The following is a 56,286-nucleotide window of genomic DNA, read 5'->3' as shown; positions in this document are numbered from 1 at the left end:
TGTTGCGCGGCAATATAACGGTCCGAAACAGGATTACCAGCCGGCAGTTCCACTGAGCCGGTTCGTCATCATTCGAACGGGCAGCAGGGCCACATATTCGTGACAGCGCCCTGATCGGCGACCGGTGACAGGAACTGCAGAGCGTGCGGACGGTTTCGCAAGCCTGCAGTTTCCGCTAGGGTGCGGACCTCAGGTTTTGGGATTTATCCACCATGCGTTGGTTGTTTATGGGCCTTGGCTGGCTGTTCGTGGCACTGGGCGTGATCGGTGCGTTCTTGCCGGTGATGCCGACCACGCCGTTTCTACTGCTGGCCGTTGCCTGCTTCACGCGCTCCTCGCCGCGGCTGGAAGCCTGGCTCCTCAATCATCCGCGGTTTGGAAAGCCGCTGCGCGACTGGCGCAGGAGCGGCGCGATTGCGCGCAAGGCCAAGATTGCCGCCGTCTCGCTGATGAGCGTCAGCTACGCCATCTTCTTCTTCGGCACCGCGCCACCGCTCTGGCGGGCGCTGCTGGTGGCAGCGGTGATGGTCGGCTCATCGATCTTCATCCTGACGAGGCCGGATGCGGCCTGATCTCTACAGCGCTGCGCGGTGGCGCGATTGCGGCAGCACGAAGGGGATATGGGCGGCCGGCATGCGCCCGACGGCACCGGCAATGCCATAGACATCGGCAACGACCGTATCGCTCAATGTCTGCGCCGCCGGTCCTTCCGCAACTACCCTGCCCTTTGAGAGCACCACGACCTGGTCGGCAAATTCGGCGGCGAGGTTGAGATCGTGCAGGATGGCAAGCACCGCTCCACCCTCGCGGGCAAAGCGGGCGGCAATTTCCAGGACGGAGATCTGGTGGCCGAGATCAAGGCTTGCGGTCGGCTCATCAAGGAAGAGCGCCCGCGGCCGGCCGCCTTCGACCGGGTGAGGCACCTGCGCCAGCGCGCGGGCGAACTGCACCCGTTGCTGCTCGCCGCCCGAAAGCGACGGATAAGGCCGCCCCTCGAAACCGGCAAGCCCAACACGGGCAAGTGCCCGCCGCGCTTCGGCTGCCGGATCAAGCGCCCCTCTTGCGACCGCCCCCATGCGCACAATTTCAAGCGCGGAAAACGGGAAGGCCAGTTCGCTTGCCTGCGGCAGCACGGCCCGGCAGGCCGCAAGCTTTCTCGGGTCGAGCAGCGACACATCGATGCTATCGTAACGGACATGCCCGTCGGACACCGCGATCTCGCCGGAGAGCGCCTTCATCAGGGTCGACTTGCCGGCGCCGTTCGGGCCGATCACCACCGTCACTTCGCCAGGGCGAAGGGTGAGCGACACGGCGTCAATCAGGCGACGGCCGGCACGTTCGACGGTGAGCGCGTGAGCACGGATCATCACAAACCTCCCATGCCGGCGCCGCCCTTGCGGCCCAGCAGCAACATCAGGAAAACCGGCGCACCGAACAAAGCGGTGATGATACCGATCGGCAGTTCGGCGGGCGAGACGATGGTGCGTGCGACGCTATCGGCGATGAGAAGCAGCGCCGCCCCTCCAAGGGCCGAGCCCGGCAGCAGGAACCGGTGCGACGGGCCAATCACCAGCCGCAACAGATGCGGCACGACGATGCCGACAAAGCCGATGGAGCCGGCAACGGCAACCGTTGCACCACAGGCGGCAGCAACGGCCAGGATCACCAGCCGCTTCAGCCGCTGCACCGGAATGCCCATGTGAAAGGCGGCCGCATCGCCAAGGATCAGCGCATCGAGCCCGCGCGCGACGAAGGGAATGATGCCGGTGACGACCGCGACGAAGGGCAGGATGGAAAGGACGCGGGTAAAGGTGGCGCCGCCGAGCGAACCGAGGTTCCAGAAGGTGATGTCGCGCAACTGACGGTCGTCGGCCATGAAGATCAAGAGCCCCATGGCGGCAAGGCTGAGTGCCCCAACCGCGATGCCGGAGAGAATGAGCTTCGACGTGCTGGTCTCGCCATCGCGGGTGGCGATGAGGTAGAGAACCCAGGTGTTCAAGAGCCCGCCGAGAAAGGCCATCAGCGGCAGGAAATGGCTGCCGAGCAGCATCGAGACGGGCGCAAGGACCGACGCGCCGAGCACGATGCCGGCAACCGCAAAGAGGGCAGCACCCGAGGTGACGCCGACAATGCCGGGATCGGCGAGCGGATTGCGAAACAGGCCCTGCATCATGGCGCCGGAAACGCCAAGACCGGCACCGACGAGGACGCCAAGCGCCGTGCGCGGCAGGCGCACCGCCTCCAGCACCACCCGCTCCTGCACCGCAAGCTCTGCGCTTCTGCCGGTAAGATAAAGCCAGAGATGGCCAAGATCGGCGCCGGTCGGGCCGCTGCCGAGCGATATCAGGCAGGCGATAACCAGAAGCAGCGTCAGAACGACGAGCATGGCCATGCCAAGCCGCGAGCGGTCGCCGTTATCCTCGCCCAGATGGAAGGGAAGCGTCAGGCTTTTCATCCCGGAAACGCTTCCGGGTAAAGATGGGCGGCAAGGGCGCGTCCCGCTTCCGGTGTGCGCGGACCAAAGCCTAGGAGCAGCAGGCCATCCATCTGGATCAGCGATCGGGTTGCGGCCGCCGGCGTCGACTGGAAGGCGGGCAGCGCAAACACCTCGTCCGGCTTTACGCCGTGGTTGCCCGATTGCATGACGAGGATGACATCGGGACGGGCGCCGATCACCGCCTCGTCGGTCAGCGGCTTGTAGCCGGAAATGCCGTCTGCCGCGTTTATGCCGCCGGCCATTTCGATGATGGCGGCTGCCTCCGTCTCCTTGCCGCCGGCCATGATGCGACCACCGGCAAGCGACAGAACGAACAGCACGCGCTTTCGCTTTTCGGGCAGCTTTGCCACCGTTTCGGACAGCGCCTTCAGATCCCGATCGGTCTTGTCGGCCAGCACGGCCGCCTTGTCATCCAGCCCGACTGCGTGGCCGACATCGCGGATCTTCTTGGCGATGGCAGATCCTTCCGGCGGCGTGTCGATGGTGACGACCGGGATTTCGCTGGCCTTCAGGATTGACAGAGCATCGGGCGGACCGGCCCCGTCTTCGGTGAGGATGAGATCCGGCGTCTTGCCCAGAATGCCTTCGGCCGAGAGCGCGCGCATATAGCCGACATCGGCCTTGCCCCTGGTGCCCGGCGGATAGCTGCTGGTCGAATCCACCGCGACAATGCGGTCCTCGGCGCCGAGTGCGTAGAGGATTTCGGTGACCGTGCCGCCGATGGAGACGATGCGCTGCGCCTTCGGATTTTGTCCGTCCGAGGCAAACGCCGCCGCGCCCGGGAGCGGTGCTGCCAAAAGAAGCGCCAGAAAACCTGTTTTGAGAAAAGCCTGCATCGTCCTATCATCCAGCACAATTCGGAGGCGCCCCAACCGACCCGCCCCCACATAACATGAGTGTTGTCGACAAGAATTAGGGCTTTTCAACCGACGGGGCAACAGATATCTTGAGCCATTCGCACTAGTTTAAAGGATCTGCCATGTACATCGCCATGAACCGTTTCCGCGTCGTGCCGGGTTTCGAGGAGGCATTCGAAGAGATGTGGCGCAGCCGCCAGCGTCATCTGTCGACTGTGCCGGGCTATATGGAATTCCACATGCTGAAGGGGCGCACGCACGAAGATCACACGCTCTATGCGTCGCACACGGTCTGGGAAAGCCAGGAGCATTTCACCGCATGGACCAAGTCGGAGCAGTTCCGCGCCGCCCATGCCCGCGCCGGTGAAAATCGCGGCAAGGTGGAATATCTGTCGGGCCCGCATTTCGAAGGCTTTGACGTGATCATCCACGAAGGTCGCGACGGAAACGCTGCGGAGGCCGCATGAGCGCGGCGCTCTCCCCATCCCTCGACGAGGCTGAGGCACGCCGGGCGCGCGCCATGGCAGCCCTTGGCGAGAAGCCGGATGGCGTGGTGGAGGCGATTGCCGCAACGGCTGCAGTAACGCCCGCCGAAATTCTGGCGCTCCTGCCAGCGGGCGCCGCGACCCAGGCGCCGGAAACAGCGTTTGAAGCGATCTGGGCAGCGATGACCGGCTGGGGCGAGGTTCTCTTCATCGTCCACACCGACGATATCGTCCTGGAGGCCGAAGGATCTCTGCCGGCCGGCAGCGAGGGCCATGGCTGGTTCAACATCCATGGCGACAGCCCGATCGGCGGCCATATCCGCAAGGAGAACTGCGCCGGCATCACCTTTGTCGACCGCGCCTTCCATGGCCGCCGTTCCTGCTCGGTCTGGTTCATGAACCGGAAGGGGGCCGCCATGTTCAAGGTCTTCGTCAGGCGGGATGCCGCCCGTGAACTGATCGGCGAACAGCTTACCCGCTTCGAGGCGCTGCGCGACAGCTATGCCTGAGAAGGCTGGAGCGGCTCTGCCGCTCCAACACCGGTTCAGGTCAGGCGCCGGTCTCTTCCGGCTCCCTGTTCTCCAGAAGATCGGCCAGAACCGCGCAGTTCGGATCGTTCCGGTCGAGGAAGGACGACGGCGTCGTCCAGCCGAATGTGACGCCGAGCGCCGTCGTCACTGCCCAGACCGGCTCCTGGCCGGCGCGTTCGATGAGGCGCGGGCCCTGCGTTGCAAGGCACTGCTGGGCCTGACGCACAGTCTGCGTCGAGGCGTTCATCTGCTGCAGATGCGACTGCAGCTCGGCCTGCACCGGGGTAATGACGAACATGGTCATGAACCACGCGAAAATATCGGAAATCATGTCTGGCTCTCTCAATCGACGGGAATGTCGTTATGAGGTCCGACATCGTGAAAGCGTCGATCCCTTTCACCAGAGGGGCCCGGACCACCGGGTCCGCTCAGATATGGGGATTGCCGCGTGCCGTTCAAGATGATGCTGCTGCAGCCACGCTCGGTTATTACTCAAGGGCGTGCCGGCTCAAAGCGCCGGCACCCATTTCCACATCACCGCTTCCTTGCGCTCGGGATAATGCTTGAACTCGCAGTCATGGCGCCTTGCAAAGGCGGCGGCTTCATCGAGCGCTTCGGCGCTCACCGGATCCATTCCCGTCCCCGGCGCGAACCAGTCCTCCAGCAGGTCATCGGGCACGTAAAGCCCGATCCGGAGCGGCAGCGCCTCCAGCGCCCGTGACAGGGCAGACCGTTCCTCTTGCGTTGCCGGCACGTTCATCGCCACCGTCATGATTTCCCCGCATGCTGCGGCTTGCCGGTGCGTTTGGTGGCGGCCATGTCGTGCAACTCCTTTTCCGACATGGATTTTTCCATGTTCTTCGAGGCGCCCTGAAGCGCGCTCTTCTTGATATCGCCGCGTTTGGCGGCAAGCGCTGCCCCTGCTGCCTTCTGCTGTGCCTTGGATTTTGCCGGCATTGTCTTCTCCTTATGCCTGCCCGCTCTTGCCCTCAAAACTTCCCGCGGCAATCGTGGTTCCATTGCGCCGCCCGCGGCATAGGGAACCGCAAGGCCTCTCGACGGGTTTCTCTCGCAACCGGCGATTTTCGGCCGTGCCTCGAAAGGACGAAAGATCATGACTGCACAAGACAACCAGGACGCCCGCGACAAGATGAAGGACGAAGGCTCGCGCCGGTTTTCCCAGGATGACCGGGAACGGGCGGAAGACGCCTTGCAGGGGCAGGTCGACAAGACCAACCTGAAAGCCCAGCAGGAGGCATCGCGCCTCGGCGGCGATGTGTATCTCGTCAAGAGCGACCTCGAAGACCAGGACGAACGCATGGGTGAAGACCAGCTGGATGGCCGCCCAAGCCCGATGGCAAATGCCGACAATCCGGAACGCTGATTGCTGACGGTCAACACGCCATGACCTCTCCAGCACCTGCGCCGCCTTAGCGCAGGTGCTGTTGTTTTCAGCCAATGCTTGCGTTTTTACGAGACGTAACCGAAAGGGCGGAACCGGCGTGCCGCCCCGACGTTAGAGGGGGCTTGACCTCACCATGGATTGATGACCTCGACCATGAACACGCGTCGGAGGCGCATATCGCTTGACAATTCCCACCTCGACCTACCGGATCCAGTTCCGCAACGGCATGACCTTCGATCGCGCGGTGGAGCTTGTGCCCTACCTCAAGCGGATGGGCATCAGCCATCTTTATGCCTCGCCGATTTTCACGGCCGCAGAGGGCTCGACGCATGGTTATGACGTGGCAGATGCCAACGAGATTGCCGAGGAAATCGGCGGCCGCGAAGGCTTCGAGCGGCTGAGCGCTGCACTCAAAGACCATGGCCTCGGTCTTATCCTGGACATCGTGCCGAACCATATGGCTGCGGCGCTGGAAAACCGGTGGTGGCGCAACATCATCGAATGGGGCAAGCAAAGCCCGTTCAGCCATTTCTTCGACGTCAACTGGCAGCACCGGCTGACGCTGCCGGTGCTGGGCGACGATTTCGACACTGTCGCGGACAAGGGCGATCTGACCGTCAGCCTCGACACCAAGGCCGCCTGCCTGACGCTGTCCTATTTCGACAGCCACTATCCGCTGTCGCCTGCAACCTATGACCTGGCGCTTCAGGGCATCGACCTTGCACTCGCCGACAAAATCCGCGCTGCCGCCGCCTCGGCAACGCCCGCCGGCGAAGAGGACTTTCATGAAACGATGCGCAGGCTCTGCGCCGATCCCGAAGCCGCAACGCTTGCCCAGAAGCTGAAGGACCGCGCGCTTGGGCCGGAAAAGCTGTCGGCTCTTCACGAGGCGCAGCCTTACCGCCTGATGAACTGGCGCGACGCACCGAGCGAGCTGAGCTACCGCCGTTTCTTCGAAATCACCGGTCTTGCGGGTCTGCGCGTCGAGACGGAGGAAGTCTTTCTGGAAAGCCACCGGCTGATCCTCGACCTCGTGCGCTCCGGCAAGGTGGACGGGTTGCGCATCGACCATGTCGACGGGCTTGCCGATCCGCGCGCCTATCTGCAGCGGCTGCGCGAGGCCGTGGGGCCGGCCTGCTACCTGGTGGTCGAAAAGATCCTCGCCCATGGCGAGCGTCTGCCGTCCGACTGGCCGGTATCCGGCACAACCGGCTATGAGTTCATCGCCAGCCTGTCGGATGTTCTGGCCGAGCCGCAGAACCTTGCCGCCTTCCACAGCCATTACAGCGAAACTCTCGGTCGCCCCCTCGACCTGGAGGCCGAGATGCACAAGGCCAAGGGGCTGATGGTCGATGTTAATTTTGCCGGCGAGGTCAGCACCCTCCTGTCGATCGCACTTGCCATCGCCGCCGGTCATGAAGACAGCGGCCGGTTTGACGACGAGGCCATGCGAGAGGCGCTGCGGGCGCTGCTGATCGCGTTTCCGGTCTACCGCACCTACGGCACCGCGCTTGGGCTGGAGCCAGCCGACCGCCAGCGATTGAGCGATGTTCTCTCAGACGTGCGCGCCGGCGAAAATCCGCCGCAGCCGCAGCCGCTCGGCTTCCTGGCCCGCATTCTGGTCGGCGATGTCAGCGAGGAATTCGATGCGCGCGCGGCAGAATTCCGCACCCGCTTCCAGCAGCTGACCGGGCCCCTGATGGCCAAATCGCTGGAGGACACGCTGTTCTTCCGCATCAACCCGCTGATTGCGCTGAACGAAGTGGGCGGCGAGCCTCTGCCGCCGCTGGCCGGCCTTGCGCAATTCCATGACGAAATGCAGTCCCGTTTGGAAGACCAGCCGCACGGACTGTCGGCAAGCTCCACCCATGATACCAAGCGCGGCGAAGACGCCCGTGCCCGCCTCTATGCGCTCTCCGAAGCGCCCGATCTCTGGCGCGAAGCCTTCGATCACTGGCGGCAGATGAACGGCAAGGCCCTGCGTCAGCTGGATGCCGGCGCCGCGCCGGAGCCGGAGCTGGAATGGCTGATCTATCAGGCCCTTATCGGTGTATGGCCACACGATCTGGCACCCGACGATGCGGATGGGCTAAAGGCGCTCGAGGAACGGTTCGTTTCCTATCTCGAAAAGTCCCTGCGCGAAGCCAAGCTGAAGACGAGCTGGAACGATCCGGACAGCGCCTATGAGGAGGCCGTCATCGACTATGCCCGCCATCTGCTAGGCCCCGACGGCGGAGAGTTCCGGCGTGACTTTGTGGCCCGCATGAAGCCGGTGTTTGCCGCAGGCGGCCTCAACAGCATCACCCAGACCCTGATCAAGCTTGCAGCGCCCGGCATTCCCGATATCTACCAGGGGAGCGAAGGAACCGACTTAAGCCTTGTCGACCCTGACAACCGCCGCGCGCCGGACTTCACCGCGCTGATGGCCGGGCTCGACTGCAGCTGCGATCCGGCCGATCCGGAGGCGTGGCTCGACGGACGGCTGAAGCAGCGACTGATCGCCACCATACTGCCCCTGCGCAACAAATGGCCGGACCTGTTTCTGGAAGGCGACTATGTGCCGCTCGACGTGTCCGGCTCAAACGCCGACCATCTTGTCGCCTTCGCGCGCCGCCACGGGGACAAGATGGTCATCATCGTTGCACCGCGCCTGATGCTGCGCACCCTTCTCGGCGAAACGGGGACGCAACTGCCCTCCCCCACGCTCTGGACGGAAAGCGTCTTGAAGCTGGATGTCGGCCTTGCCGGCCATGGCTATCGGGATCTGCTGACCGACGCCGTCATCCAGCCGGCCGCCGAACTTCGCCTGGGCGACCTGCTCGCCCGCCAGCCCTTCTGCGTGCTGATCTCCGCCTGATAACTGCCTGCGGCCACGGGGACCTCCCCCTGTGGCCGCAGATCCGTATCTGCCGTTCGCTGTCACCCGCGCACGAAAAAAGGTGCCGCCCGAGGAAGGCAGCACCTTTTAAACAACGTCCGTGACTGTCGTTAGAACCTCAGGCGAGGCCGACGAAAGACAGGATTGCGATGACGATGACGACGGCTCCAACGAGCCAGACGATGCTGTTCATGTTTTCTCTCCTTTGATCAGTTCGCCACCTTCACAGGGGTGGCCTTCGGGGTTCAGGATCAGGCGAACCCGACCAGATTGAGGACCGCAATGACGATGACGACGGCTCCGACAAGCCAGACGATGCTGTTCATACCCAGGCTCCATTTTGTTTCGCTGCTTCAACGATGGCGCGCAGCAAAGGTTCCATCACCCACGCAGGAACCTTTGACGGAACAATGGGTTCGGGTCCGCATCCGGTCCTTTCGCAACCGGAGACGGAGACAGTGCCGATGAGCTTCCACCCCTATACCAGCACGCTGCAGACCGAACGGCCGCAACAGGCGCCAGACGGTGCAGCACGCGGCAGGCCCCTTCGGGTGGTCATTGTCGGGGCAGGCTTTGGCGGGCTGGCGGTTGCGCGCGAGCTTGGCAACACGGCGATCGACGTGACGGTCATTGACCGGCGCAATCACAATCTCTTCCAGCCTCTGCTTTACCAGGTAGCAACCGCCGCCCTCTCCCCCGCCGATATTTCCGAGCCGATCCGCCGCACGCTGGGGCGCTATCACAATATCAAGGTGATGCTGGCGGAGGTCACCGGTATTGATGCGAGTACCCGCATGGTGCTGCTCGATCAGGCGCTTCCGGTGCCTTACGACCGGCTGATCATTGCGACCGGTTCGGACTACAATTACTTCGGCCATGACGAGTGGCGGGCGCTTGCCCCGGGGCTAAAAACCATCCACGAGGCGCGCCAGATCCGCCACCGGCTGCTTGTCGCCTTCGAGCGGGCCGAGATGTCGCAGGACCCCGAGGAGAAGAAGGCGCTGCTTACCAGCGTGATCATCGGCGGCGGGCCGACCGGCGTGGAAATGGCCGGCGCAATTGCAGAGCTTGGCCGCTTCATGATCACGCGGGATTTCCGCAAGCTGGCGCCCGAGCATTTTCGCGTGCTGCTGGTGGAGGCGGGTCCGCGGATTCTGGCTGCCTTCCCGGAGGAACTCACCACCTATGCCAGGCGCGAGCTTGACCGCATGGGCGTGGAGGTGATGACCGGCCGCATGGTCGAAGACATCTCGGACGGGATCGTGATTGCCAATGGCGAGACGATCCGCACCGCCAATGTCATCTGGGGCGCCGGCGTCAAGGCTTCGCCCGCCGCCGGCTGGCTCGGCGTCGAGGGCAAGGCCGGCGGGCGCATTCCGGTCGATGGCACTCTGAGGGTATCCGGCCATACCGACATCTTTGCGCTTGGCGACACGGCGCTTGGCACGGACGAGGCCGGAAAGCCGCTCCCTGCGCTTGCGCAGGTGGCAAAGCAACAGGGCCAGTATCTCGGCAAGGCGCTACGCCATGAACTCCTCGATGGCAAAGCGTCTGCGCCCTTCCACTTCAACAATCGCGGCAATACCGCCGTGATCGGCCGCCATGCCGCCATTTTTGATTTCGGAAAGTGGAGACTTAAGGGCCGTATCGCCTGGTTCCTCTGGGCGCTGGTCCATGTCTACCTGCTGGTGAATTTCGAGAAGCGGCTGCTGGTCACCATCCAGTGGATCTGGCGCTATCTCACCCGCCAGCGCGGCGCACGCCTGATCGATGAAAACGTCACACGATCGATCACGCCGGACAGAAAGCCCTAAACCCGCAACGGAGAAAGGCGGCAGGAGACCCGCCGCCTTCAAAAACTCGTAGATCTCGCGGCATCCTTCTGCCGCGGCAAGCCGCCGATCAGATGATCGGCTTGCCGCCGGTCACCGCAATGGTCGCGCCCGAGACATAACTGGACAGCGGATCGGCGAGCATCACATAGGCCGTCGCCAGTTCCGCCGGCTGGCCCGGACGCTTCATCGGCACCTGCTGGCCGAAGGATTTGACCGACTCCTCCGGCATTGTGGACGGGATGAGCGGCGTCCAGATCGGACCGGGTGCAACCGCATTGGCGCGGATGCCCTGTTCCGCGAGCATCTGTGCAAGGCCTGCGGTGAAATTCTGGATCGCCCCCTTCGTCGTTGCATAGGCGAGCAGGGACGGGTTGGGGCTATCGGCATTGATCGACGTGGTGTTGATGATGGCGCTGCCCGGCTTCATATGCGCGACAGCCGCCTTCGTCAGATAGAACATCGCGTGGATGTTGACCTTGAACGTCAGCTCCCATTCCTCGTCAGAAATCTCGGAAATGGAGGGAAATGTCGCCTGATGCGCGGCATTGTTGACCAGGATGTCGATGCCGCCCAGTTGCTGGACGGCCGTGTCGATCACCTTGCGGCAATGCTCCGGCGACTGCAGGTCGCCCGCCACCAGCACCGCCTTGCGGCCGGCCTCTTCCACGAGACGTGCCGTTTCCGCCGCATCCTCGTCTTCGTCGAGATAGGAGATCACGACGTCCGCGCCCTCGCGGGCAAAGGCGATGGCAACCGCGCGGCCGATACCGCTGTCGGAACCGGTAATGACGGCCTTCTTGCCGGCGAGCCTGCCCGAACCGCGATAGGAGCTTTCACCGTGATCCGGCACCGGCTGCATCTCTTTGGTAAGGCCAGGCATGGCAATCTTCGGCTGGGAAAAGGGCGGCGTGGGATGGTTTTGTGACATGCGTCAACCTCGCTTTCATGATGGGATTCAAGGGTCGAACTCTGCGCAAGGGGCAGATGTTCCCGTTATCCGTACGCGCCAGATCCGGGCCATGCGGTCGCCGGTGACCTGATCACGTCCCCCATCGGATGCGTGAACGATGCCATCCCCCCTCATTTGCATGGACATCGGGTGGATCGCCATGGCACTCCTGCCGCCTGACCATCGGCCTTGAAAAATTCTGTCATCCGGCCGTGCTACGGCATCGACCTCCAGGCCCTCCGCCCTGTGCCGGGGGCAAACGTTACAGGTGAAGGTATCCTCATGCACACATCCGCGCCCGGTCTCGACATTCTCCACGACGGGCATCGCACCCGGCTCAAATGGCACCGGCTTCGGCTGACGCTTTCGGCCCCGCTATTTTCCGCCGAAACGATGGCGCTCGGCTTTTCGCTCGGGGCATCCATGGAGCTCGATCTCAGGGTACGCGGCGATGGCGGCTTCGTGGTGCTGCATGATGCCGATCTGGAAGGAGAAACGAATGGCCATGGCCCGGTGCGCGCGGCATCGGCAGACGATCTGCGCCAGCTTGCCATGAAGGCAGGCGGCACGCCGCCCATTCTCAGCGAAGACCTTGCCCGGATGCTGACCACCGCCCATCCGCAAGCGCTGTTGCAGTTCGACATGAAGGATGATCTTGCAACGATCGGCGAAGGCGGCCTGTCGCATCTCGTCGAGCATTTCGGCAGTGCCGACCGCTCGATCATCGTCAGCGCCGGCGATCTCGACCTGATCGTTGCGATCGGACACCGCCTGCCCGATCTCGCCCGCGGCATCGACCCGACCGACAAGCTGCTGGAACTCCTTCACGCCCGTGGCCCGGCAGCCGTGGAGGCCGAACTTCGGTCGGATCTGCAGGGGCCGACGCAACCCGACACGATCTATCTGTCCTGGCCGCTGGTGCTGAAAGCCTCCGCGCAGGGCCTCGACCTCATCTCCCTCTGCCACGCCCATGGCTGCAAGGTGGATGCCTGGACCTTCAACCTTCAAAACGCCGAGACCGGTTTCAGCGATGAGGAATGGGCGCATTTCTCTGCCCTCATGGCGCTGAAGCCCGACCAGGTGACGACCGATGAGGCACCGGCGACCGAACGCGCCTGGGCTGCCCGAATGGTTTTTTGACCCGATTGCCAGATGCGGCTTGCAAGGAAGCTTTGCAGGTCAATGGCGAAGATAGGGCCATGAAAAACCCCGGAAAGCTGTCTTGCGCTTTCCAGGGTCAAGTGAACCGACGATGGTTCGGCTAAGAAGGGATGCCGCTCAGATTTCCGGGCAGCCGCGCTCATTGGCAAAGGTGATGCGGCTTGGGCCACGACGGGTAAAGCCCTGCACCACGACGCGGCCGGGCGTTACGCGCACCACTTGCGGATCGCGCAGACCGGAATCGCGGGCGGCGGCGCGGGCTTCGCGTTCGCTGCAGCCGCGGCGCGGCGGGCCGCGGCGGTCACGGTCGTTGTCGCGAATCACCGGACGGACTCCGTCCGGGCCAACCCGCAGCTCCATCTGTTGCGCCTGCGCGGTCGTCGCAGCACTCAGGCCCGTCACCGCCATGGCAAGCGCAAGACCCGCGCTCTGGATCACCTTCAGCATGATAGTCTCCTTGTCGCCCGCCTGTTGCGGCAGGCTCGTTATTAAGCCAGCACCCAACGTCAATCCCGCCGTTTGGTTCCAGATGACCAGGCGGCAGTATCGGCTAAGATAAGCATTAAAAGGTCAGGAGACGGTGCGGTGCGGCGGCCGCTATTACTATAGTTTGTCACTTTGGCTATACCCGGACTTAACCAATTTGCCGGACTGTCCATGCCGGGCAGGATGGAAAAATTTCTTTGATCGAGACAATTTGCTGCCTTTTCCCGGGCAAGGAGGAGACAGGAGGTCGCCTTACTTCAGCCTTTGCGCTTTCAATAGGTCAAAGATGTTACGACACTTGTCGATCCGGACGAAGATCCTGTCCGTCATCCTGTTTCTCGGGCTGGTTTCCCTGAGCGGTATTTTCTACATCAGCAATCGCTTTGACAGCGTCAATGATCGCTATGCGAACTTCATCGCCAACAATGCAGCGGCCGCGGTTCTCGGCGCCCGCTCGTCGGCCGGCATGTGGACGGCGGTCAATGCCATCACGCGCGTTGCGCTGAGCGAAACCGGTTCGCCGGCCTATGACGAAGGAAAAGCCGCCTTCGTGCGCAATCTCGACGGCGCCAAGACGAAGATGGTCGATATCGGCCGCATGGTGCCGGCCCTGAAGCCGCCGTCGGACGAGTTGATGGACCTGATGGACCAGTTTGGCGTCGTCTACGACAAGGTCGTCGCCGCAAAGCAGGCTGGGCGCAATGACGAGGCGATCGCGCTGGTGCGCTCGCTCGACCAGCTGTCCCCGGTCTTCTCGACCAAATCGGGCGCCAATAATACCGCGCTCAACGAAATGGTGGCCAATGGCGGCAAGACCATCTCCAGCGACACGTCCTCCATCATCACCACGAGCGTCGTAACTCTTGTGATCAGCGTGCTCGCCACCATTGCGCTTGCCTTCTACATGTCCCGCGCCGGTATCACCCGGCCGATGGAATTGCTGCGGCAGCGCATGACCGCGCTTGCCGACGGCGAAACCGAGACAGAAATTGCCGGAACGGACCGGAAGGACGAAATCGGCGCCATGGCCAAGACCGTCGACATTTTCCGCACCAATGCCCAGGAACGGGCCCGCCTTGCGGCAGCCGCCGAAGCCACGCGTCGCCAGGCCGATGCCGAAAGGGCCGCCAATGAGGCGATCCGCTCGGAAGAAGCGGGCACGCTCGCCGAAGTGGTGCAGGCGCTGGCAGGCGGACTTCGCGCCCTGGCCGATGGCGACCTGTCGCACCGCATCGAGCGCCCCTTTACCGCCAAGCTTGACACGCTGCGCAACGACTTCAACCATTCGGTGGAAAAGCTCAACCAGGCCATGCAGCTGGTCGGCACCAATGCGCAGGCTATTACCGCCGGCGCCAACGAGATCCGCACCTCCAGCGACGATCTTTCCCGCCGCACCGAACAGCAGGCAGCCTCCGTCGAGCAGACGGCAGCAGCCCTTGAAGAGATCACCACCACCGTGCGCGATGGTGCAAAGCGGGCGGAAGAGGCCCGCAAGCTGGTGGTCGCAACCGGCGAGGATGCCCGCAATTCCGGCACCGTGGTGCGCTCGGCCGTCGATGCCATGCATGCCATCGAACAGTCTTCCGGCGAGATTTCCAACATCATCGGCGTGATCGACGAGATCGCCTTCCAGACCAACCTGCTTGCCCTCAATGCCGGCGTCGAAGCCGCGCGTGCCGGGGAAGCCGGCAAGGGCTTTGCGGTGGTGGCGCAGGAAGTGCGTGAGCTTGCCCAGCGCTCGGCTCAGGCCGCCAAGGAAATCAAGGGGCTGATCAACACGTCGAGCGCCCAGGTGGCCAATGGCGTGACGCTTGTCGGCAATACCGGCAAGGCGCTCGAAGGCATCGTCAACCAGGTGCAGCACATCACCGGCCACGTGCAGGCGATTGCCGACGCCTATCGCGAACAGTCACTCGGCCTTCAGGAAATCAACACCGCCGTCAACACCATGGACCAGGGCACCCAGCAGAACGCCGCCATGGTGGAAGAGGCAACGGCCACAGCCCACCAGCTGTCGACCGAAGCCGAAACGCTGACCCGCCTGCTCGGCCAGTTCCGCCTGGCGGAAGCACAGCGCTCCGGCCAGTACGCCCGCGCCGCCTGATCACCCAAGGCGAGCTCCGACAACGGGACCCCGGATCCGCCCGATCCGGGGTCGTTTCTATTCAGGACGCAGAACGGTTATCTAGACGTCCAGCGCATCCTTCAGCGCAAGGCCTTCGCGCACGCGCAGATCAAGATCGGCTTCGATGTGGTCGATATGGTGCAGCATCAGGGCAGAGGCGCGGACGGCATCCCGGCGTTCCAGTGCGTCGAGGATCTCGCCATGTTCGCCGTGGCCGCAGCGCGAGACGCCGGTGCTGCCATAGAGCGCGATGACCAGCGACGAGCGCGCCACAAGCTCATCCATGAAGCGCTGCAGGATGGCGTTGCCGGCAACGCTTGCCAGCATCAGGTGGAAATCGCCGGAGGCCTTGATTTCCGCCCGCCTCGCAGCCGGCCCATGCTCGCTCATATAGCGCGCCTCTTCCTGCAGCTGGTGGCGGAAGGCATCGAGATCGGCGCTGGTGATACGCTCGATGGCGGCCGTGACGATGCCGGGCTCCAGAAGACGCCGTGAGGCAAACACCTGGCGGGCCTCTTCCGGCGTCGGATTGGAGACGAAGGCGCCGCGGTTGCGCTCCGCCCGCACCAGCCCCTCGAAAGCCAGCATCTGGAGGGCAGCGCGCACCACCGTGCGGCTGGCATCGAAAAGCGCGCCCACTTCGCTTTCCGACAATTTGGTGCCCGGCACCAGGCGCCGGTCGACAATGGCGTTGCGAAGTGCCTCGCGAATGGCAAGCGCCCGATCGTCCGGCACCAGGTCGAAGGGGCTGATTTTGTCGCTGATCTGCATTGCAGGTTCCCGTTTTGCTCTTGTGTAACGCGAACAGCCGTCACTGCAAAGCGGGAACCGCGCTTCCTTTGCGCGATGGATACAATCAAGTGGTGGCATCGTACACAATCGTCTATTTTTTGCGCAGCCATAGCTCAGTCCATGTGCATCCAGATTGAGCACTGCCCGTCGACATCAATTAAGTGCCCGAGATTCCAGATGAAGCAGCACTTGGCACGGCGCATGCATTGCTGTTGGCCAAGACAAGGGAGTCCCCATGACGAAAGCCGCAGAAATAGACATCGCTTCGGTCTCGAAGGTCTACGGCACCACCACGGCCGTCCACTCGATCAGCCTCAAAATCCCCGCCGGCAGTTACTGCTGCCTGCTCGGCCCCTCCGGCTGCGGCAAGACGACGACGCTGCGCATGATCGCCGGCCACGAGACGATCACCAGCGGCGATGTTCTGCTGGGCAACAAGAACGTTACCGATCTGGCGCCGGCCGAGCGCGGCACGGCGATGATGTTCCAGTCCTATGCGCTGTTTCCCCATCTCGATCTTGTCGACAATGTTGCCTTCTCGCTGAAGATGAAGGGCGTCGACAAGGAGACCCGCCGCGCCAAGGCGCTCGACATGCTGAAGCTGATGCAGCTCGATGCCTATGCGACGAGACGGCCTGCCCAGCTTTCGGGCGGCCAGCAGCAGCGCGTGGCGCTTGCCCGCGCACTGATCACCGATCCGGAGGCGCTGCTGCTGGACGAGCCGCTGTCGGCGCTCGATCCCTTCCTCAAGGTGCGCATGCGCGCCGAGTTGAAGAAGCTGCAGACCTCGCTTGGCATCACCTTCGTGCATGTGACGCACAGCCAGGAAGAGGCGATGGCGCTCGCCGACCTGGTCGTCGTGATGAACGATGGTCGCATCGAGCAGGCAGCGCCGCCACGCACGGTGTTCGAGCGTCCGGCGACCGCCTTCGTTGCCCGTTTCATGGGCGATCACAACGTGATTTCCGGCCGGGTGACCGAGGTCAGCGAAGGCCGCCTGACGCTTGCCGTCGCCGCCGGCGCAAGCTTTTCGGCACCGGCGGACACCGCCGAGATCGGCGCTCCGGCCGATATCGCCATCCGCACCGACCGCGTTCAGGTGGGTGTGGACGCCGCAGACGGCTACGGGTTTACCGGCACCATCAACAATATCGAATATCGTGGCTCCTCCGTGAAGCTCGCCGTCAACGGCGCCGGCATCGAGGATTTCACGGCCATCCTCAGCGACAAGGTGTTCTTTGCCAATCCCGTCAAGGTCGGCGAAGCCATCCAGCTGTCCTGGAACGCCGAGGACGTGATCGTTCTCGGGCGCCCCTCCTAACCACGAGCCAAAACACAAACAACAACCTTCAGAGGAGACATGGCATGACCAATACAACGAGCAAGCCTACGGGCATCAGCCGCCGCAGCCTGCTGAAAACGGCCTCTGCCGCCGCCGGCCTTGCTGCCGGCTCGGGCGCCATCACCGGCTTCCCGACCATCTGGGCGCAGAACCCGATCACGCTGCGCCAGTTCGGCACCGGCGTGTCGAACATCAATGCCATTGCCGAAAAGTGCAAGGCAGACCTCGGTATCACGCTGGAAATGACGGCAACCGATTCGGACGCAGCCGCCCAGCGCGCCGTGACGCAGCCCAATTCCTACGACATCGCCGATATCGAATACTGGATCCTGAAAAAGGTCTTTGCCGCCGGCGTCATCCAGCCGATGGACGTGAAGAAGCTGAAATATTACGACAAGGTCGTTCCGCTGTTCAAAACCGGCAAACTGAAGCCGGACAGCGTCATTGCGCAGGGCACGGCCCCGCACACGGTCGGCTTCGTCGAAAAGCCGGGCGACAAGAAATTCGCCAAGGGTGAAACCCAGTGGTTCACCATGATGCCGACGATCTACAATGCCGATACGCTCGGCATCCGCCCCGACCTCGTCGGCCGCGAGATCACCTCCTGGGCCGATATCATGGACCCCGCCTTCAAGGGCAAGACCTCCATCCTCAACATCCCTTCCATCGGCATCATGGATGCCGCCATGATCATGGAGGCGATGGGCAACATCAAGTACAAGGACAAGGGTAACATGACGAAGGAGGAGATCGACAAGACGATCGATTTCCTCATCAAGGCCAAGCAGGGCGGCCAGTTCCGCGCCTTCTGGAAGTCGTTCGACGAGTCGGTCAACCTGATGGCGTCTGGCGAAGTGGTCATCCAGTCCATGTGGTCGCCGGCGGTTGCTGCCGTGCGCTCCAAGGGCATCGCCTGCAAATACCAGCCGCTGAAGGAAGGCTATCGTTCCTGGGGCGGCGGTCTGGGTCTGGCCTCCCACCTCAAGGGGGCGCAGCTCGATGCCGCCTATGAATATATCAACTGGTACACGTCCGGCTGGGTCGGCGCCTACCTCAACCGCCAGGGCTACTATTCGGCCGCCATGGAAACGGCAAAGGGCCATATGTCGGCCGACGAGTGGGGCTATTGGATCGAAGGCAAGCCTGCCCAGGGCGACATTCTCTCGCCGGAAGGCAAGGTCATGGAAAAGGCCGGCGCCGTGCGCGATGGCGGTTCCTTCGAAGACCGCATGGGCAAGGTCGCCTGCTGGAACTCCGTGATGGACGAAGACCGCTACATGGTCCGCCGCTGGAACGAGTTCATCGCAGCTTAAGGTCGGATATCCCTGCAGGGGAGGCTCGGGGAATATTCCTGCTCCTCCTCTCCAGACATACCCCTCCCGGCCTACCGGCCACCCTCCCCACAAGGGTACGGCTATCGCAATTGAAATAAGACCCTCTCTGCCCTGCCGGGCATCTCCCCCACACGGGGGGAGATACGATGCGGCAAGCGTCCCGTTCCCGCATCAGAGGGTGCGGCCGGGTTAAGCCCTCCCCCTTGTGGGGAGGGTTTGGGAGGGGACTTGTTTCATATGCGATAGCCCTCCCCACAAGGGGGAGGGAGATCCGCGGACCTGCTTCGGTCTTGAAGCAGGATCCGGACAAGAGGACGCGCCGGACGACAAACGCGCTCCGCGGCTCGCTGCGGAGTATTCCCTCCACGGAGGGCAGGACTTGGCCGCTTGCGGTCTCCCCCTTGTGGGGGAGATGGCCGGCAGGCCAGAGGGGACTTTCCCGACAGGAGACGATATGACCACAGTACGCTTCATCGGTGTTGGCGAACCGAAGCCGAAACGCAGCCTGCGGCTGCCGCTCAAGCTTGTCTCCTATATCCAGGCAACGCCGCTCACGCTCATTCTCGGCGCCTTCCTGCTTTTGCCGCTGCTGATGATCGTCACCGTCAGCTTCTGGGACTATGACTTTGCCCAGATGTATCCGGATTTCGTCACCTTCAACTATACCGAGACGCTGGGCTCGTGGGTGACCTGGAAGACCTATCTCAATACGCTGAAATTCGCCTTCCTGGTCTGGGCGATCACGCTGTTCATCGGCTTCTGGGTCGCCTATTTCCTTGCCTTCCACATCCGCACCGCCGCCATGCAGATGGTGCTGTTTCTCGTCTGCACCGTGCCCTTCCTCACCTCCAACATCATCCGCATGATTTCCTGGATCCCGGTGCTCGGGCGAAACGGCCTGATCAATTCCGGGCTGATCCATGCGGGCCTCGTGTCCGAACCGGTGGAATGGCTGCTCTATTCGGATTTTGCCGTGGTGCTCGCCATGGTGCATCTCTACACGCTGTTCATGGTGACGCCGATCTTCAACACACTGATGCGCATCGATAAAAGCCTTGTAGAAGCTGCGCGCGATGCCGGCGCCTCCAGCGTTCAGGTGCTCACCAACGTCATCCTGCCGCTCGCAAAGCCCGGCATGGCGATCGGCACCATCTTTGTCGTTACGCTGGTGATGGCGGATTTTTCGACCGTGCAGGTGATGTCCGGCGGCCAGAGCGCGTCTGTCGCGCTGATGATGAAGAACCAGATGTCGCTTCTGCAATATCCGGCAGCGGCCGCTAATGCCGTGGTGCTGCTCGTCCTCGTTCTCCTGATGGTCGCGGGCATCCTGCGCATCGTCGATATCCGCAAGGAGCTTTAACCGATGTATGCCGACAAGCGCTCCCGCGAATTCTATATCCTCGCTATCTTCTTCGGCCTCTTCGTGCTGTTTCTCTACGGGCCGCTGTCGGCCATCCTCATCCTGTCCTTCCAGGGGCCGAACGGGGGGCTGACCTTTCCGCTGAACGGCGTGTCGCTGCGGTGGTTTGCCAATCTTCTGGAAACACAGGCGGTGGGCGATTTCGGCGGTTCGTTCCGCCGCTCGCTGATGCTCGGCATCATGGTGATGCTGGTGACCGTTGCCGTGTCGCTGCTCGCCGGCCTTGCCTTCCGGCGCAAGTTTCTGGGTGCGACCGTTTTGTTCTATCTGTCGGTCGCAAGTCTCGTCGTGCCCTCCATCATCATCTCGCTCGGCATCGGCGTCGTCTTCCAGCAGTTCGGCATCCAGCCGGCCTGGTATTCCTCGGCCTTCGGCGCCCACCTCACCTGGACGCTGCCGTTTGGCGTGCTGATCATGTTTGCCGTGTTCAACCGGTTTTCCCCCTCCTACGAGGAAGCCGCGCGCGATCTCGGCGCCACCTCCTGGCAGACGTTCCGCTATGTCGTCCTGCCGATGATTGCCCCATCCCTCATCGGCGTCGGCCTGTTCGGCTTCACGCTCTCCTATGACGAATTTGCCCGCACGCTGATGACGGCCGGCACCTACAATACGCTGCCGCTCGAGATCTATGGCATGACGACCAATGTCACGACGCCGGTGCTTTATGCGCTCGGCACCGTCACCACCGTCTTTTCCTTCCTCGTCATTGCCGGAACGCTCGGGCTCATCATCGCCATGAACCGTCACCGGTCCAAAGGCTGATCGATGCGCATTCTCCTGATCAATCCGAACACCACCGAAAGCATGACGGCGACGGCCGCGGATGCGGCACGCCGAGTCGCGGCCATCGGCACCGAGATCATGCCCGTCACCTCGAAGATGGGTCCGGTCTCCATCGAAGGCTATTATGACGAGGCGCTTGCCGTGCCCGGCCTGCTGGTCGAACTTGCCGAGGGCGAAAAGGCCGGCGCCGATGCCGCCATCATCGCCTGTTTCGACGATACCGGGCTTGATGCGGCGCGTGCCCTTGCCGTCATTCCCGTGATCGGCATCTGCGAGGCGGCGCTTGCCTCTGCCGCCTTCATTTCCCAGCGCACGACGATCGTCACCACCATGGAGCGCTCGCGCCTGCCCATCGAACATCTGGTGCAGCGCTATGGTATGACCGGCCGGGTCAAGGTGCGCGCCGCCGATATTCCGGTGCTCTCGCTAGAAGACCCCTCCTCCAATGCCGGCGAACGGTTGCGCGCCGAAATCACGGCGGCCCTTCGCGATGACCGGGCAGATGCCATCGTGCTCGGCTGCGCCGGCATGGCGGATCTCACGGCAGAACTCTCCCGCGAATTCGGCGTGCCGGTGGTGGATGGCGTGGCGGCGGCCGTCAAACAGGCGGAAGCACTGGTGACGCTAAAACTCTCCACCGCCAAGCGCGGTGCCTATGCCTCTCCGGTGGAGAAGCCCTATCTCGGTCTTCTGGAAGGGTTTCGGCCCAAGGCGATGACCGCATGACGACGGCCAAGATCCGGGTGCTGACGCCTGCAGAACTCAGCCAGCTCATCGGATGGGCGAAGGCAGAGGGTTGGAACCCCGGACTTGACGATGCGGCCGCTTTTCACGCCGCCGATCCGTCCGGCTTCTTCGGCTGTTTCGTCGATGGACAGATGGTTGCCGGCATCTCCGCCGTGGCTTACGGCGAAACCTTCGGCTTCATCGGTCTGTACATCAGCCACCCGGACCACCGCGGCAAGGGCTATGGCCTGAAGGCGTGGGACCAGGCCATGACCTATCTTTCCGGCCGCAGCATCGGGCTTGATGGTGTGCCGGCGCAGCAGGCAAACTATGCCCGCATGGGCTTCGTGCCGACCTATGGCACCCTGCGCTGGAGCGGGCGCTATCCGGCGCTGCCGCCCCTTCATTCCCCCGTGGTCTCGGTCGCCCCCGAGCATTTCGACGCGATCGAAGCCTTTGATAGCCTCGCCTTTCCAGCCCCGCGCGCGGCTTTCCTGCAGCAATGGCTGAAGCCGCCGCGGATCGCCCGCGCGATCTTTCGCGGACAAGAGCTTGCCGGCTACGGTGTCGCGCGCCGCTGTCATGAGGGGGTGAAGATCGGGCCGCTGTTTGCCAGCACCGATCAGGATGCGGAAACCCTGTTTTCGGCGCTCGCGACGGCGGCCGGACCAGAAACGCTGTCCATCGACGTGCCGGAAAGCCAGACGGCGTTCTCCACCCATCTCGCCGGCCTTGGTTTTGCAAAAGGCTTTGAAACGAAGCGCATGGTTCACGGCGCTCCCCTCATCTGCGAGGAGCGCCTTGTCTTTGGCGTCACGACGCTGGAGCTCGGCTGATCAGCGGGCGATAAGGACTGGCACCGGCGCCTCTTCAAGAAGCGCCTGGGTGACGCCACCAAAGACCCGTTCGCGCAGGCGTGAATGGCCATAGGCACCCATGACGATCAGGTCGGCTCCGATCTCGCCCGCATGGCTTTTCAGCACATCCTCGACGGGACGGCCACCACTCGGCAGTTGGTCTACCACGACGGTCACGCCGTGGCGCGCCAGAAAGGCTGCGACATCCGCCCCCGGTTCACCGCCATTGACCGTATAGGACGCATCCGGATCGATCAGCGTCACATGCACGCTTTCCGCCTGGGTGAGGATTTCGATCGCCTCGCGGGCCGCCCGCCCGGCTTCGGCACGGGAGTTCCAGGCCAGAAGCACCGTCTTCACCTTGACCGGCGCCTGCCCGGCCGGCAGCAGCAGCAGGGGACGCCCGGCATCGAACACGGCGCCGTCCACCACGGCATTGATGAGGGCCGACTGCGCCCGGAGCTTCGGCCCCACCACGACGAGATCGGCATAGAGCGCCCGCTGGAAGATCGTATCAGCGAGGAAGGACCGCTCGGTATAGAAGCGGTCGATGTCGAAGGGAATTTCGGCGGTTTCGCAGTGGGTTCGCGCCAGATCGGCGACCGCGTGAAGCGTCTTCAGATCTTCGACGCGCTGGTCGAGCCAGGCGGTGCCGACCGGATAATCGCCAACCGTCGGGGGCGCTGCGATATCCACCACCAGAAGCGAAAGATGGGCGCCGAGCTGGCCTGCAAGATCGGTCGCGCGGTTGATGTCGGCGGCGTCTTCATGGCTGCCGATGATGGCCAGAACTGTCTTGAACAACATGATGGTGCTCCCTTTGCCAAGGCCGCGTCGGCCTCGTTGAAAAGGAGCTTAGGCGCATCAGCCCCCGCCCCATATGATCTCTGTCAAAAACAGGGGGCAAAAGCCGCAGGCTTCGCCCCTTTGCTCCTCACGCGGTCACGCGCTCGCCAGCCAGGCAGCCGCCTGCTCCTCGTGGCGGGCAGCGCAGGCATCACCATACAGTCTCAAAATATCTGCGCGTTGGCAGAGTTCGGTTCCTTCCGTCATGACGGCGGCGGCACCGGCTGCAAGACCGAAGCGGAAGGCCTCGCGGATATCCTGTCCCTTCGACAGCGCCCAGACGATTGCGCCGACAAAACTGTCTCCGGCACCGACGGCCGAGCGCACCGTCACCCTGATCGCCGGCATCAGAAGGCGCCCTTCCGGGCCAACCAGCAGGGCGCCCTCCTCCCCCAGCGTCAGCGCCACATAACGGGTCACACCGCGGGCGACGAGGTCGGCGGCAAAGGCTGCGGCCGTCTCGATATCCAGCCCATGGCCGACGAGCCGTTCCAGTTCGCTGAGGCTCGGCTTGAAGAGAAAGATGCCGCCCTCGGCAATCGCTGCCGACAGCGCCTCGCCGGACGCGTCCAGCACGAAACGCCCCCCGTTTGCCGCCGTCAATCGCGCCATGCGGGCGTACGTATCACATGAAACGCCGCGGGGCAGGCTGCCGCTTGCGACAACATAGGCCCATCTCCGCTCTCCGACGAGGTCCATCACCGGTTCCACTTCGAGCGGCGAAACCACCGGACCTTCCGGCACGAAGCGATATTCAAGCCCGCTCTCATCCTCATGAACCATGAAGGCGATGCGCACGGAGCCATTGATGGGAAAGATATGCAGCCCGAGCGGCAGCGCCCTCAGCGCCTCGACGAGAATGGTTCCGGTGGCGCCGCCTGACAGCACCGCCACATCCGGCTCGCCGCCCATTTCGGCAATGAGCCGCGCTACGTTGACGCCGCCTCCCCCCACTTCCTGGCGTTGGTTGCGCACCCGCATCTTGTGGGTCGGCACGATGCGCGTGACATCGTTCGACAGATCAAGCGTCGGGTTGAGGGTGATGCACAGAATAGCGGGCGGAGACATCGGTTGGGACATCGGCGGAGCGCTCCAGGGCGAGGATCATCGAACGCAACCACACCAGGCCGCGTCAGGCTTCAAGGAGCTAACACGCAAGGCGGCAAATCGTTTGATCCAGCGCATCCGCGGCCGAATATTTCTCCGCCCGCCGCCCTCATGGCCATAGTGCAATGCGGGCACGCGTTCAGATCAGGCGTCAGTAGATCGGGTACATGCCCCAGAAAAAGGCATCCGAGGGCAGATCCCTCTCTTCGGTCGCATCGGCCTTTTTGTCCGGCCCATTCCCTTCGCGTGCAACCGCCTGATCACTTTTGCGTTCATGGCTGAGCGTGGATTTCTGCCCCAAGCCAAACAGGTCGAAACCAAACTGCATAAAGCCTGCTATCATCATTCAAGCCTCCAGTTGGAAGGGCATCATGCCCATATTGATTTCACCGCAAGTCGAAGCGGTCGTCAAGATGGCGAAATGCCGGCAAAAATCCGGCAGAAAACCGTCTATGACACTACTGCAGGCTCCGTTCGGTTGTGATTGCCGCCTTTATGCAAGATATCTCTAATTTACATCAATCGGCCAGCATCTCGCTAACCGGCGCGGTGTATACAAGGATGACGGGTTGCCGATCCTTGGTGCGGACCGAAATACGCACGGCTTCGGCGACGTGCCTGCGCAAAACCTTGGACTCTGCGGCAGAAAGGACTATCTATGTTGCGCTGCAGCAAGTTCACCGCGTATCGCGCAGCGTCCTTTGAGCTGATGCCCAAAATTTCCGACCTTGGTCGGCACTACCAAAGGAGTTGATAATGACAATGTCCCAGACCAATTTTGATAAAAGCCAGCCTGTCTCCATCGCCGGCGCGATCGCCGAAGGGCGTCGTGCATCCGGCTATAGCCTGGAAGACCTGGCCATTACCTGCGGCCTGACGGTTGAAGAACTGGAAGCCATCGAAGCCGGCGCGGATCAGGATCCCGCCCATGTCCGCCGCGTTGCCGCAGCGCTCAAGCTGCAGACGCTTGCCCTCTGACCAGACTGAAGCTTGCCGTAGAGCGGGTCAAAAGCCCGCTCTCACGCCTCCTGCAAGGCGGACATCTTTGTCGAACATCTTGATAAATAGAAGAATTTGGTAGCGGGGGGCGGAATTGAACCGCCGACCTCAGGGTTATGAATCCTGCGCTCTCACCAACTGAGCTACCCCGCCAAGAGCGACTTCCGCGTGTCAACTGTGTGACCCGTCCGGCGCGCTGGAGGGCTTATAAAGGGATGCTCCGACCAAAGTCAAGCGCGCTTGCGGCAAAAAGCCAGGGCTTTCTGCGCGCGAATTTTCAAACGCTGCTCAGGCTGCCGCCGGCGTCGAAAGAAGCGCCTTCAGCGATGCTTCTGCCGCCGCATCCCGCTCCGAGCGGTCGATGAAACCGCCGCCATAGACGCGTGCATCCGCCCCTTCCGCCGAATAGAGCACGCAGGCCTGGCCGGGCGCCACGCCTGCTTCGCCGATCGCCAGATCCACATAGATGCCGTTTTCATCCGCATGCAGCGTGGCAGGCGTGGGCGGGCGCGTGGAGCGCACCTTGGCAAAACAGTCAAAGCCGGTGCGCGCATCGTCAGCCAGCGTCTTGTCGCCGATCCAGTTGACATCGCGCAGATAAACCCGGCGCGTTTCCAGCGCCTCCCGCGGCCCGACGATCACCCGGCGACCGCGCGCATCGAGATAGACCACGTAGAGCGGCTCGCCGGTCGCAACGCCGAGCCCCTTCCGCTGGCCGATCGTGTAATGCAGGATGCCTTCGTGGCGGCCGAGCACCCGACCGTCGATATGGACGATCTCGCCGGACAGCGCAGCATTCGGCTTCACCTTGTTGATGATATCGGCATACTTGCCCTGCGGGACGAAACATATGTCCTGACTATCGGCCTTCTTGGCAACGACCAGCCCCATGTCTTCGGCGAGAAGCCGCACATCCGCCTTCGACATGCCGCCGAGCGGAAAACGCAGGTAATCGATCTGCTCCTGGGTCGTTGCAAACAGGAACCAGCTCTGGTCGCGATCGGCATCGATCGGGCGAAACAGCGCACGACGGTTTGGATTGTCCGGCGATGGATTGCGGCGGGAGCGGATGTAATGGCCGGTTGCCAGCGCATCGGCGCCCAGATCCTTCGCCGTTGCCAGAAGATCGGCAAACTTGACGGTCTGGTTGCAGGCCACGCAGGGGATCGGCGTTTCGCCCATCGCATAAGCTTCGGCAAACGGATTGATCACCGTTTCGCGAAACCGCTTTTCGTAATCCAGAACGTAATGCGGAATGCCGAGCGTTTCCGAGACGCGCCGGGCATCATCGATGTCCTGGCCGGCGCAGCAGGAGCCGGCGCGGTGCACGGCGGCGCCGTGGTCGTAAAGCTGCAGCGTGATGCCCAGCACATCATAGCCCTGGCGCTTCAAAAGGCCCGCGACCACGGAGGAATCCACGCCGCCCGACATCGCCACGACGACGCGCGTATCCTCCGGCTTCTTGTCAAAATCCAGCGTATTCACAGGAACTCTCTTCATCATCAGCCGGGGCCTGGCCTGCGCTGAGGCAGCGCCGCCCCGCAACGGCCGGGTCTCGCCGTCAGGAATAGACTGTGGATATAGAAAGAGCGCGGCAAAAACGCAAGGTTCACCGCGTTTTCGAGGCGCGCGTGCGGTCTGCTACTGCTGCATCGTGCGGCCATCGGCCGTCGCAGCCAATCCTGCAGCGCGCGCCTCTTCCACAATCGTGCCCGACGCCCGCACCTGCGGCAGGGCATGCGGATACTCCCGCTGGATGAAGTCCACCAGTTTTTCGCGCACTTCGCAGCGCAGGTCGAAGGCCTTGCCAGCATCGGGGGCTGAAACAAGAATGCGGATTTCCATGACATTCTGCTTGAAGTCCGTCACGGCGACATTCACCACCTGGCGATCCCAGAGCTTTGACTTGCCGGCGATCTCCTCCACCTTCTGACGCAGGACCGAAACGGGAACCGTATAATCGAGATAGATCATCACGGTGCCGATGAGGGCTGCCCCTTCCCGCGTCCAGTTCTGGAAGGGATTTTCGATGAAATAGCCGAGCGGCAGGATCATCCGGCGCCAGTCCCAGAGCTTGACCACCACATAGGTCGAGGTGATTTCCTCGACCTTGCCCCACTCGCCTTCCACCAGCAGCGCATCATCGATGCGGATCGGCTGGGTGATGGCAAGCTGGATGCCGGCAAACAGGTTCTTCAAGACCGGCTGCAGCGCAAGGCCCAGCACGATACCGGCAACACCCGCCGATGCCATCAGCGAAACGCCATACTGTCGCACCGCCGGAAAAGTCATCAGCGCGAAGGAGAGCGTAAAACCAATGATCAGCGTCGCCGCCACCCGCTCCAGGATCCGCGACTGCGTGACATGCTTGCGCGCCAGAAGATTATCCTCCGCATCGAGCTTGAAGCGGCGCAGATAGACGGTCGTCCAGATATGCAGCGTCGTGCGCGCCATCCAGCCGATGAGAAGGATGAAGCAGAGAAGAAGGCCGTGACGCAGGAGGCCGGTCTGCTGGTCGCTGAGCGGCGCAATACCGATCGCCGGCACCATGACCCAGGCAACGATGGCCAGCCTCATGGGTTGTTCGGTGCGCGAGACGAGCGACCGCCAGAAAAGATCCCGTTGGGCAACGATCCGGGTAAGGATCCGGAAAACGAAACGGTGGATGAGAGATCCCACCAGCACCGCGGCCACGAGCACGATCATCGCCAGCAGCCAGTTGGGCAACCAGCTGACGACGAAAGAGAGATAGTCTTCAAGACGCTGTTCCATCCACAGGCACTTAGGGTGCAGTGCAGCAGAGAAAAGGGAAGCGAGCTGAATTTCCCGTGAGGCGGATACAACTGGACGACGAAACCCGATGCGTGCCGAAGCGTTAGGGGCCGGTATCGATCATGCACATCAAGAAGGAGGCATCCATCATGGCGGATGAAAAATCTTTGCGGCGGTTCATCGAAGCGCAGGCGCCGGTCTATGCCGAGGCGCTTGAAGAACTGCGCCACGGCGCCAAACGGTCGCACTGGATGTGGTTCATCTTTCCGCAGATCGCGGGGCTTGGCCATTCACCGACGGCGCGCTTCTATGCGATTGCCGACCGCAAAGAGGCGCAGGCCTATCTTGCCCATCCCCTGCTTGGCAGCCGGCTGATCGAATGCACGCAGGCCATGCTGATGCACTCGGACAAAACGGCAAACGCCATCCTCGGCTCGCCGGACGACCTGAAATTCCGCTCGTCGATGACGCTGTTTGATGCGGTGTCGGAAGCAGAAACCGAAAAGGGCTCGCCTTTCGGACAAGCCCTTCTCACATTCTACGATGGCAGGCCGGACGAAGCGACGCTTACCCGGCTCTGATCTTAGTTGACGCCCTGGATAGCAGACAGCTTCCAGGCCTCGCCGCCCTTGCGCACGAAAGTCCAGATTTCGGTGGATTCCGTCGGATGCGTCGCATCGCCGGAAACCACCTTGCCCGTGTCACGGTCGCGCATCACGTCGATGCTCTGGTAACGCATGGCAACGGTCGCGTATTCCAGGCCATTTTCGCGCCAGGCTTCCGACAGGTCACCCTGCAGGAGCTGCACGTCCTTCACCTCGTTGCGCTGGCCGTTCGTGGCATTCTCGCCCAGTTCCTCGGCAAGGTATGACATGGCTTCGGGCGTGGTCAGCGCGCGCAGGCGGGCATAATCTTCCGCACCATAAGCGCCCTGCACCTCGGTCAGCATCTTTTCGAACTGGTCGAAATCGCGGTTGGTGATGCCGATCTCATCCGTGCGGGCCGAGGCGGCACGGGGCTTTTGCGAAGAGGCTGCAGCGCTGCCGCCCAGCGACCCCATCTGCGGGATCTTGAAGCCACCGAAATTATTGCCCTGCGGCGCCTGCGTTTCATAGCGACCAAGACCGCCGGCCGGACCGCTGGCGGCCGGCTGCTGGCGACGGGCAAAGAAGCGCATGGCCAGGAAGATCAGGCCACCGATCAACAGCATCTGGAACAGCATGCCGAACATGCCGGCCATGCCGCCGAAACCATTGCCCATCAGCATGCCGAACATGCCGCCAAGGAAAAGGCCGCCCAGAATGCCGCCGCCGAAGCCGCCGAACAGGCCGCGGCGCTGGCCGCCTGCCGCCTGAGCGCCAGCCGCCGTGGCCGGATTGGTCGCCTGGCTATTGGGCGTCATCGAACGCTGGATCGGCGCGGCCGTCGTCGGTGCGGTGCTGGTGGATGGCGGGGCGGAATAGGTGCGCGTGCCGCGGCTGCCGAAACTGCTGCCGCCACCGGCGCGACGCGCCTCGGCAAAATCCACCGCCGAAAGCGATACGACCATTCCGAGCGCCAGCACGGACAGAACGTGCCTGTAGCGTCGAAGCGTTGAAAACATTTCTCTCTCCTCACAGAAGCGCCTTTTGAGGGCGTTGCTTCCTATATAGAGAGCATGGGTTGCAGCTGTTAGGTGATCGGACGGAATTTTTCGAAATCGTGATCACTGTTGATCGGCGATTTGAGTGAACCACCCTCCCCCGAAAGACAAAAGACCCGGCGCGGAAACGCTCCGGCCGGGTCCCGATGGCTAAGAGGCCAGAACGATCAGTCGACGTTGAACGTCAACGGCTTGGCCTGCTTGATCGCCGGGTTTGCGGTCAGCTGGTCGAGAACGGCCTGCTCGACGGCACCATCGACATAGAGCAGCGCGATGGCATCGCCGTTTTCCTTCTCGCGGCCGAGCTGGAAGTTGGCGATGTTGACGCCGGCATTGCCGAGCGTCGTGCCCATGAAGCCGATCATGCCGGGAACGTCGGTGTTGGAGATGTAGATCATGTTCGGACCGACATCCGCATCCATGTTGATGCCCTTGATCTGGATGAAGCGCGGCTTGCCGTCGGAGAAGACGGTACCGGCAACCGAGCGGGTCTGCTTGTCGGTCGTCACCGTCAGCTTGATGTAGCCGTCATAGACGCCGGTCTTGTCGCGCTTGACCTCGGAGAGCACGATGCCCTTTTCCTTGATCATGATCGGGGCCGAAACCATGTTCACATCGGCAACCTGGTTGCGGATGAGACCGGCCAGCAGCGCCGAGGTGAGCGCCTTGGTGTTCATGCCGGCGGTGGCGCCGTCATAGAGGATTTCGATCGCCTTGATCGGGCTTTCGGTGACCTGGCCGGCAAACGAGCCGAGGACGTCGGCGAGACGAATGAACGGCTTCAGGATCGGTGCTTCTTCCGCGGTGATCGAGGGCATGTTGATGGCGTTGGATACCGCACCCTTCACCAGATAGTCCGACATCTGTTCGGCAACCTGGAGGGCGACGTTTTCCTGGGCTTCCGTGGTGGATGCACCAAGATGCGGCGTGCACACGACGTTCGGCAGGCCAAACAGCGGGCTTTCCTTGGCGGGCTCGACTTCGAAGACGTCGAAGCCGGCGCCGGCGACATGGCCGGACTTAATGGCTTCGGCAAGGGCTGCCTCATCGACGAGACCGCCGCGGGCGCAGTTGATGATGCGCACGCCGGGCTTCGTCTTGGCGATGTTTTCCTTGCCGAGGATGCCGCGCGTCTTGTCGGTCATCGGCACATGCAGGGTGATGAAATCGGCGCGCGGCAGAAGCTCCTCGAGCTCAACCTTCTCGACGCCCATTTCCTGGGCGCGTTCGGCCGAGAGGAAGGGGTCATAGGCAATCACATGCATGCCAAGGCCAATCGCCTTCTTGCAGACGATGCCGCCGATATTGCCGGCACCGATGACGCCGAGCGTCTTGCCGGTGATTTCGACACCCATGAACTTCGACTTCTCCCACTTGCCGGCCTGCGTCGAGGCATCGGCCTGCGGCAGCTGGCGGGCAACGGCAAACATCAGCGCGATGGCGTGTTCAGCCGTGGTGATCGAGTTGCCGAACGGCGTGTTCATCACGATGATACCGCGCTTGGAGGCGGCCGGAATATCGACATTGTCGACGCCGATGCCGGCGCGGCCGATGACCTTCAGGTTGGTCGCGGCAGCGATCAGCTTTTCCGTCGCCTTGGTGGCGGAGCGGATGGCCAGGCCATCGTAATTGCCGATGATTTCGGCGAGCTTATCCTTGTCCTTGCCGAGCTGCGGCTGGAAATCAACGTCTACGCCGCGATCGCGGAAGATCTGGACGGCGGTTTCCGACAATTCGTCGGATACGAGAACGCGAGGTGCCATGAGAGGCCTCCTTCAGAAGGGTTCAATCTGTATGGGGAAAGCGGCTTCGCCGTATGGCGAAGCCGAAAGCACTCAAAGCTTTATGCGGCGGCCTTGGCGAGCGCTGCCTTCTGGGTCTCAAAGGCCCAGGTCAGCCACGGCATGACGGCCTGCATGTCGGCAGTCTCGATGGTGGCGCCAGCCCAGATGCGAAGACCGGACGGAGCATCGCGATAGGCGCCGATATCGAGCGCGACGTTTTCCTTCTCCAGAAGCGCAACAACGCCCTTGGCAAAGGCCGCCTGCTGGTCGGCATCAAGCACTGCAACGGCCGGATCGACGATCTTCAGGCACACCGAGGTGTTGGAGCGGGTGGCCGGATCAACCGCAAGGTTGGCGATCCAGTCATTGGCATCGACGAAATCGAAGATGACCTTGGCATTGGCATCGGCACGGGCGATGAGGGCTTCAAGGCCACCCAGCGACTTTGCCCAGTTCAGCGCGTCGATATAGTCTTCCACGCAGAGCATGGAGGGCGTGTTGATGGTTTCGCCGACAAAAATGCCTTCGATCAGCTTGCCGCCCGAGGTCATGCGGAAGATTTTCGGCAGCGGCCAGGCCGGAACATAGGTGGTGAGGCGCTCGACAGCGCGGGGGCTCAGAATGATCATGCCGTGACCACCCTCGCCGCCCAGAACCTTCTGCCAGGAGAAGGTGGTGACATCGAGCTTGGCAAAGTCGAGCTTCTGCGCGAAGGCCGCCGAGGTGGCGTCGCAGATCGTCAGGCCCTTGCGGTCGGCCGGGATAAAATCGGCATCGGCGACGCGCACGCCGGAGGTCGTGCCGTTCCAGGTGAAGACGACGTCACGGTCGAAATCGACCTGCGTCAGATCGGGCAGCAGACCGTAGTCGGCGTTGAACTTGCGCACATCGGCAAGCTTCAGCTGCTTGACCACATCGGTGACCCAGCCGGCGCCAAAGCTTTCCCAGGACAGCAGGTCGACGCCGCGTTCGCCAAGCAGCGACCACAGGGCCATTTCGACAGCGCCCGTATCGGAAGCCGGTACGATGCCGATGCGGTAATCCGCCGGCACCTGAAGAATTTCGCGGGTAAGATCAATGGCCTGCTTCAGCTTCGTCTTGCCGACCTTGGCCCGGTGCGAGCGACCGAGCGGGGCATCAGAGAGCGCGTCAAGCGACCAACCGGGGCGCTTCGAGCAAGGGCCAGAAGAAAAATGGGTATTGTTCGGACGGGTGTCCGGCTTTGCGATGTTCGCCATCTTGGCTATCCTTCCAGATAGAAAGCCCTTCGTTGGGGAAGGGTGTCCCGCCGCTGGTGTTAGTGGATGGCCGGATTTCGGTCAAGTCGCAAATCAAACGATCTCTGTCTTTTTTGCGTTGGCACCGGCGCGCATCGAAAACTTGACCTGGATCAACGTGTTTTGTTCGACGCCGATTATGATCGGCTATCGGTTGTGAATGCGGCGGAGATGAGTGCTCCGCCTGGCCGTTCCGCCCGCTGGACCGTGTATCCGCTTTCCGGTCCGATGACCAATTCATATTCAAAAACAAGGACCTGTATCATGGCCATGCAAAGCATCTATACTCCCGTGCAGCAGCAGGAAAAGAGCCATTTCTATCTGCCGTTCCTTGCCGGCTTCTACGAGCATTTCGCGCAGCCCTTCGCCTTCACGGCCTTTCGCGTCGCCATTGGCGGCATGCTGATGGTCGAGGGCTATCCGAAGATCATGGCGCCCATGGCGCAGGTGGGATTTGTTGAAAATCTCGGCTTCTATCCGGGTTGGATCTGGTCGCCGACGCTGGCTGCCATGCAGTTCTTTGGTGGCCTGATGATTGCGCTCGGGCTCCTCACCCGCCCGGTGGCACTTGCCAATGCGGTGATGCTGACGATCACGCTTTGGTTCCACTTCGCCCACCCCTACGGCCACGCCCTGCTGACGGATGGCGGCATTGCCGCGCTGAAAGCCGGCAGCGACCTGTTCACGCCCAATGCGGCTGTGCGCCTGATGGATGGCGGTGCGAAATTCCTCGAACAGGTGCAGACCAAGGCCGAGCTTGCCTCGCTGTTCTGGACCGGCGGCGCCTTCCTGTTTGCCGCCTGCGGCGCGGGCCATTGGTCGCTCGACCGGCTGGTGCTGAAGCGCGAGTTCTAAGGGATTTTAGCAGTCCGGACTTTTGCCGGACATGCGTTGGAAGACGGTCTTCAAGCAGAAATGCCGCCTCGGGCAACCGGGGCGGCTTTTGTTGCGGCTTTTGTTATCGGAAGAGTGGTGCAGCTTATTTGTAGACCAGCGGCGGCTGCGGTTCGTCATAGGCCACGGACGCCTGCGGGCAGCCGCCGAACAGATAGCGCGCGCCAACACGGGCTTCGTGCACGTCAAACCCCTTGTCGGAGCCCGGACCGCCGTTCGAGGCAAAACCGAACATGTCTCCGCCTTCCACATGGCGGTAACGATAGCCGATATCGGCCTTCAGGTTGCAGGTCACATCGACCGTTGCACCGGCCATCAGCGCATAGGTGAAGCGCCAGCTGCCCTTGCCGCCGTGCTCCACGGTGCTGTCGCAGCCGCTGCCATTGTCGGCGCAGGATGTGTTTTTCAGCTTGTCCCATTTGACATAGGTGCCGCCAAGGCCGCCCCCGACGTAAGGCGTCACGTATCCGAAGGTACCGAGATCGACATAGGCGTTGGCCAGCAGGCTGTAGGCCCGCATATGGGAAATATCGCTGGAGGTGCAGTTTCCGACGCAGGCGCCGAAGGCCGCGCCACTGCCGTGGGTGGAGCCCTCGAACTTGCTCCTGCTCAGGTAATCGAAGGTGAGATCGGTGCGCAGCGCGCTGTTGATCTGGTAGCCGACGCCTGCCCCGAGCAGAAAGCTGTCCTTGAGGTGGGCGCTGGAGAAATCCGTCGTGGAGGCGGAAGACCCGCCCTGATAGAATTTCGCGCCCTTCATGTCCTTGAAGGCATAGCCGGCATCGCCGCGCAGATACCAGCCGGTCGCGGCCTCCTGCACGGTCACTTCCGGGGCATTCATCAGCACAGGATCCATGGCCGGCTGGGCAACATCGGCGGCATGGGATGCGCCAGCGGCAAGCATCACGGCGAAAGCGCCGAACAGGGTTCTTCTCATGGAATCAGGCTCCGCATTCCAAAATCGTCACGCGCGCAAGATGGCGTCGTTCTTCAAATCTGGAGCGATCATTAACCAAAAAGGTAAAGGAGCAATTAAGCCTAACAGAATATAAATATTTGTAAAATAAAGCCTTTCGGCATTTACTGATCGTTAATCCGAATCCGTCAGCGCATGAAAAAACCCGCAGAAGAAGCTCCTGCGGGCCTCGGGTAGAGCAGTTAGACAGGCTCAGGCGGCGCTGCGCACATTGGAAATCACGCCGACGAGGTCGCCGACGATGCGCTCGATCTGGCCGCGGTCATCGCCTTCGGCCATGACGCGAATCAGCGGCTCCGTGCCGGAGGGGCGAATCACCAGACGGCCGCGGCCACCGAGTTCGGCCTGGGCGCTGTCGATGGCCTGGCGCACGATGATATCCTCCAGCGGCTTGCCGCCGGCAAAGCGGACATTGCGCAGAAGCTGCGGCACCGGCTCGAAACGGCGGCAGACTTCGCTCACCGGCTGGCCAAGCCGCTTGACGCGGGCAAGCACCTGAAGGGCGGCCACAAGACCATCCCCCGTGGTGCCGAAATCCGACAGCACGATATGGCCGGACTGTTCGCCGCCGACGTTGAAATCATGGTGGCGCATATGCTCGACCACGTAGCGGTCACCAACCTTGGTGCGGGCCAGCGTGAGGCCCTTGTTGCCGAGGAACCGCTCAAGGCCGAGATTGGACATGATGGTGGCGACGATCCCGCCGCCGCGCAGTTTTTCGTCATCGGCCCAGCTTTCGGCAATGACGGCCATCAGCTGGTCGCCATCGATGATCTCGCCGCGCTCGTCGACGATGATGACGCGGTCGGCATCGCCGTCCAGCGCAATGCCGATATCGGCGCGCACTTCATGCACCTTCTTGCGCAGCGCGTCCGGGCTGGTGGACCCGCAGTCGAGGTTGATATTGGTGCCGTTCGGCGTGTTGCCGATCGTCACCACATCGGCGCCCAGCTCCCATAGTGCCGTGGGGGCAACCTTGTAGGCAGCACCGTTTGCGCAGTCGATGGCAATCCGCAAGCCGGCCAGCGTGACATCGCGCGGCAGCGTGCGCTTGACGAATTCGATATAGCGATAGATGTCGCCATCCACGCGCTTGGCGCGGCCGATCTCGTCGGGCTTAGCCAGCTGCGAATAGAGATCCTTGTCGAGAAGCTCCTCGATCTCCTGCTCCAGCTCGTCCGACAGCTTGTAGCCATCCGGACCGAAGAGCTTGATGCCGTTATCGGCAAAGGGATTGTGCGAGGCCGAAATCATCACACCGATATCGGCGCGCAGTGAGCGCGTCAGCATGGCAACGGCCGGCGTCGGGATCGGCCCGAGCAGAAAGACGTCAAGACCGGCGGCCGTGAAGCCTGCCACCAGCGCGTTTTCCAGCATGTAGCCCGAAAGGCGGGTGTCCTTGCCGATCACCACCCGATGGCGATGATTGCCACGCCGGAAGATGGTGCCGACCGCGATGCCCACCCGCATGGCAAGATCCGGCGTCATCGGAAAAACATTCGACTGTCCGCGAATACCGTCAGTGCCAAAATAGCGGCGTGTCATGCGTGCTCCTTGGGGCTGGCGCAGTTTGCCTTGCGCCTTTCAGTCTCGGGGTAGATGCCCGCCTCATCGTGAGGGCGGGACCGCATTCCTGCTGGCTCATGCCATACCTTGTGCCGGCAGGCACCTAAATTACCGTCAAAATCCATTACATCCCGTTACCGAAGCGTAAAGCATACGGCAGGGCAGATGATGAAAGACCGCCCGGGCAGGCCCGGACGGTCTTGATGCGACAGAGATAGCGCAGCCTTTCATTTCGGCCACGGTCAGCGCGACGTTTTAGTGCGGCTGGGGTTCCAGTCCGCCTTCCGCTTCGCCGTCGCCCTTCGGCTCGTCCTTCTTGGCGCCGGCCTTCGGAACAGCCGAACCACGCGCCGGCGGCGCATCGTCACCCAGATCGCGCGACGGCTTCTGACCGTTGATCAGCGCCTTGATTTCCTCGCCCGACAGCGTCTCGTATTCCAGGAGACCTTCCGCCAGCGTGACGAATTCGTCGTGCTTTTCGGTAAGGATGCGGCGGGCTTCCGCATAGGCCTCGTCGATCAGGCGGCGCACTTCCGTATCGATCTTCTGGGCAGTGGCTTCCGACACGTTCTTAGACTGCGACACGGAATGACCGAGGAAGACTTCCTGCTGGTTTTCGCCGTAGGAGACCTGACCGAGGATGTCGGAGAAGCCCCACTGCGTGACCATGGCGCGGGCAAGCTTGGTGGCCTGCTCGATATCGGAGGAAGCGCCCGAGGTGATGTTTTCCTTGCCGAAGGTCAGCTCTTCCGCCACGCGGCCGCCCATCATGATGACGAGACGCGACACCATCCACTTGTAGCTCATGGAATAGCGGTCGCCTTCCGGCAGCTGCATGACCATGCCGAGTGCACGGCCGCGCGGAATGATGGTGGCCTTGTGCAGCGGATCGGCCACCGGCACTTCCAGTGCCGTGATGGCATGGCCCGCTTCGTGGTAGGCGGTCAGCTTCTTTTCGGCTTCGGTCATGGCGGACGAACGACGTTCGGCGCCCATCATGATCTTGTCCTTGGCGTCTTCGAATTCCGCCATGGTGACGACGCGCTTGTTGCGGCGGGCCGCCATCAGCGCTGCCTCGTTGACGAGGTTCATGAGGTCAGCACCGGAGAAGCCGGGCGTACCACGCGCCAAAACCTTCAGATCGACATTCGGTGCCAGCGGCACGTTGCGCGCATGCACCTTGAGGATGCGTTCGCGGCCGACGATATCCGGGTTCGGCACAACGACCTGACGGTCGAAGCGGCCGGGACGCAGCAGCGCCGGGTCGAGAACGTCCGGGCGGTTCGTGGCGGCAATCAGGATGATGCCTTCGTTCGCCTCGAAGCCGTCCATCTCGACCAGCAGCTGGTTGAGCGTCTGTTCACGTTCGTCATTGCCACCGCCAAGGCCTGCGCCACGATGACGGCCAACGGCGTCGATTTCGTCGATGAAGATGATGCAGGGCGCATTCTTCTTGGCCTGTTCGAACATGTCACGCACGCGGCTTGCGCCGACGCCGACGAACATTTCGACGAAGTCCGAACCGGAAATCGTGAAGAAGGGCACGTTGGCTTCGCCAGCGACCGAGCGCGCCAGTAGCGTCTTGCCCGTACCCGGAGGGCCGACAAGCAGCACGCCACGCGGAATACGGCCGCCGAGGCGCTGGAATTTCTGTGGGTCACGCAGGAATTCGACGATTTCCTCGAGATCCTGCTTGGCTTCGTCGACACCGGCGACATCGTCAAACGTGACGCGACCATGCGCTTCGGTGAGAAGCTTTGCCTTCGATTTGCCAAAGCCCATCGCACCGCGCGAACCACCCTGCATCTGGCGCATGAAGAACAGCCAGACGCCCAGAATGAGCAGCATCGGCAACAGCGTGCCGAGGTAGCTCAAAAAACCCGAGGAGCCGTCCGATTCGGGCCGTGCCACGATGGTGACGTTCTTCGACTGAAGACGCGACATCAGCGAATCATCGATGACAGGCGAATAGGTCTGAAAGCCCGTCCCGTTCTCGGCATAGGTGCCGAGAACGCGATTGCCGGTCACGACCACGTCGCGCACACGTCCCGCATCCACATCGCGCAGGAACTGCGAGTATGGAACTTCCCGCGAGCTCGTCTGCGTCGGCGCCGACTGGAACATGCTGAACAGGGCGATCAGCAAGAGGGCGATTATCGCCCAAAGGGCGAAATTACGAAAGTTTGGGTTCATCGAACTCCCCGGACAATGACGGCTCGCTCATCGGCAGCCGCCTTACTTGTCGCTTAACATAGGATTGCCGCGGGGCCTTGCCAAGGCAACACGACCCGCCGATCACCTTTTACGGTCGAAAACGTTAAATGGTAATGGCGCAAATACACGTAATCCCATCGCGATGGCCAAAGAATTGGCAATATCCACGTCAAAGGCCGGCAGGAACGCGTCGAAAGGCTGCAGGACAGGCTTGATCAACACCGCGTCAGCCCCCTGAAACGTCCGCTCCAGTTGCGGCAGGCTGCGATAAGCTGCAAGCGCAATGGCCGGCGGGGCATCGGCAAACCGCGCCTGCGCTGCCATCTGATCCGGCGCACCGGGCCCCACGTCCACGCCGCACGCTGCGGATGTTCGAATGCGAAAGCGACCGTCCCAGAGAATTTCCGGCCCATGTACCACGGCCACGTGCGGCAGGTCCCGGCTTTCGCGGGTCATGAAAAGGGCCTGCCTGTGCCGCTGGAACAGGACACGACCCGCCGTCAGCCGACCCGCCCCCCCTTCCCCGACAAAGGCTGCGATGCGTCTCAGGCTGTCGCGCCCTGGCCCATGCGCCCGTCCGCCGAGAACGGCGGTGAGATTTGAAAGCGCGCACAGCAGCACCGCCGGTTCCGCGTCCAGCGCCGGCGCCTGAAGGCGGGCGAGAACAGATCCCTCGATCGTCAGGTGGCGGGCAAACAGATCGGCGACTTCCGCCCCGAGGCGTGCCCTCTCGGCGCCGATTCGCGTGGCGGATTGCAGCAGCGCTTGCCCATCCCCTCCTCCATCAGCCAGCCGCTGCCGCGTGCGGGCGCGCTCGAAGCGCGGATCGACATTCGACGGATCATCGATCCAGCCGATGGCCGATGCCTGGAGCATCTGGCGGATATCGGCGCGCTGAACATCCAGAAAGGGTCTGAGAAGCCAGTGCCGTCCCTCGACAAGGACTGCACTTGCCATCCCGGCAAGGCCGGGGTTGAACAGGTATTCGGCCGACGGTTCCGACGTGTCGCATGCGGCGGCATCCGCCAGAGAGTCGTGCTTGCCGTGCAGGCGGGCGCCGCGCATGACGAGCGTCTCGATCTGATCGTCCCGCGTGTGGCCGGTGAGGATCGCCGTTGCACCGAATTCATCTGCCGTGTCGCACAGCAGGCGGTAACGGGCGGCGCGCGCGGCAGCGGAGAGCCCGGTTGCGGGTTTTTCGCCGTCCCAGCGGCGGATCACATGGGGAATCACAAGCTGGCGGCAGAGTTTGGCGACGCAGAGCGCTTCATCGGCGGAATTGGGTCGCAGCGCATGATCGACCGTCACGGCCAGAAGTTCGATGGAGCCGGACGGATAGGCTTTGAGGATAACCTCGCGCAGCGCGACCAGCAGGCCGGTCGAGTCGCTTCCGCCGGAAATGGCGACCAGCAGGCGGGCGGGTTTTTCAAGGCGCGTCAGAAAGGTGGCAATCGCCGCTTCGGGCGATACGAGGGTGGGATGTGCGGTGGCGGATGCCGCCACTGTCAGCAGCCCAGGCGCTTCTGCTCGCTCGTCACCTTGCCCAGCACGGCGCGGGCGGCATTGGGGTAACGCTTGGGCACTTCGCGAAGCGTCGCGCAGGCGGTTTCGCGGTTATCCAGGGCGGCAAGCGACATGCCGAGCTTCAGCAGCATTTCCGGTGCCTTGGTGGAGGTGCCATAGGCCTGGTGCGCGTTGAGAAAGGTTTTGGCCGATTCGTTGTACTTGCCCTGCGAGAACTGCGCTTCGCCCAGCCAGAAATTGGCATCCGCCGCGCGCGCGCTGCTCGGATAGGCCTGCAGATAGGCGTTGAATTCGGTTTCAGCGAGCGGATAGTCGCCCGAAAGCACATGGTTATAAGCGGCCCGATAGGCATCGCTTTCGTTGCCCAGCGACGCCGTCTTCGTCGAATCCGGCGTTGCAGGCTTCGAGCCGAGATCGACGCCCGGCAGAGCCGAAGAATTGCGTCCGGTATTGTTGGCCGTGGCCCGCACGGGCGCACCATTCTTGTCCATCTCGATGGAGCCGAGCGTGGTTTCGGCCGGAGCCGTCGTTTTGTTCGATGCAACGGAGCCGGGCAGATCAGACGCGCCAGCCGGGGAGGACGACGCGCCCGGATCGATCAATCGGCCAATTTCATCGTTTTTTTTTGAGCCGGCTGCCGGCGCGGCAGCGACAGAGGGAGTTGCCGGGGCAGCTCCGCCGGAGCTTTTTTCAAGCTCCTGGAAACGGAATTCATTATCGGCCTGCGTCTTGCGCATCTGTTCCTGCATCTGCAGCAACTGGAAGCTCATTTCCTCGACGCGGCCGTTCAACTGGCGCACGACTTCCTCCAGCTGCTGGATGCGCACGGCATCACCGCTGCTCTGGGCCAGGATGACCGGCCGTTCTGCCGCCTGACGTGGCGACGGCGCCGATCTCGCCGAACCGGGAACCAGTTCGGACAAGGAAAAGGCGCCAGCCTGCCCGCTCGTTGCCGCAAGCCCCAGCATCGCTGCCAAGACAAGTTTCTTCATATCGTTCGTCCTGCTTTATCTTAAGCTGTGCCCTTCAAGGCGCCAGCAGAGTTTTCCAAATGTCGGCAAAAAGCAATCGCGTTAACCTTAAAAGAGAACGCAAGTTCGGCCAAACTATGAACGAAGGCAAGAAAAGAAAAGGGCGGCCCAATGACCGCCCTCTTTAGTTGCCTGAGCGTCCGATCAGGAGCCGGCGCCGCCGAGAACGGTAACGGCGCGGCGGTTCTGCGACCAGCACGAGATGTCGTCGCAGACGGCGACCGGGCGCTCCTTGCCGTAGGAGATGGTCTTCATGCGGTTGGCCGGTACGCCGCGCGAGGCGAGGTAATCGCGGGTGGCTGCAGCACGGCGGGCGCCGAGCGCAAGGTTGTATTCGCGCGTGCCGCGTTCGTCAGCATGGCCTTCGATGGTGATGGCGTAGCGCGGATAGCGCGACAGCCACTGCGCCTGGCGGTCAAGCGTCTGCTGCGCATCGGCGCGGATCGAGGTGGAATCGGTGTCGAAGAAGATGCGGTCGCCGACATTGACCGTGAAGTCCTGGCTGGAGCCCGGCGTTGCGGCACCGGCACCACCGGCACCGAGGCCCAGATCACCGGCGCTGTTGGGCATGTTCTTCTTGTTGGCGCAACCGGCCAGTGCCAGCGCCAGCGTCAGCGCGATGACAGCGGGGTTGCGTGCGAGGCTCTGCATGCGGCTCATCGCCGGGGTAATCGTGCGGCTCATGGCCGGTCTCTCCTTGATCAAGATTTCAGCGTTGCCAGACCGTAACCGTTTCTGGTTAACCCTAGTTCAACAATTATGGTTAACGATCCGCTACCAAACTACATTTCTTCGCAATTTCAGCCGATTGCGGCGACACCGTGGCAGGAGGCCATAAGGTCCGGTCGACTGGACCCGTCACGCCCCGCTCGGCTGACCTTGAGGGCGTTCAGTCAGAAAGGCCGTGCATCTTTCGATGCACGGCCATCAAGAGGCGCTATTCGAGCAGCGGAGACCAGGCCGGGTCGGAGCCGTAGCTCGGGGTCTTGACCAGCTGTTCGTTATAGCCGGTCAGATCGATCGAATAGAGTTGCGGACCGCCGGCGCCGGCAGCCTGCCGGAAGAACATCAGCACGCGGCCATTCGGCGCCCAGGTGGGACCCTCATTGTGGAAGCCCGTCGTCAGGATGCGTTCGCCCGAACCATCCGGCTTCATCACGCCGATCGAGAACTTGCCGCCCGACTGCTTGGTGAAGGCGATGAGATCGCCGCGCGGCGACCAGACCGGCGTCGAATAGGACCCGTCGCCGAAGGAGATGCGGGTCTGGCCCGAACCGTCGGTGTTCATGACGTAAAGCTGCTGGCGGCCGCCGCGATCACTTTCGAACACGATGCGGGCACCATCCGGCGAATAGGAGGGCGACGTGTCGATGGCGGCCGTGTTGGTGAGCCGGGTCGTTGTGCGCGACCGCAGGTCCATCGTATAGATGTTGGCATTGCCGTCCTGCTGCAGGCTCATGATGACCTTCTGGCCATCCGGCGAAAAGCGCGGCGCAAACGTCATGCCGGGGAAATTGCCGACCACTTCACGCTGTCCGGTTTCCAGCTGCAGCAGATAGACGCGCGGCTGCTGGCCCTCGAACGACATGTAGGTGACTTCCTGGCGGTTCGGCGAGAAGCGCGGCGTCAGCACGATGTCCTTGGCGTTGGTCAGCATGCGCACGTTGAAGCCGTCCTGATCCATGATCGCCAGCTGACGCTGACGGGCATTCTTCGGACCGTTCTCCGAGACGAAGACGACACGGGTATCGAAATAACCGTCTTCACCGGTGATCTGCTTGTAGATCGCATCGGCGATGATATGGGCGACGCGGCGCCAGTTTTCCGGCTGCGTAAAGAACTGCTGGCCAGTCATCTGCGAACCGGCATAGGTGTCCCACAGGCGAAACTCGGCGCGCAGGCGGCCGTCGTTTTCGCGCGTGACGCGACCCGTCACCAGGGCTTGCGCATTGATGACCTTCCAGTCGTCAAAGCGCGGAGCCTTGTTGGGATCGGTGATCTTTTCGATGAACGCGCTGCGATTGACCGGAGCAAACAGTCCGGACCGCTGCAAGTCTGCGGCGATCACCGCGGAGATCTGCGGCCCCAGTTCGTTGCCGGAGAGAAAGTCGGTGACCGCAATCGGCAGCGGCTCGACATTGCCCCGGTTGATATTGATTTCAACGCGGGCCTGTGCCGGGGCCGTGAACATCACGGTCATCCCGGCCAATGCAACAAGCACACGGATGAAAGTCCGTTTCATCATGATAACATAGCCTTTCAAAGCAGTTCGCTTGGATCGAAGTTGACGACAACTTCGCTCCAGGAGTCGTATTTGTCGGCGGGAAGGTTCTTGAACGGCGAGGAGCGCATGACGGCGCGAAGCGCGCTGCCCTCCAGCATGCGACGGGCGCTCTCCGATCCGCCAGTGGTACTGACTTGCGGTCGGCCGATAATGGCGCCGGACTCGTCAAGCTTCATGGTCACGGTGATCACCATGCCCTGAGCGCCCTCGATCCCGGCAATCACCGACCAGTTGTTCTGGATCTGCCCCTTCAAGGCATCCATTTCGCTCTGGCTGAGCGAGGAGCCGCTTGTGGTCTTCTTGCCGCCGAGTGCTGCCGGCTGGGCCGAGCGCTTGGCGCCTCCGCCTGCCGCATCCTGCTTGTTGAGCAGCGAGGCAATCTCGTCGGCATTGAAATCGCTCTGCTTGGACGACGCGGACTTGGCCGTTTCCTGCTTCTTGTCCGCCACCTTCTTGTCCGGCGTCTTTTCAGCAGCCTTGGCCGTTTCGGTCTTCTTCGGCTCCGGCTTCTCTTCCGGCTTGGCTTCGGCGGGCTTGGGCAGTTCCGGACGCGGGCGCGCGGCAGGCACCGGCACGCTGTCCGGCAGCGGGATCTCTTCGGCCTGCTGTTCAGCAGGCTTGGCATCGGGCTTGGGCGTCGGTTCAGGCGTCGGCGGCGTCGGCTCCGGCTTGGGTTGCGGCAGAGCGGCTACTTCCTGCGGTTTCGGCGCGGTTTCCTCCGGCACGACATCCTTGACCTTGTTGGTCTCGGGCGTCGGCTTCGGCAGCGGCTTTTCGGCCTTTTCGGGCGCGGCGGCGGTTTCCGTCTGGACGGGTTTCTTCACCGGCGTCGGCGGGTTCTTCAGGTCGACATCGTTGTCGCCGGCGTTTTCGGCATGCTCGACGATGTCGGGCCGTTTCGTCGGCGTCGGCGCTGCCTTTTCGGCCAGAGGCGCCTTCTTGTCACCCTGCTGGATCTGGGTGATCGATTCCACCGGCACGATATCGACAGGCAGCGCTTCCACATCGGCAACGTTCAACGCCGCCGGCGCGCTCAGCGAAAAGAGCGCCCAGGTCAAAACCAGCGTGTGCAGAACCAGCGATGTACCAAGGCTCGTCTTCATCGAAAAACGATCACTTCTCCTGTTCCTGCAGCGTCACAAGACCGATGTTCTTGAAACCTGCTGCAGAAATGCGCGCCATGACCTTCATGACCACGCCATAGGCCGCGGCCGTATCGCCACGCACATAAATCCGCTCGTTATAACCGGTCGTGGCAATCGCCTCGAGCTTCGGCACCACTTCCTCAAGCGGAATGGCGCTTTCCTGCAGATAGATCTCACCGGCCGGATTGACCGAGATGGTGATCGGCTGCGTATCGGAATTCATCGCCTTCGCCTGCGTCTGCGGCAGATCGATCGGCACGCCGACCGTCATCATCGGAGCCGCCACCATGAAGATGATGAGCAGCACGAGCATGACGTCGACGAGCGGCGTTACGTTGATTTCGCTGATGGCACCGCCGCGACCGCGACCGCCACGACGACGGCCGCCGCGACCACCGCCTGAGCCTTTGCCTCCGCCTGCCGACATACCCATATCATCTACTCCTGCGCGTCACGCTTACTGTGCAGCCTGACGCGGCTGCAGTTTCTCATCGATCTGGCGCGAAAGAATGGCGGAAAATTCGTCGGCGAAGCCTTCCATGCGCGCCGACAGCTTGCCGGCATCGCCCATGAACTTGTTATAGGCCATGACGGCTGGGATAGCGGCGACGAGACCGATGGCCGTTGCCAGCAGCGCTTCGGCGATACCGGGGGCAACGACGGCTAGATTGGTCGATTTCGACCCAGCAATGGCCTGGAACGAGGTCATGATACCGACCACGGTGCCGAAAAGACCGATGAAGGGACCGGCAGAGCCGATGGTGGCAAGCGAACCGAGGCGCGCCTCAAACACCTCGCCCTCACGGGCAATCGTCACGTCCATGGCGCGGTCGATGCGCATCTGAAGGCCGATCGGCGAGCGGGCACCCCGCTCGAAACTCTTCTTCCACTCGCGCATCGCTGCCACGAAGATGGCGGCAAGACCGGTGTTCTGGCGTTCCGCCAGCGTGCGGTACAGCTCTTCCAGCGACTGGCCCGACCAGAACACCTGTTCGAACTGGTCGAACTGGCGCTTGGCCTTGGTGAAGCTCATATATTTGTCGATGACGATTGCCCAGGTCCAGACCGAGGCACCCATAAGGCCAAGCATGACCAGCTTGACGATCAGACCGGCCTGCATGAAGAGCGACAGGAGGCTTACCGAGCCTGCGGCCGCAGCCAAATCCGCGTGTTCCATCTATCCACTATCCCCGAATCCAATCGCCCGGCACGTCAACAACGAGCCGGTTCGCAAGCGCAGTATTTGAATGCGCGCAAGCGCTGAAATGCCCGTTTACCTTGAGGTATCTGAGGCCTTCTCGCCTTCAATTTTGGTTAAACGAAGGCGTGCAGCGCACAATTCCATGAGCGCCAGTAAGACAATATTATCGTTAAGAATGTGTTACAGTGGCGGGAAGATGATCGCGTCACGCCGGGCGGAAGGCCTCGGCTAGACTGTCCGGCAGGCGTCTTGGACGACCCACGCGATTGATGACGGCGATGATCACGCGCGCAGCAATGAGAAGCGTGTCGCCGCGGCGGATCTCCTGCACCAGCACCATCTTGGCGCCACCCGCCTTTTCCGTGCGGGTGTGGATGACGAGGACATCATCCATGCGCGCCGGTGCCTTGAAATCGATCTCCATGCGGTGAACCACGAACACCAGCCCTTCGTCATCGACCGACAGCAGTGCACTCTGCTCGCAGCCGAGGCAGCGCAGGTAATCGGTGCGGCCGCGCTCAAGGAAATGCAGATAGCGGGCGTGATACACAAGGCCGGAAAAATCCGTGTCCTCGTAATAGACCCGCTGAACGAGGCGATGGGCGCCCTCGATCAGTTCCCCGGCAAGGCAAACACTTATCTGGTCCATCAAAACATTCCCATCGACATCCAGTTGGTCGCGGCCGTTCTAGCGGCAGTTCCGGCTGATGGCCAGTGCGCACGGACCGCGGACAATCAGGATTTTGCGTCGAGATTGCGGTCGTCCCAGATGAGATGTCGCGGCGCCTCCGGCAGATTTTCGATCTCGTCGGCGATGAAATAGGGCGGGATATCAAGCGCCTTCAGGGCGCTTGCCGTCGCCTCCACCCATTTGAATTCCAGATCGTTATCGCCATCGCGGATGCGGTGCACGATGCCGTCCGGCGCGAAGGGAAAGCTTTCCGGTACGCTCATCCGGTAATAGATGCCAAGCTCGTGCCAATCGCGGCCTTCATAGTGAAAGAAGTTCTCGACGATCCACAGCATGCGATCGACAGTGACGTGGACACCCAGTTCCTCGACCATTTCGCGCTTCAGCGTTTCCTCGGACGTCTCGCCGATTTCCGCGCCGCCGCCCGGAAAGGTCCAGAATTTTTCGTGGGTGGCGCGGTGGACGAGCACATGGTCATTGCGGAATCCAAGCCCTGCGACCCGCATCTGAAAGGTGCGCTTCGGCTTGGTCTTGATGCGGACGCGGGTCATGGCGCTATTCGTCCTCAAGGCTGAGACGAAACTGGGCCGCTTCCAGATCCTTCGGCGGCTGCAGGCCGAGATGTTTCCAGGCGGTTGCCGTCAGCACCCGACCCCGCGGGGTGCGCTGGATAAAGCCTTGCTGGATCATGTAGGGCTCGATGATATCTTCGATGGCATCGCGCGGCTCCGAGAGACCTGCCGCGATGGTTTCGATGCCGACAGGCCCGCCTGCAAAATTGACGGCAATCATCGAAAGATAGCGTTTGTCCAGTTGGTCGAGGCCCATGTTGTCGACATTGAGCCGCGTCAGCGCCTCGTCGGCGATCTGGCGGGTGACCGCCTCCGCGCGCGCCACTTCGGCGAAATCGCGGACGCGCCGAAGGAGACGGCCGGCGATACGGGGCGTGCCACGGGCACGGCGGGCAATTTCGCGGGCGCCATCTTCGGTGATGCCAAGGCCCATCAGCCGCGCACCCCGCCGGACAATGAGTTCCAGTTCCTCGACCGTATAGAAATTCAGGCGCACCGGAATGCCGAAACGGTCACGCAGCGGCGTCGTCAAAAGGCCAAGTCGCGTGGTGGCCGCCACCAGCGTGAATTTCGACAGGTCGATCTTCACCGAGCGCGCCGCCGGCCCCTCCCCGATGATCAGGTCGAGCTGAAAATCCTCCATGGCCGGATAGAGAATTTCCTCGACCGCCGGGTTGAGGCGATGGATCTCGTCGATGAACAAAACATCGCGATCTTCCAGATTGGTGAGAAGTGCCGCCAGATCGCCAGCCTTTGCAATCACCGGGCCGGAGGTGGAGCGGAAATTGACGCCGAGTTCCTTGGCCATGATCTGGGCGAGCGTCGTCTTGCCAAGGCCGGGCGGACCGACGAACAGCACATGGTCCAGCGCCTCGCCGCGGTTCTTTGCCGCCTCGATGAAAATCTTCAGATTGGCACGCGCCTCGGCCTGGCCGGTAAACTCGTCCAGCGTCTGCGGGCGCAGCGCCACATCGAGGTCTTCCCCCTTCTTTTCCGGCGACAGGATGGAGTTGGGGAGGGTCATGCAAGCAGTTCCATTCCAGGCACGCGGGCCGCGGCTTTTTGGTCGAAGGTCATTGTCACTCGACAGCCCGACAACCGGTTCATTTCGCTGAGCAAGGCATCGGCAAAATCGACATTCACGCTGCGGCAGAGATGCAGCGCATTGCCAACTGCTTCATAATCCGCCACCTCGATTTCACGTCGTTCCAGCACCGCCTGCAGGAAGGCAAGCACGTCCTCGCGCGGATAGCGGTACAGGCGCCGCAAGACCCACCCGGCCTCCAGAAGAACGGAAATATTGACGTATAACACCTCGTCCTCCCCCAGCCGGGCGAGCAAACTGTTCACGGTGGCGGCCTGACTGCCATCATCACCCACCGCCATGCGCAACAGCACATTCGTGTCGATACCCAGCCTCTTCGTCATACATCGCCACCCGCGGCGTGACGAAACCGCTCGACCGCTTCATCCATCACAGCCTCATCCATCGTCTGGTCCGCGGCGACAGCCCTGGATGGCGGCTCACCAAGCACACCTGCGAGTTCAGACAGAGGTCTGTTGCGAGGCACGATGATCATCTCGCCATCGCGGACCCATGCGTAGCACTTGTCACCGGGCTTGACGTTCAACTGCTCGCGCAGATGCTTGGGGATCGTCATCTGCCCCTTCGATGTGATGGTGACATGAGAGCCCATGGCAACCTCCGCTCGCCTTACGATCTCACGATAGTAAGGAAGACCTCTGTTGGCAATCGCCTCAGCGCGAAAGCTCCTTCAGCCCGAGCCGGATCAGCTTGGCGCTGTCGGCGCCCTCGCCGCCATTCTTCAGCGCTGCGGCAACGGCATTGGCCGCCTGGTCGCGCGAGTAACCGAGATTGGTGAGGGCCGAGACTGCATCGGACACCGGCGCAGACGCAACGCCCTCCCCGAGTTCCTGCTTGAGGCCGATATTGACCCCGGCCTCGCCGGCAAAGGCGGGCGCCTTGTTCTTCAGTTCCGTGACGATGCGCACCGCAACCTTCGGGCCAACGCCCGGCGCGCGCGAAATCGCCGCCTTGTCCTGCAGCGCAATGGCATTGGCAAGCTCGGAGGGCGTGAGCGTGGAAAGCACCGCAAGCGCCACTTTGGCGCCCACCCCTTGCACGCTCTGCAACAGGTTGAACCACTCCCGTTCCAGCGCGCTCATGAAGCCGAACAGCTTCAACTGGTCCTCGCGCACATAGGTCTCGATGAACAGTACCACCGCCTCGCCGACGGACCCGATGCGCGACAGCGTCCGCGACGAACAATGCGCCACATAGCAGACACCATGCACATCCACGAGCACGTGATCGTCGCCGATTTCGTCAATGGTGCCTTTGAGCTTGCCGATCATGGTGAAGGTCCGCCACGGGGTTTTTCATCACAAGCGCTGCTGAAGCCTTGTGCTCCAGCGCTAGGGCTGATGCCGGAACAAGTCAAGAACAAACTCACCGACTCTCAGGCAGAAGCAAGGATCTGACGCATGCGATGGCCGCCGCGGTTATGGGCGTGGCAGATGGCGATCGCCAATGCGTCCGCCGCATCATTGCCCTTGAATTCGGCCTTCGGCATCAGGATCTTCAGCATCATGTGGATCTGCTGCTTTTCGCCGTGACCAACGCCGATGACCGCCTTCTTGACGGCGTTCGGCGCATATTCGGCAACCGGCAAGCCGGCACGCGCCGGCACCAGCATGACGACGCCGCGCGCCTGACCAAGCTTCAGGGTGGCGACCGCATCCTTGTTGACGAATGTCTGCTCGACGGCGGCCTCATCCGGCTGAAAGGCGTGCACCACCTCGGCAAGACCGTCGTGCAGCTGGCAAAGCCGCGAGGCCAGATCCATGTCGCCATCGGAGGTGACCGTGCCGGAGGCGACAAAGCGCAGGCTGTTGCCGAGCGTCTCGATGACGCCCCAGCCGGTGCGGCGAAGGCCCGGATCGATGCCAATAATGCGAATCGTCTGTGTCATGGCCTGTATCCTAATGCGCCACATCGTCTATTTGCCAGCGGCAATTCGAACAAAAACAGAACAGGTAACGGACGGGCCTTAACTCTCCGTTAATGATAGCCTTTCATTCCGCACACAAGCGCCGCAAGTTCGGCAACAGTATCGGCCGAATCACATTAGGTGATTGCTCACAACAAGATTGGAGGTCCATCATGATGATGTTCACCCGCTTGAAGAACAGGCCGATCGAGGCGATCCTTCTTTTCGTCACGTTCAATCTCGTTGCGGTAAACCTGATCGCCATCAAGGCGTTTCACGTCTCGCCAGAGATCCTGGGCTTCAGCATTGCAGCGGCCATGGCCGCAGGCGCGGCGGTCGTAACGCTTGCCTTTAAACTGGGCGATCCGCTTGCGCGGCTTGCACGCCATGCCGGCGACTGGAATGCCGGCGACAGCCCGGCAGACATCGCCGACCGTGCCCGCAAGGACCATCTGGGCGCCGTTGCGCGCGCCATGGCACAGATGAAGACGCGGATCCACGCACAGGATGAGCAGCACGCCGTGCCGCTTTCCCACCTGGAAGACGGGTTGCGCCGGTTGTCCAACGGCGATCTTGCGAGCGCGCTGCCGCAGCCGTTTCCGGATGCGCTTGAGGGTCTTCGTGTGCGTTTCAACCGGCTCGCCTCCATGCTGAACCTCAACCTGTCGGTGGTGGCCGGCAGCGTCGGAGCGATCCGCGAACAGGCGCGCTCCAGCCAGGCCGACATGGCGGTGATTGCAGAGCGGCTGTCGGCCGCCCTGCCCGCGCTGCAGAAAACCCACGGCTCCATCGAGATCATGCAGCGGGCAACGCGGCTGCGCGGCGAAGACGCCGCAAGCGTCTCGCGCCATTCCGCCAAGGCCGCCAACAGCAATGCCCGCCTGCAGGACATGGCAGCCGATGGTCACGCCGCGACCACAGCCGCGCATCTGTCCATGCAGCGGATGCGGGGCCTGGTCGACCAGGTCGGCACGCTTGCAATTCGCGCAGAAAGCCTTGCCGCCGATCTTGGCGAGCGCCAGCGCATGCCGGATGCAGATGCGGCACCCCATGATGTGTCCGACCGGGCCGCCCTTGCCCTTCTCGTGCGCCAGTTCGCCGAAGAGTGCACCGAGACGGCGCGCGGCCTGATGCTGCAAAGCCATGAGACCGGCACGCATCTTAACGATGCGCTGCAGGCGCTCGCTCCCCTGAAGCGCGAAACCGAGACGCTGAGCGGGGCGCTTGCAGAGCTTGCACCGGCGGCTGAGCGCCTGTCGCGCAATGTCGATCTGGAGAGCCAGCGGCTTTCGCTGGCCCAGACGGCCGTTGGCGAGAGCGAAACCGTTCTCTGCCGCGCCCGTTCGATGGCCGAGGCTACCGAAACCGCCCTCATTCGCATCATGACCGAGGCAGGCTCGGCCGATACCCGGCTCTCGCTGTTTTCGCTCGACGCATCCGGCGAACCGTCCGGCAGCCTGCGGGGCATGCGCCCAAACCTGCGCTGCGTCACCTGACGCACCGGTCGTCCCGTCTCTCCCGATCCTCGCCGCATATTGCCGCGGCGGGGATCGCCCTTTCCTGATACCAAGTGTCGATGATAGGAACCTATAGGATGGGTCACGACCGGTTTCTGGCTAGGCGCGGTGTGCAGCGCGATGCTGTCGCATCGGGCAAGCGCCGCAACGACGGCAGGGACCGGTCGTGACCCACTGTCGGCAGGCTTATCGAGCTTTCTGGCGTTGTCGAGGTTCTTGACCGATGCGAAAGCATCGCTCTGCAAACCCCTCCTAGCCAGAAAACTCGATAAGCCTGTCCTATAGGTTTCTATCATCGACACTTGGTATAAATCACCGCCGAGCGAGCGAATTCGATCGCCCGCCCTTAGAAACGGTGCCCGTCCTGCCTAAATGAAGGGAAAGCACGATCCACCCTTTGCAGAGTGAAGTTCATGATCCCCTTTTCCATCCTTGACCTGTCGCCCGTTCCGGAAGGCGCAACCGTGCGCGATGCGCTGCAGCAGTCCAGCCGGCTGGCACAGAAGGCCGAGGCGCTCGGCTATAACCGCCTCTGGCTTGCCGAGCACCATGGCATGCCCGGTATTGCGAGCGCCGCAACCTCCATCGTCATCGGCCATGTCGGCGCAGCGACCAGCCGCATTCGCATCGGATCCGGCGGCGTGATGCTGCCGAACCATTCGCCGCTGGTGATTGCCGAACAGTTCGGCACGCTGGAAGCGCTGTTTCCCGGTCGCGTCGATCTTGGTCTCGGCCGCGCCCCCGGCACGGACATGCGCACGGCGCGCGCGCTTCGCCGCAACCTCGATGCCGGCGCTGAAAACTTTCCCCATGACATCGTCGAGCTTCAACGGCTGCTCGGCAAGCCCAGCGAGGAGCAGGCGATCCTGGCGGTGCCCGGAACCGAAGCGAACGTGCCCGTGTGGCTGCTCGGCTCCAGTCTCTACAGCGCGCATCTGGCCGCAGCCCTGGGCCTGCCTTACGCCTTTGCCTCGCATTTCGCGCCGGACATGCTGTTTGATGCGATCGCCATCTACCGCGAGCGCTTCCAGCCGTCGCCGACGCTTGCAAAGCCCTATGTGATGGTCGGCGTGATGGGCGTGGCGGCGGAGACGGACGCCGAAGCCGCACATCTGTTCACCTCGGCCCAGCAGCAGTTCGTCAACCTGCGCCGCAATGTGCGGGGCCGTTTTCCGCGCCCGCTCGCCAGCATGGACGGCTTCTGGTCCGACATGGAACGCATCAATGTCGAGCACACGCTGCGCTTTGCCGCCGTCGGCTCGCCCAAGACCATCGAAGAGAAGCTTGGCGCTTTCCTCAGCGAAACCGGCGCAGACGAGCTGATCATTTCCATGCCGGTGCATGACATCGAAAAGCGTCTTGCCTCGGCGGAGTTGTTTGCCGGCCTTTCGTTAATGCAGCCGGTGCTGGCGCAGGCGGCCTGAACAGCCGCAGCCGGACCGGGACATCCCTTTGCCGAGGTGCGGCCGAGGCGGTCTGCATCCGCCTCTGTCTGCGCTCTTATGGCATGACATCGGCCGCACGATCCTGAGGGATGGACTGCCGAGCCGGCTGCCAAGGGCGACCGCACCCCCTTGGCGGGCCTCCCGATCCGCGGGCACACAACTCTTTCCGCACCACGGCCGCCGGCCGGATCGCCCTACCCTTTACCCCCTGCCTTTCCCCCCTGGCTTTGCCCTTTGTCCTCTGCCCTCCGGGCCCGCAAGCCGGGACTGCATTCAGAAGCGGCTGGCGGCCCCAACCCGCAGACCGAAGCCGACATCGCCATCCCCTTCGATCGTGAACAGCAGGCGCGCGTTGACGGACATTTTTGAGGCCGTTTCCAGGCTCATGCCTGCCGAGACCGTTCCGAAGGCGCCGGCGCCGTCGAGGCCGGAAAAGCCGACGCTGGCGCCCAGAACGGGCGTCATCTGGGCACCGCTGTCCAGCGTGAAATTGCGGGAAATCTCTGCACCGAGGCTGGCCCGCAACTGCTCCGTGGTAAAGCCGTCCAAGCCGATCTCATCGCCCAGATCATTGGAAACCGAATAGGTTTCGACCTTTTCCGACAGATAGAGAAGCCGAGCCTTCGGGCTCAGGATCACATCATTATCCAGCTCCCATTGCCCCTTCAGCGCCGTATCGAACACGAAGCGTCGGGTGTCGAACTTACCATCCCAGAACGCCGTATCGATGTCGTTGGACGATCCGCCGTAAAGCACGCTGGTATCGAAATAGACGCCGTGCCCCAGTTCCAGTGACGCATAGGGTCCGGCAAGCCAGCCATTGCCGGTGAGTTCGGCGTCCTCGTCGCTCGGGTCGGTCATGTGGTCATAGTGGAAGGACAGCCCGATCAAGGCTTTTTCGCTGAGCAGATAGTCGGCCCCGACGGAGATCATGGCGAATTGCCCCCACTTGTCGCCATTGTCGTCACGGTTATGCGCCATGACCGCCCCATCGATCCACAGGTTGAACGGCCGCAGATCGCCAGAGGCAACCCCATCGGCATGATCGCGGGCTGCCTCGATCTGCGCCAGGCTGGTCGAAAATCCGAGCGTCATGCCGTCTGGCGAGGGGGACATGCGCATCGTGATGGGATCTGTCGCCGTGGCCATGCGGCGCCGTTCCAGAAGCCCCGGCACGTTGAGCGTCGAGGCAATCAGGCTCTGGCGGCTGCGCACGAAGCCGCGCACCAGCCCCTCGATATCCTGCACCACCGAATCGGGATCATAGCCGAGATTATAGGTCACGGTTCCGGTGTTGGAGACGCCGAGCGCGCTCGTCAGCCGGAAGCCGACGCGCACCTGGCCCGAATAGGAAAAATTGGGGGTGAACTGCAGATACCAGCCGACGGGCGTGACCGGCCCGGCCTGCGCCACCTGCCCCTGAATGATGGTGGCGGTCCCGGCATTGGCCGGCTCGACAAAGGTCAGGTCCGCAGCGGTAAACGGACCGCCCGTTGCGCCGCTGTTCAGATAGACATCCGCCGGCGTCGTTCCGGGCGCAACCGTGACGACCTTGTCCGAAACCGTCACCGCCCTTGCCACCACTTTCAGCGTATAGGCGACCGTCGTGGTGTCGCCATTGCCATCCTCCACGGCCACCGTGAAGCTGTAATCGCCTTCCGTGTCATTATCGAGCGGGCCGGTCAGCGCACCGGTCGATACGTTGAGCACCATGCCGTCCGGCAGGCTCCCGGCCGAGATGCTGAACAGCAGTGGTGTAACGCCACCGCTGACACTGATCTCCTGATGATAGTCCTCCCCGGCCATGGCCTCCGGCAGAGGACCGGCGCCCGGTGAAATGGCAAAGGTCGGCGCAACCGCGCGTATGACCACCACAGTATAGGTCTTCGTCGTGCTGCCATCTTCGGCCGTCACCACCGTGGTGATCGTATTGGTGCCGACCGACAGGCTGATCGAGCCCGACGCCGTGCCGGAGGTGACCGTGGTGTTGTTCACCGTCACCCTCGCATTGGCGTCCGTCACCGTCGGCGTCACGGTGATCGACGTCGTCGTGTTGGGCACCGAGGCCGTGTAGCTGACCGTATTGGCGGCAAAGCTTGGCGACAGCGTGCCCGACGACAGAGACAGCGCCGACAGCGTCGCATCTGTCGAGGCCGGTGCTGCCCGTGTCACGACCACCGTATAGGTCTTCGTCGTGCTGCCATCCTCGGCCGTCACCACCGTGGTGATCGTATTGGTGCCGACGGAAAGGCTGATCGAGCCTGACGCCGTGCCGGAGGTGACCGTGGTGTTGTTCACCGTCACCCTCGCATTGGCATCCGTCACCGTCGGCGTCACGGTGATCGACGTCGTCGTGTTGGGCACCGAGGCCGTGTAGCTGACCGTACTCGCGGCAAAGCTTGGCGACAGCGTGCCGGACGACAGAGACAGCGCCGACAGCGTCGCATCCGTCGAGGCGGGTGCTGCCCGTGTCACGACCACCGTATAGGTCTTCGTCGTGCTGCCATCTTCGGCCGTCACCACCGTGGTGATCGTATTGGTGCCGACGGAAAGGCTGATCGAGCCCGACGCCGTGCCGGAGGTGACGGGAACGTTGTTCACCGTCACCGTCGCATTGGCGTCCGTCACCGTCGGCGTCACGGTGATCGACGTCGTCGTATTGGGCACCGAGGCCGTGTAGCTCACCGTACTCGCGGCAAAGCTTGGCGAGAGCGTGCCGGACGACAGAGACAGCGCCGACAGCGTCGCATCTGTCGAGGCGGGTGCTGCCCGTGTGACGACCACCGTATAGGTCTTCGTCGTGCTGCCATCTTCGGCCGTCACCACCGTGGTGATCGTATTGGTGCCGACGGAAAGGCTGATCGAGCCCGACGCCGTGCCGGAGGTGACGGGAACGTTGTTCACCGTCACCGTCGCATTGGCGTCCGTCACCGTCGGCGTCACGGTGATCGACGTCGTCGTGTTGGGCACCGAGGCCGTGTAGTTCACCGTATTGGCTGCAAAGCCTGGCGACAGCGTGCCCGACGACAAGGACAGCGCCGACAGCGTCGCATCCGTCGAGGCCGGTGCTGCCCGTGTCACCACCACCGTATAGGTCTTCGTCGTGCTGCCATCTTCGGCCGTCACCACCGTGGTGATCGTATTGGTGCCGACCGACAGGCTGATCGCGCCCGACGCCGTGCCGGAGGTGACGGGAACATTGTTCACCGTCACCGTCGCATTGGCGTCCGTCACCGTCGGCGTCACGGTGATCGACGTCGTCGTGTTGGGCACCGAGGCCGTGTAGCTCACCGTACTCGCGGCAAAGCTTGGCGAGAGGATGCCCG

The 56,286-nt window shown here is 62.5% G+C and carries 54 protein-coding genes and 1 tRNA gene; 19 read left to right on the top strand and 36 right to left on the bottom strand.

From position 1 onward, the window contains the following. Nucleotides 1-212: 212 nt before the first annotated feature. A complete protein-coding gene (locus J2858_RS07755; RefSeq protein WP_210104231.1) occupies nt 213-572 on the top strand; it encodes a YbaN family protein in 360 nt (119 codons plus the stop codon). 3 nt (nt 573-575) lie between these two features. Here the strand turns inward: J2858_RS07755 and J2858_RS07750 are convergent, their stop codons facing one another. The 3 genes from J2858_RS07750 to J2858_RS07740 are packed head-to-tail and all read right to left on the bottom strand — an operon-like array spanning nt 576 to nt 3,333. After that, nucleotides 576-1,367, bottom strand: coding sequence for a heme ABC transporter ATP-binding protein (locus J2858_RS07750; RefSeq protein ID WP_210104230.1), 792 nt, complete (start codon nt 1,365-1,367; stop codon nt 576-578). After that, a complete protein-coding gene (locus J2858_RS07745; protein WP_210104229.1) occupies nt 1,367-2,455 on the bottom strand; it encodes a FecCD family ABC transporter permease in 1,089 nt (362 codons plus the stop codon). Before J2858_RS07745 ends, J2858_RS07750 begins: the two co-directional genes overlap by 1 nt. Further along, nucleotides 2,452-3,333, bottom strand: a complete 882-nt coding sequence (locus J2858_RS07740) for a heme/hemin ABC transporter substrate-binding protein (RefSeq protein WP_210104228.1) — start codon at nt 3,331-3,333, stop codon at nt 2,452-2,454. Before J2858_RS07740 ends, J2858_RS07745 begins: the two co-directional genes overlap by 4 nt. A 143-nt stretch (nt 3,334-3,476) precedes the next feature. Here J2858_RS07740 and J2858_RS07735 point away from each other — a divergent pair, with 143 nt between their 5' ends. Both J2858_RS07735 and hutX read left to right on the top strand, forming a co-directional pair. Then, nucleotides 3,477-3,821, top strand: a complete 345-nt coding sequence (locus J2858_RS07735; protein ID WP_210104227.1) for an antibiotic biosynthesis monooxygenase family protein — start codon at nt 3,477-3,479, stop codon at nt 3,819-3,821. Continuing rightward, nucleotides 3,818-4,348: a heme utilization cystosolic carrier protein HutX gene (gene hutX / locus J2858_RS07730; RefSeq protein ID WP_210104226.1), complete on the top strand. Its 531-nt coding sequence runs from the start codon at nt 3,818-3,820 to the stop codon at nt 4,346-4,348. Before J2858_RS07735 ends, hutX begins: the two co-directional genes overlap by 4 nt. Nucleotides 4,349-4,388: 40 nt before the next feature. Here hutX and J2858_RS07725 read toward each other — a convergent pair whose 3' ends face one another. The 3 genes from J2858_RS07725 to J2858_RS07715 form a co-directional block, all read right to left on the bottom strand. After that, nucleotides 4,389-4,700 (bottom strand): hypothetical protein, encoded by a 312-nt coding sequence (locus J2858_RS07725; RefSeq protein WP_210104225.1) that lies wholly within the window; start codon nt 4,698-4,700, stop codon nt 4,389-4,391. Between the two features lie 177 nt (nt 4,701-4,877). Continuing rightward, nucleotides 4,878-5,123: a hypothetical protein gene (locus J2858_RS07720; protein WP_210104691.1), complete on the bottom strand. Its 246-nt coding sequence runs from the start codon at nt 5,121-5,123 to the stop codon at nt 4,878-4,880. Nucleotides 5,124-5,137: 14 nt separating this feature from the next. Continuing rightward, entirely contained in the window at nt 5,138-5,326 is a 189-nt protein-coding gene (locus J2858_RS07715; protein ID WP_210104224.1) for a DUF3008 family protein, read from the bottom strand. A 157-nt stretch (nt 5,327-5,483) separates the two neighbouring features. On the opposite strand from J2858_RS07715, the gene J2858_RS07710 reads away from it, so the two are divergent. From J2858_RS07710 to J2858_RS07700, 3 genes are all read left to right on the top strand, one after another. Further along, nucleotides 5,484-5,753, top strand: a complete 270-nt coding sequence (locus J2858_RS07710; protein WP_210104223.1) for a hypothetical protein — start codon at nt 5,484-5,486, stop codon at nt 5,751-5,753. 202 nt (nt 5,754-5,955) lie between these two features. Next, complete coding sequence (gene treY / locus J2858_RS07705) at nt 5,956-8,631, top strand: malto-oligosyltrehalose synthase (protein WP_210104222.1); 2,676 nt, start codon at nt 5,956-5,958, stop codon at nt 8,629-8,631. Nucleotides 8,632-9,116: 485 nt separating this feature from the next. Next, nucleotides 9,117-10,466 carry an NAD(P)/FAD-dependent oxidoreductase gene (locus J2858_RS07700; RefSeq protein ID WP_210104221.1) on the top strand — a complete coding sequence of 450 codons (1,350 nt, stop codon included), beginning with the start codon at nt 9,117-9,119 and terminating at the stop codon, nt 10,464-10,466. Nucleotides 10,467-10,554: 88 nt separating this feature from the next. On the opposite strand, the gene J2858_RS07695 is transcribed toward J2858_RS07700, so the two are convergent. Then, nucleotides 10,555-11,367, bottom strand: a complete 813-nt coding sequence (locus tag J2858_RS07695; RefSeq protein ID WP_210104220.1) for an SDR family oxidoreductase — start codon at nt 11,365-11,367, stop codon at nt 10,555-10,557. Nucleotides 11,368-11,718: 351 nt separating this feature from the next. On the opposite strand from J2858_RS07695, the gene J2858_RS07690 reads away from it, so the two are divergent. After that, nucleotides 11,719-12,576, top strand: coding sequence for a glycerophosphodiester phosphodiesterase (locus J2858_RS07690; protein WP_210104219.1), 858 nt, complete (start codon nt 11,719-11,721; stop codon nt 12,574-12,576). A gap of 138 nt (nt 12,577-12,714) precedes the next feature. On the opposite strand, the gene J2858_RS07685 is transcribed toward J2858_RS07690, so the two are convergent. Continuing rightward, nucleotides 12,715-13,044, bottom strand: a complete 330-nt coding sequence (locus tag J2858_RS07685; RefSeq protein ID WP_210104218.1) for a hypothetical protein — start codon at nt 13,042-13,044, stop codon at nt 12,715-12,717. Nucleotides 13,045-13,381: 337 nt separating this feature from the next. Between J2858_RS07685 and J2858_RS07680 the strand changes: the two genes are divergently transcribed. Further along, on the top strand, nt 13,382-15,187 hold the full coding sequence (locus J2858_RS07680) for a methyl-accepting chemotaxis protein (RefSeq protein ID WP_210104217.1): 1,806 nt from the start codon (nt 13,382-13,384) through the stop codon (nt 15,185-15,187). 81 nt (nt 15,188-15,268) lie between these two features. On the opposite strand, the gene J2858_RS07675 is transcribed toward J2858_RS07680, so the two are convergent. Further along, nucleotides 15,269-15,979 (bottom strand): GntR family transcriptional regulator, encoded by a 711-nt coding sequence (locus J2858_RS07675; protein ID WP_210104216.1) that lies wholly within the window; start codon nt 15,977-15,979, stop codon nt 15,269-15,271. A 256-nt stretch (nt 15,980-16,235) separates the two neighbouring features. On the opposite strand from J2858_RS07675, the gene J2858_RS07670 reads away from it, so the two are divergent. The 6 genes from J2858_RS07670 to J2858_RS07645 all read left to right on the top strand — a co-directional run bounded on the left by J2858_RS07670 (nt 16,236) and on the right by J2858_RS07645 (nt 22,441). Further along, nucleotides 16,236-17,321, top strand: coding sequence for an ABC transporter ATP-binding protein (locus J2858_RS07670; RefSeq protein WP_210104215.1), 1,086 nt, complete (start codon nt 16,236-16,238; stop codon nt 17,319-17,321). A 44-nt stretch (nt 17,322-17,365) separates the two neighbouring features. After that, nucleotides 17,366-18,655: an ABC transporter substrate-binding protein gene (locus tag J2858_RS07665; RefSeq protein WP_210104214.1), complete on the top strand. Its 1,290-nt coding sequence runs from the start codon at nt 17,366-17,368 to the stop codon at nt 18,653-18,655. A gap of 475 nt (nt 18,656-19,130) precedes the next feature. Further along, nucleotides 19,131-20,036, top strand: coding sequence for an ABC transporter permease (locus tag J2858_RS07660; RefSeq protein ID WP_210104213.1), 906 nt, complete (start codon nt 19,131-19,133; stop codon nt 20,034-20,036). Between the two features lie 3 nt (nt 20,037-20,039). Beyond that, complete coding sequence (locus tag J2858_RS07655; protein ID WP_210104212.1) at nt 20,040-20,858, top strand: ABC transporter permease; 819 nt, start codon at nt 20,040-20,042, stop codon at nt 20,856-20,858. A gap of 3 nt (nt 20,859-20,861) precedes the next feature. Beyond that, on the top strand, nt 20,862-21,605 hold the full coding sequence (locus J2858_RS07650; RefSeq protein WP_210104211.1) for an aspartate/glutamate racemase family protein: 744 nt from the start codon (nt 20,862-20,864) through the stop codon (nt 21,603-21,605). Then, entirely contained in the window at nt 21,602-22,441 is an 840-nt protein-coding gene (locus J2858_RS07645; protein ID WP_210104210.1) for a GNAT family N-acetyltransferase, read from the top strand. The genes J2858_RS07650 and J2858_RS07645 overlap by 4 nt, the downstream gene beginning before the upstream one ends. Here the strand turns inward: J2858_RS07645 and J2858_RS07640 are convergent, their stop codons facing one another. From J2858_RS07640 to J2858_RS07630, 3 genes are all read right to left on the bottom strand, one after another. Beyond that, nucleotides 22,442-23,269 (bottom strand): universal stress protein, encoded by an 828-nt coding sequence (locus tag J2858_RS07640; RefSeq protein ID WP_210104209.1) that lies wholly within the window; start codon nt 23,267-23,269, stop codon nt 22,442-22,444. It lies immediately after the preceding gene. Nucleotides 23,270-23,404: 135 nt separating this feature from the next. Further along, the gene (locus tag J2858_RS07635; protein WP_245365672.1) at nt 23,405-24,388 is read right to left on the bottom strand and encodes a 1-phosphofructokinase family hexose kinase; all 984 of its coding nucleotides are present in this window, start codon (nt 24,386-24,388) and stop codon (nt 23,405-23,407) included. A gap of 178 nt (nt 24,389-24,566) precedes the next feature. Continuing rightward, nucleotides 24,567-24,761: a hypothetical protein gene (locus J2858_RS07630; RefSeq protein ID WP_210104208.1), complete on the bottom strand. Its 195-nt coding sequence runs from the start codon at nt 24,759-24,761 to the stop codon at nt 24,567-24,569. Between the two features lie 410 nt (nt 24,762-25,171). Between J2858_RS07630 and J2858_RS07625 the strand changes: the two genes are divergently transcribed. Further along, on the top strand, nt 25,172-25,393 hold the full coding sequence (locus J2858_RS07625) for an XRE family transcriptional regulator (protein ID WP_210104207.1): 222 nt from the start codon (nt 25,172-25,174) through the stop codon (nt 25,391-25,393). Nucleotides 25,394-25,490: 97 nt separating this feature from the next. Here J2858_RS07625 and J2858_RS07620 read toward each other — a convergent pair. The 3 genes from J2858_RS07620 to J2858_RS07610 form a co-directional block, all read right to left on the bottom strand. After that, nucleotides 25,491-25,567: transfer RNA gene (locus tag J2858_RS07620), tRNA-Met, on the bottom strand. Nucleotides 25,568-25,702: 135 nt separating this feature from the next. Continuing rightward, nucleotides 25,703-26,899, bottom strand: coding sequence for a tRNA 2-thiouridine(34) synthase MnmA (mnmA, locus tag J2858_RS07615; protein WP_210104689.1), 1,197 nt, complete (start codon nt 26,897-26,899; stop codon nt 25,703-25,705). Nucleotides 26,900-27,055: 156 nt separating this feature from the next. Then, nucleotides 27,056-28,186, bottom strand: coding sequence for a mechanosensitive ion channel family protein (locus J2858_RS07610; RefSeq protein ID WP_210104206.1), 1,131 nt, complete (start codon nt 28,184-28,186; stop codon nt 27,056-27,058). A 149-nt stretch (nt 28,187-28,335) separates the two neighbouring features. Here J2858_RS07610 and J2858_RS07605 point away from each other — a divergent pair, with 149 nt between their 5' ends. Further along, nucleotides 28,336-28,767 (top strand): DUF1810 domain-containing protein, encoded by a 432-nt coding sequence (locus J2858_RS07605; protein WP_210104205.1) that lies wholly within the window; start codon nt 28,336-28,338, stop codon nt 28,765-28,767. Nucleotides 28,768-28,769: 2 nt separating this feature from the next. Here J2858_RS07605 and J2858_RS07600 read toward each other — a convergent pair whose 3' ends face one another. From J2858_RS07600 to J2858_RS07590, 3 genes are all read right to left on the bottom strand, one after another. Beyond that, nucleotides 28,770-29,789, bottom strand: a complete 1,020-nt coding sequence (locus J2858_RS07600; RefSeq protein WP_210104204.1) for a Tim44 domain-containing protein — start codon at nt 29,787-29,789, stop codon at nt 28,770-28,772. Nucleotides 29,790-29,995: 206 nt separating this feature from the next. Next, nucleotides 29,996-31,591 (bottom strand): phosphoglycerate dehydrogenase, encoded by a 1,596-nt coding sequence (gene serA, locus J2858_RS07595; protein ID WP_210104203.1) that lies wholly within the window; start codon nt 31,589-31,591, stop codon nt 29,996-29,998. A gap of 80 nt (nt 31,592-31,671) precedes the next feature. After that, nucleotides 31,672-32,850, bottom strand: a complete 1,179-nt coding sequence (locus J2858_RS07590; protein ID WP_210104202.1) for a phosphoserine transaminase — start codon at nt 32,848-32,850, stop codon at nt 31,672-31,674. Nucleotides 32,851-33,153: 303 nt separating this feature from the next. On the opposite strand from J2858_RS07590, the gene J2858_RS07585 reads away from it, so the two are divergent. After that, complete coding sequence (locus tag J2858_RS07585) at nt 33,154-33,744, top strand: DoxX family protein (RefSeq protein ID WP_210104201.1); 591 nt, start codon at nt 33,154-33,156, stop codon at nt 33,742-33,744. A 124-nt stretch (nt 33,745-33,868) separates the two neighbouring features. Here J2858_RS07585 and J2858_RS07580 read toward each other — a convergent pair whose 3' ends face one another. The 17 genes from J2858_RS07580 to ruvC form a co-directional block, all read right to left on the bottom strand. Then, entirely contained in the window at nt 33,869-34,720 is an 852-nt protein-coding gene (locus J2858_RS07580) for an outer membrane protein (protein ID WP_210104200.1), read from the bottom strand. Between the two features lie 231 nt (nt 34,721-34,951). Further along, nucleotides 34,952-36,304, bottom strand: a complete 1,353-nt coding sequence (gene glmM / locus J2858_RS07575; protein WP_210104199.1) for a phosphoglucosamine mutase — start codon at nt 36,302-36,304, stop codon at nt 34,952-34,954. A 276-nt stretch (nt 36,305-36,580) separates the two neighbouring features. Beyond that, complete coding sequence (ftsH, locus tag J2858_RS07570; protein ID WP_210104198.1) at nt 36,581-38,518, bottom strand: ATP-dependent zinc metalloprotease FtsH; 1,938 nt, start codon at nt 38,516-38,518, stop codon at nt 36,581-36,583. A 102-nt stretch (nt 38,519-38,620) separates the two neighbouring features. Continuing rightward, the gene (tilS, locus tag J2858_RS07565; RefSeq protein ID WP_210104197.1) at nt 38,621-40,042 is read right to left on the bottom strand and encodes a tRNA lysidine(34) synthetase TilS; all 1,422 of its coding nucleotides are present in this window, start codon (nt 40,040-40,042) and stop codon (nt 38,621-38,623) included. A gap of 2 nt (nt 40,043-40,044) precedes the next feature. Continuing rightward, nucleotides 40,045-41,055, bottom strand: coding sequence for a tol-pal system protein YbgF (gene ybgF, locus J2858_RS07560; RefSeq protein WP_210104196.1), 1,011 nt, complete (start codon nt 41,053-41,055; stop codon nt 40,045-40,047). 183 nt (nt 41,056-41,238) lie between these two features. Continuing rightward, complete coding sequence (gene pal, locus J2858_RS07555; RefSeq protein WP_210104195.1) at nt 41,239-41,778, bottom strand: peptidoglycan-associated lipoprotein Pal; 540 nt, start codon at nt 41,776-41,778, stop codon at nt 41,239-41,241. Nucleotides 41,779-42,031: 253 nt separating this feature from the next. Further along, nucleotides 42,032-43,339, bottom strand: coding sequence for a Tol-Pal system beta propeller repeat protein TolB (tolB, locus tag J2858_RS07550; protein ID WP_210104194.1), 1,308 nt, complete (start codon nt 43,337-43,339; stop codon nt 42,032-42,034). 14 nt (nt 43,340-43,353) lie between these two features. Next, the gene (locus J2858_RS07545) at nt 43,354-44,481 is read right to left on the bottom strand and encodes a cell envelope integrity protein TolA (protein ID WP_210104193.1); all 1,128 of its coding nucleotides are present in this window, start codon (nt 44,479-44,481) and stop codon (nt 43,354-43,356) included. Between the two features lie 10 nt (nt 44,482-44,491). Next, nucleotides 44,492-44,956 carry a protein TolR gene (tolR, locus tag J2858_RS07540; RefSeq protein ID WP_210104192.1) on the bottom strand — a complete coding sequence of 155 codons (465 nt, stop codon included), beginning with the start codon at nt 44,954-44,956 and terminating at the stop codon, nt 44,492-44,494. 24 nt (nt 44,957-44,980) lie between these two features. After that, nucleotides 44,981-45,700: a protein TolQ gene (gene tolQ / locus J2858_RS07535; protein ID WP_210104191.1), complete on the bottom strand. Its 720-nt coding sequence runs from the start codon at nt 45,698-45,700 to the stop codon at nt 44,981-44,983. Nucleotides 45,701-45,929: 229 nt separating this feature from the next. After that, the gene (gene ybgC / locus J2858_RS07530) at nt 45,930-46,373 is read right to left on the bottom strand and encodes a tol-pal system-associated acyl-CoA thioesterase (RefSeq protein WP_210104190.1); all 444 of its coding nucleotides are present in this window, start codon (nt 46,371-46,373) and stop codon (nt 45,930-45,932) included. 86 nt (nt 46,374-46,459) lie between these two features. After that, nucleotides 46,460-46,966 (bottom strand): NUDIX hydrolase, encoded by a 507-nt coding sequence (locus J2858_RS07525; RefSeq protein ID WP_210104189.1) that lies wholly within the window; start codon nt 46,964-46,966, stop codon nt 46,460-46,462. 4 nt (nt 46,967-46,970) lie between these two features. Beyond that, entirely contained in the window at nt 46,971-48,011 is a 1,041-nt protein-coding gene (ruvB, locus tag J2858_RS07520; RefSeq protein WP_210104188.1) for a Holliday junction branch migration DNA helicase RuvB, read from the bottom strand. After that, complete coding sequence (locus J2858_RS07515) at nt 48,008-48,415, bottom strand: PIN domain-containing protein (protein ID WP_210104187.1); 408 nt, start codon at nt 48,413-48,415, stop codon at nt 48,008-48,010. The genes ruvB and J2858_RS07515 overlap by 4 nt, the downstream gene beginning before the upstream one ends. Next, nucleotides 48,412-48,684, bottom strand: a complete 273-nt coding sequence (locus J2858_RS07510) for an AbrB/MazE/SpoVT family DNA-binding domain-containing protein (protein ID WP_210104186.1) — start codon at nt 48,682-48,684, stop codon at nt 48,412-48,414. Before J2858_RS07510 ends, J2858_RS07515 begins: the two co-directional genes overlap by 4 nt. 61 nt (nt 48,685-48,745) lie before the next feature. Further along, nucleotides 48,746-49,363, bottom strand: a complete 618-nt coding sequence (gene ruvA, locus J2858_RS07505; protein WP_210104185.1) for a Holliday junction branch migration protein RuvA — start codon at nt 49,361-49,363, stop codon at nt 48,746-48,748. A gap of 104 nt (nt 49,364-49,467) precedes the next feature. Continuing rightward, the gene (ruvC, locus tag J2858_RS07500; protein ID WP_210104184.1) at nt 49,468-49,980 is read right to left on the bottom strand and encodes a crossover junction endodeoxyribonuclease RuvC; all 513 of its coding nucleotides are present in this window, start codon (nt 49,978-49,980) and stop codon (nt 49,468-49,470) included. Nucleotides 49,981-50,171: 191 nt separating this feature from the next. Between ruvC and J2858_RS07495 the strand changes: the two genes are divergently transcribed. Beyond that, a complete protein-coding gene (locus J2858_RS07495; protein ID WP_210104183.1) occupies nt 50,172-51,494 on the top strand; it encodes a methyl-accepting chemotaxis protein in 1,323 nt (440 codons plus the stop codon). 434 nt (nt 51,495-51,928) lie between these two features. Then, complete coding sequence (locus J2858_RS07490; RefSeq protein WP_210104182.1) at nt 51,929-52,939, top strand: LLM class flavin-dependent oxidoreductase; 1,011 nt, start codon at nt 51,929-51,931, stop codon at nt 52,937-52,939. Nucleotides 52,940-53,233: 294 nt separating this feature from the next. Here the strand turns inward: J2858_RS07490 and J2858_RS07485 are convergent. Further along, on the bottom strand, nt 53,234-56,286 hold a 3,053-nt coding region (locus J2858_RS07485), incomplete at its 5' end, for a cadherin-like beta sandwich domain-containing protein (RefSeq protein WP_210104181.1).

Origin of the sequence: Neorhizobium galegae (assembly GCF_017877135.1) — a bacterium.
Taxonomy (GTDB): domain Bacteria; phylum Pseudomonadota; class Alphaproteobacteria; order Rhizobiales; family Rhizobiaceae; genus Neorhizobium; species Neorhizobium galegae_A.
The sequence above is the reverse complement of the archived record's forward strand: the minus strand, read 5'-3'. Positions and strand labels throughout refer to the sequence as shown.

Coding starts and splice junctions, on each gene's coding strand:
- J2858_RS07755 (WP_210104231.1), top strand. CDS start 213: ATGCGTTGGTTGTTTATGGGCCTTGGCTGGCTGTTCGTGGCACTGGGC.
- J2858_RS07750 (WP_210104230.1), bottom strand. CDS start 1,367: ATGATCCGTGCTCACGCGCTCACCGTCGAACGTGCCGGCCGTCGCCTG.
- J2858_RS07745 (WP_210104229.1), bottom strand. CDS start 2,455: ATGAAAAGCCTGACGCTTCCCTTCCATCTGGGCGAGGATAACGGCGAC.
- J2858_RS07740 (WP_210104228.1), bottom strand. CDS start 3,333: ATGCAGGCTTTTCTCAAAACAGGTTTTCTGGCGCTTCTTTTGGCAGCA.
- J2858_RS07735 (WP_210104227.1), top strand. CDS start 3,477: ATGTACATCGCCATGAACCGTTTCCGCGTCGTGCCGGGTTTCGAGGAG.
- hutX (WP_210104226.1), top strand. CDS start 3,818: ATGAGCGCGGCGCTCTCCCCATCCCTCGACGAGGCTGAGGCACGCCGG.
- J2858_RS07725 (WP_210104225.1), bottom strand. CDS start 4,700: ATGATTTCCGATATTTTCGCGTGGTTCATGACCATGTTCGTCATTACC.
- J2858_RS07715 (WP_210104224.1), bottom strand. CDS start 5,326: ATGCCGGCAAAATCCAAGGCACAGCAGAAGGCAGCAGGGGCAGCGCTT.
- J2858_RS07710 (WP_210104223.1), top strand. CDS start 5,484: ATGACTGCACAAGACAACCAGGACGCCCGCGACAAGATGAAGGACGAA.
- J2858_RS07700 (WP_210104221.1), top strand. CDS start 9,117: ATGAGCTTCCACCCCTATACCAGCACGCTGCAGACCGAACGGCCGCAA.
- J2858_RS07695 (WP_210104220.1), bottom strand. CDS start 11,367: ATGCCTGGCCTTACCAAAGAGATGCAGCCGGTGCCGGATCACGGTGAA.
- J2858_RS07690 (WP_210104219.1), top strand. CDS start 11,719: ATGCACACATCCGCGCCCGGTCTCGACATTCTCCACGACGGGCATCGC.
- J2858_RS07685 (WP_210104218.1), bottom strand. CDS start 13,044: ATGCTGAAGGTGATCCAGAGCGCGGGTCTTGCGCTTGCCATGGCGGTG.
- J2858_RS07675 (WP_210104216.1), bottom strand. CDS start 15,979: ATGCAGATCAGCGACAAAATCAGCCCCTTCGACCTGGTGCCGGACGAT.
- J2858_RS07670 (WP_210104215.1), top strand. CDS start 16,236: ATGACGAAAGCCGCAGAAATAGACATCGCTTCGGTCTCGAAGGTCTAC.
- J2858_RS07665 (WP_210104214.1), top strand. CDS start 17,366: ATGACCAATACAACGAGCAAGCCTACGGGCATCAGCCGCCGCAGCCTG.
- J2858_RS07660 (WP_210104213.1), top strand. CDS start 19,131: ATGACCACAGTACGCTTCATCGGTGTTGGCGAACCGAAGCCGAAACGC.
- J2858_RS07655 (WP_210104212.1), top strand. CDS start 20,040: ATGTATGCCGACAAGCGCTCCCGCGAATTCTATATCCTCGCTATCTTC.
- J2858_RS07650 (WP_210104211.1), top strand. CDS start 20,862: ATGCGCATTCTCCTGATCAATCCGAACACCACCGAAAGCATGACGGCG.
- J2858_RS07645 (WP_210104210.1), top strand. CDS start 21,602: ATGACGACGGCCAAGATCCGGGTGCTGACGCCTGCAGAACTCAGCCAG.
- J2858_RS07640 (WP_210104209.1), bottom strand. CDS start 23,269: ATGTTGTTCAAGACAGTTCTGGCCATCATCGGCAGCCATGAAGACGCC.
- J2858_RS07635 (WP_245365672.1), bottom strand. CDS start 24,388: ATGTCCCAACCGATGTCTCCGCCCGCTATTCTGTGCATCACCCTCAAC.
- J2858_RS07630 (WP_210104208.1), bottom strand. CDS start 24,761: ATGATGATAGCAGGCTTTATGCAGTTTGGTTTCGACCTGTTTGGCTTG.
- J2858_RS07625 (WP_210104207.1), top strand. CDS start 25,172: ATGACAATGTCCCAGACCAATTTTGATAAAAGCCAGCCTGTCTCCATC.
- J2858_RS07610 (WP_210104206.1), bottom strand. CDS start 28,186: ATGGAACAGCGTCTTGAAGACTATCTCTCTTTCGTCGTCAGCTGGTTG.
- J2858_RS07605 (WP_210104205.1), top strand. CDS start 28,336: ATGGCGGATGAAAAATCTTTGCGGCGGTTCATCGAAGCGCAGGCGCCG.
- J2858_RS07600 (WP_210104204.1), bottom strand. CDS start 29,789: ATGTTTTCAACGCTTCGACGCTACAGGCACGTTCTGTCCGTGCTGGCG.
- serA (WP_210104203.1), bottom strand. CDS start 31,591: ATGGCACCTCGCGTTCTCGTATCCGACGAATTGTCGGAAACCGCCGTC.
- J2858_RS07590 (WP_210104202.1), bottom strand. CDS start 32,850: ATGGCGAACATCGCAAAGCCGGACACCCGTCCGAACAATACCCATTTT.
- J2858_RS07585 (WP_210104201.1), top strand. CDS start 33,154: ATGGCCATGCAAAGCATCTATACTCCCGTGCAGCAGCAGGAAAAGAGC.
- J2858_RS07580 (WP_210104200.1), bottom strand. CDS start 34,720: ATGAGAAGAACCCTGTTCGGCGCTTTCGCCGTGATGCTTGCCGCTGGC.
- glmM (WP_210104199.1), bottom strand. CDS start 36,304: ATGACACGCCGCTATTTTGGCACTGACGGTATTCGCGGACAGTCGAAT.
- ftsH (WP_210104198.1), bottom strand. CDS start 38,518: ATGAACCCAAACTTTCGTAATTTCGCCCTTTGGGCGATAATCGCCCTC.
- ybgF (WP_210104196.1), bottom strand. CDS start 41,055: ATGAAGAAACTTGTCTTGGCAGCGATGCTGGGGCTTGCGGCAACGAGC.
- pal (WP_210104195.1), bottom strand. CDS start 41,778: ATGAGCCGCACGATTACCCCGGCGATGAGCCGCATGCAGAGCCTCGCA.
- tolB (WP_210104194.1), bottom strand. CDS start 43,339: ATGATGAAACGGACTTTCATCCGTGTGCTTGTTGCATTGGCCGGGATG.
- J2858_RS07545 (WP_210104193.1), bottom strand. CDS start 44,481: ATGAAGACGAGCCTTGGTACATCGCTGGTTCTGCACACGCTGGTTTTG.
- tolR (WP_210104192.1), bottom strand. CDS start 44,956: ATGGGTATGTCGGCAGGCGGAGGCAAAGGCTCAGGCGGTGGTCGCGGC.
- tolQ (WP_210104191.1), bottom strand. CDS start 45,700: ATGGAACACGCGGATTTGGCTGCGGCCGCAGGCTCGGTAAGCCTCCTG.
- ybgC (WP_210104190.1), bottom strand. CDS start 46,373: ATGGACCAGATAAGTGTTTGCCTTGCCGGGGAACTGATCGAGGGCGCC.
- J2858_RS07525 (WP_210104189.1), bottom strand. CDS start 46,966: ATGACCCGCGTCCGCATCAAGACCAAGCCGAAGCGCACCTTTCAGATG.
- ruvB (WP_210104188.1), bottom strand. CDS start 48,011: ATGACCCTCCCCAACTCCATCCTGTCGCCGGAAAAGAAGGGGGAAGAC.
- J2858_RS07515 (WP_210104187.1), bottom strand. CDS start 48,415: ATGACGAAGAGGCTGGGTATCGACACGAATGTGCTGTTGCGCATGGCG.
- J2858_RS07510 (WP_210104186.1), bottom strand. CDS start 48,684: ATGGGCTCTCATGTCACCATCACATCGAAGGGGCAGATGACGATCCCC.
- ruvA (WP_210104185.1), bottom strand. CDS start 49,363: ATGATCGGCAAGCTCAAAGGCACCATTGACGAAATCGGCGACGATCAC.
- ruvC (WP_210104184.1), bottom strand. CDS start 49,980: ATGACACAGACGATTCGCATTATTGGCATCGATCCGGGCCTTCGCCGC.
- J2858_RS07495 (WP_210104183.1), top strand. CDS start 50,172: ATGATGATGTTCACCCGCTTGAAGAACAGGCCGATCGAGGCGATCCTT.
- J2858_RS07490 (WP_210104182.1), top strand. CDS start 51,929: ATGATCCCCTTTTCCATCCTTGACCTGTCGCCCGTTCCGGAAGGCGCA.